The organism is Aquibacillus albus (assembly GCF_016908325.1).
Classification (GTDB): Bacteria; Bacillota; Bacilli; order Bacillales; family Amphibacillaceae; genus Aquibacillus_A; species Aquibacillus_A albus.
Genome location: NZ_JAFBDR010000029.1, coordinates 1 through 51191 on the forward strand (window position 1 = coordinate 1; position 51191 = coordinate 51191).

The 51191-nt window shown below is 36.4% G+C and carries 54 protein-coding genes, 9 tRNA genes, 1 rRNA gene, 2 pseudogenes and 1 riboswitch; of the genes and pseudogenes, 14 read left to right on the top strand and 52 right to left on the bottom strand.

Annotated elements, in window-relative coordinates; genetic code table 11:
- Positions 1 to 178: 178 nt before the first annotated feature.
- The 4 genes from JOC48_RS18470 to queE all read left to right on the top strand — a co-directional run bounded on the left by JOC48_RS18470 (position 179) and on the right by queE (position 2647).
- On the top strand, positions 179 to 574 hold the full coding sequence (locus JOC48_RS18470; RefSeq protein ID WP_204501895.1) for a sporulation protein: 396 nt from the start codon (positions 179 to 181) through the stop codon (positions 572 to 574).
- 103 nt (positions 575 to 677) lie between these two features.
- Positions 678 to 722, top strand: a riboswitch (PreQ1 riboswitch).
- A 77-nt stretch (positions 723 to 799) separates the two neighbouring features.
- Entirely contained in the window at positions 800 to 1459 is a 660-nt protein-coding gene (queC, locus tag JOC48_RS18475) for a 7-cyano-7-deazaguanine synthase QueC (protein ID WP_204501896.1), read from the top strand.
- Positions 1459 to 1926, top strand: coding sequence for a 6-carboxytetrahydropterin synthase QueD (gene queD, locus JOC48_RS18480; RefSeq protein ID WP_204501897.1), 468 nt, complete (start codon positions 1459 to 1461; stop codon positions 1924 to 1926). Before queC ends, queD begins: the two co-directional genes overlap by 1 nt.
- Entirely contained in the window at positions 1919 to 2647 is a 729-nt protein-coding gene (gene queE, locus JOC48_RS18485; RefSeq protein ID WP_204501898.1) for a 7-carboxy-7-deazaguanine synthase QueE, read from the top strand. The genes queD and queE overlap by 8 nt, the downstream gene beginning before the upstream one ends.
- Before the next feature lie 68 nt (positions 2648 to 2715).
- On the opposite strand, the gene JOC48_RS18490 is transcribed toward queE, so the two are convergent.
- Positions 2716 to 3312, bottom strand: a complete 597-nt coding sequence (locus JOC48_RS18490) for a class F sortase (protein WP_204501899.1) — start codon at positions 3310 to 3312, stop codon at positions 2716 to 2718.
- Between the two features lie 39 nt (positions 3313 to 3351).
- Positions 3352 to 4326 carry a DUF2808 domain-containing protein gene (locus JOC48_RS18495; protein ID WP_204501900.1) on the bottom strand — a complete coding sequence of 325 codons (975 nt, stop codon included), beginning with the start codon at positions 4324 to 4326 and terminating at the stop codon, positions 3352 to 3354.
- Between the two features lie 165 nt (positions 4327 to 4491).
- Here JOC48_RS18495 and JOC48_RS18500 point away from each other — a divergent pair, with 165 nt between their 5' ends.
- Together JOC48_RS18500 and JOC48_RS18505 are read left to right on the top strand one after the other, a co-directional pair.
- Entirely contained in the window at positions 4492 to 5592 is a 1101-nt protein-coding gene (locus JOC48_RS18500) for a mechanosensitive ion channel family protein (RefSeq protein ID WP_204501901.1), read from the top strand.
- A gap of 55 nt (positions 5593 to 5647) precedes the next feature.
- A complete protein-coding gene (locus JOC48_RS18505) occupies positions 5648 to 6427 on the top strand; it encodes a Cof-type HAD-IIB family hydrolase (RefSeq protein ID WP_204501902.1) in 780 nt (259 codons plus the stop codon).
- A 45-nt stretch (positions 6428 to 6472) separates the two neighbouring features.
- On the opposite strand, the gene JOC48_RS18510 is transcribed toward JOC48_RS18505, so the two are convergent.
- The 9 genes from JOC48_RS18510 to JOC48_RS18550 all read right to left on the bottom strand — a co-directional run bounded on the left by JOC48_RS18510 (position 6473) and on the right by JOC48_RS18550 (position 18215).
- Complete coding sequence (locus tag JOC48_RS18510) at positions 6473 to 7195, bottom strand: LUD domain-containing protein (protein WP_204501903.1); 723 nt, start codon at positions 7193 to 7195, stop codon at positions 6473 to 6475.
- Positions 7176 to 8621 (bottom strand): LutB/LldF family L-lactate oxidation iron-sulfur protein, encoded by a 1446-nt coding sequence (locus JOC48_RS18515; protein WP_204501904.1) that lies wholly within the window; start codon positions 8619 to 8621, stop codon positions 7176 to 7178. The genes JOC48_RS18510 and JOC48_RS18515 overlap by 20 nt, the downstream gene beginning before the upstream one ends.
- The gene (locus JOC48_RS18520) at positions 8621 to 9346 is read right to left on the bottom strand and encodes a (Fe-S)-binding protein (RefSeq protein ID WP_204501905.1); all 726 of its coding nucleotides are present in this window, start codon (positions 9344 to 9346) and stop codon (positions 8621 to 8623) included. The genes JOC48_RS18515 and JOC48_RS18520 overlap by 1 nt, the downstream gene beginning before the upstream one ends.
- A gap of 171 nt (positions 9347 to 9517) precedes the next feature.
- The gene (locus tag JOC48_RS18525; protein WP_204501943.1) at positions 9518 to 10285 is read right to left on the bottom strand and encodes a DeoR family transcriptional regulator; all 768 of its coding nucleotides are present in this window, start codon (positions 10283 to 10285) and stop codon (positions 9518 to 9520) included.
- 195 nt (positions 10286 to 10480) lie between these two features.
- Positions 10481 to 12544: a bifunctional aldolase/short-chain dehydrogenase gene (locus tag JOC48_RS18530; RefSeq protein ID WP_204501906.1), complete on the bottom strand. Its 2064-nt coding sequence runs from the start codon at positions 12542 to 12544 to the stop codon at positions 10481 to 10483.
- A gap of 220 nt (positions 12545 to 12764) precedes the next feature.
- Positions 12765 to 14129, bottom strand: coding sequence for a DUF5667 domain-containing protein (locus tag JOC48_RS18535; RefSeq protein WP_204501907.1), 1365 nt, complete (start codon positions 14127 to 14129; stop codon positions 12765 to 12767).
- 266 nt (positions 14130 to 14395) lie between these two features.
- Positions 14396 to 15649: an L-rhamnose isomerase gene (rhaA, locus tag JOC48_RS18540; RefSeq protein ID WP_204501908.1), complete on the bottom strand. Its 1254-nt coding sequence runs from the start codon at positions 15647 to 15649 to the stop codon at positions 14396 to 14398.
- A gap of 14 nt (positions 15650 to 15663) precedes the next feature.
- Positions 15664 to 17073: a rhamnulokinase gene (gene rhaB / locus JOC48_RS18545; protein ID WP_204501909.1), complete on the bottom strand. Its 1410-nt coding sequence runs from the start codon at positions 17071 to 17073 to the stop codon at positions 15664 to 15666.
- A 161-nt stretch (positions 17074 to 17234) separates the two neighbouring features.
- Positions 17235 to 18215: an AraC family transcriptional regulator gene (locus JOC48_RS18550; protein ID WP_204501910.1), complete on the bottom strand. Its 981-nt coding sequence runs from the start codon at positions 18213 to 18215 to the stop codon at positions 17235 to 17237.
- A gap of 379 nt (positions 18216 to 18594) precedes the next feature.
- Here JOC48_RS18550 and JOC48_RS18555 point away from each other — a divergent pair, with 379 nt between their 5' ends.
- From JOC48_RS18555 to JOC48_RS18565, 3 genes are read left to right on the top strand one after another with little or no spacing between them, the layout of a single operon-like run.
- Positions 18595 to 18714: a cytochrome C oxidase subunit II gene (locus JOC48_RS18555; protein ID WP_204501911.1), complete on the top strand. Its 120-nt coding sequence runs from the start codon at positions 18595 to 18597 to the stop codon at positions 18712 to 18714.
- 19 nt (positions 18715 to 18733) lie between these two features.
- Entirely contained in the window at positions 18734 to 19204 is a 471-nt protein-coding gene (locus tag JOC48_RS18560) for a cytochrome c oxidase subunit II (protein ID WP_204501912.1), read from the top strand.
- Between the two features lie 8 nt (positions 19205 to 19212).
- Positions 19213 to 20865, top strand: a complete 1653-nt coding sequence (locus JOC48_RS18565) for a b(o/a)3-type cytochrome-c oxidase subunit 1 (protein WP_204501944.1) — start codon at positions 19213 to 19215, stop codon at positions 20863 to 20865.
- 319 nt (positions 20866 to 21184) lie between these two features.
- On the opposite strand, the gene JOC48_RS18570 is transcribed toward JOC48_RS18565, so the two are convergent.
- The 23 genes and pseudogenes from JOC48_RS18570 to JOC48_RS18680 all read right to left on the bottom strand — a co-directional run bounded on the left by JOC48_RS18570 (position 21185) and on the right by JOC48_RS18680 (position 35549).
- Entirely contained in the window at positions 21185 to 21394 is a 210-nt protein-coding gene (locus JOC48_RS18570) for a hypothetical protein (RefSeq protein ID WP_204501913.1), read from the bottom strand.
- A gap of 119 nt (positions 21395 to 21513) precedes the next feature.
- On the bottom strand, positions 21514 to 21723 hold the full coding sequence (locus JOC48_RS18575) for a hypothetical protein (protein ID WP_204501914.1): 210 nt from the start codon (positions 21721 to 21723) through the stop codon (positions 21514 to 21516).
- A gap of 120 nt (positions 21724 to 21843) precedes the next feature.
- Positions 21844 to 22227 carry a DUF302 domain-containing protein gene (locus JOC48_RS18580; RefSeq protein WP_204501915.1) on the bottom strand — a complete coding sequence of 128 codons (384 nt, stop codon included), beginning with the start codon at positions 22225 to 22227 and terminating at the stop codon, positions 21844 to 21846.
- 154 nt (positions 22228 to 22381) lie between these two features.
- A complete protein-coding gene (locus JOC48_RS18585; protein WP_204501916.1) occupies positions 22382 to 22951 on the bottom strand; it encodes a class I SAM-dependent methyltransferase in 570 nt (189 codons plus the stop codon).
- A 46-nt stretch (positions 22952 to 22997) separates the two neighbouring features.
- A complete protein-coding gene (locus tag JOC48_RS18590) occupies positions 22998 to 23225 on the bottom strand; it encodes a sulfurtransferase TusA family protein (RefSeq protein WP_204501917.1) in 228 nt (75 codons plus the stop codon).
- A gap of 15 nt (positions 23226 to 23240) precedes the next feature.
- Positions 23241 to 24374 carry an MBL fold metallo-hydrolase gene (locus tag JOC48_RS18595; protein WP_204501918.1) on the bottom strand — a complete coding sequence of 378 codons (1134 nt, stop codon included), beginning with the start codon at positions 24372 to 24374 and terminating at the stop codon, positions 23241 to 23243.
- A 58-nt stretch (positions 24375 to 24432) separates the two neighbouring features.
- Positions 24433 to 24807, bottom strand: a complete 375-nt coding sequence (locus tag JOC48_RS18600; protein ID WP_204501945.1) for a DsrE/DsrF/DrsH-like family protein — start codon at positions 24805 to 24807, stop codon at positions 24433 to 24435.
- A gap of 44 nt (positions 24808 to 24851) precedes the next feature.
- Positions 24852 to 25115: pseudogene (locus tag JOC48_RS18605) on the bottom strand (rhodanese-like domain-containing protein); the annotation flags it as partial.
- A gap of 39 nt (positions 25116 to 25154) precedes the next feature.
- The gene (locus tag JOC48_RS18610) at positions 25155 to 25454 is read right to left on the bottom strand and encodes a rhodanese-like domain-containing protein (protein ID WP_204501919.1); all 300 of its coding nucleotides are present in this window, start codon (positions 25452 to 25454) and stop codon (positions 25155 to 25157) included.
- 203 nt (positions 25455 to 25657) lie between these two features.
- Positions 25658 to 25918 (bottom strand): metal-sensitive transcriptional regulator, encoded by a 261-nt coding sequence (locus JOC48_RS18615; RefSeq protein ID WP_204501920.1) that lies wholly within the window; start codon positions 25916 to 25918, stop codon positions 25658 to 25660.
- Between the two features lie 269 nt (positions 25919 to 26187).
- A complete protein-coding gene (locus JOC48_RS18620; protein ID WP_204501921.1) occupies positions 26188 to 26574 on the bottom strand; it encodes a YidH family protein in 387 nt (128 codons plus the stop codon).
- A 142-nt stretch (positions 26575 to 26716) separates the two neighbouring features.
- A complete protein-coding gene (locus tag JOC48_RS18625) occupies positions 26717 to 26878 on the bottom strand; it encodes a hypothetical protein (protein ID WP_204501922.1) in 162 nt (53 codons plus the stop codon).
- A gap of 164 nt (positions 26879 to 27042) precedes the next feature.
- Positions 27043 to 27819: a sulfite exporter TauE/SafE family protein gene (locus JOC48_RS18630; protein ID WP_204501923.1), complete on the bottom strand. Its 777-nt coding sequence runs from the start codon at positions 27817 to 27819 to the stop codon at positions 27043 to 27045.
- 51 nt (positions 27820 to 27870) lie between these two features.
- Positions 27871 to 28098 (bottom strand): sulfurtransferase TusA family protein, encoded by a 228-nt coding sequence (locus JOC48_RS18635; RefSeq protein ID WP_018930929.1) that lies wholly within the window; start codon positions 28096 to 28098, stop codon positions 27871 to 27873.
- Positions 28099 to 28147: 49 nt separating this feature from the next.
- Positions 28148 to 29275, bottom strand: a complete 1128-nt coding sequence (locus JOC48_RS18640) for an MBL fold metallo-hydrolase (protein ID WP_204501924.1) — start codon at positions 29273 to 29275, stop codon at positions 28148 to 28150.
- A gap of 45 nt (positions 29276 to 29320) precedes the next feature.
- Positions 29321 to 29530: pseudogene (locus JOC48_RS18645) on the bottom strand (glutaredoxin family protein); the annotation flags it as partial.
- A gap of 9 nt (positions 29531 to 29539) precedes the next feature.
- Entirely contained in the window at positions 29540 to 30109 is a 570-nt protein-coding gene (locus tag JOC48_RS18650) for a sulfurtransferase TusA family protein (RefSeq protein WP_204501926.1), read from the bottom strand.
- Positions 30110 to 30156: 47 nt separating this feature from the next.
- Complete coding sequence (locus tag JOC48_RS18655; RefSeq protein ID WP_204501927.1) at positions 30157 to 30453, bottom strand: rhodanese-like domain-containing protein; 297 nt, start codon at positions 30451 to 30453, stop codon at positions 30157 to 30159.
- Between the two features lie 106 nt (positions 30454 to 30559).
- Positions 30560 to 30922, bottom strand: coding sequence for a rhodanese-like domain-containing protein (locus JOC48_RS18660; protein ID WP_204501928.1), 363 nt, complete (start codon positions 30920 to 30922; stop codon positions 30560 to 30562).
- 41 nt (positions 30923 to 30963) lie between these two features.
- Entirely contained in the window at positions 30964 to 31443 is a 480-nt protein-coding gene (locus JOC48_RS18665) for a DsrE/DsrF/DrsH-like family protein (RefSeq protein ID WP_204501929.1), read from the bottom strand.
- Positions 31444 to 31907: 464 nt separating this feature from the next.
- On the bottom strand, positions 31908 to 32711 hold the full coding sequence (locus JOC48_RS18670) for an alpha/beta hydrolase (protein WP_204501930.1): 804 nt from the start codon (positions 32709 to 32711) through the stop codon (positions 31908 to 31910).
- 719 nt (positions 32712 to 33430) lie between these two features.
- Positions 33431 to 33934, bottom strand: a complete 504-nt coding sequence (locus tag JOC48_RS18675) for a hypothetical protein (protein WP_204501931.1) — start codon at positions 33932 to 33934, stop codon at positions 33431 to 33433.
- Between the two features lie 790 nt (positions 33935 to 34724).
- Positions 34725 to 35549 (bottom strand): cupin domain-containing protein, encoded by an 825-nt coding sequence (locus JOC48_RS18680; protein WP_204501946.1) that lies wholly within the window; start codon positions 35547 to 35549, stop codon positions 34725 to 34727.
- A gap of 243 nt (positions 35550 to 35792) precedes the next feature.
- On the opposite strand from JOC48_RS18680, the gene JOC48_RS18685 reads away from it, so the two are divergent.
- The 3 genes from JOC48_RS18685 to JOC48_RS21400 all read left to right on the top strand — a co-directional run bounded on the left by JOC48_RS18685 (position 35793) and on the right by JOC48_RS21400 (position 38510).
- Positions 35793 to 36710 carry a ferritin family protein gene (locus JOC48_RS18685; RefSeq protein WP_204501932.1) on the top strand — a complete coding sequence of 306 codons (918 nt, stop codon included), beginning with the start codon at positions 35793 to 35795 and terminating at the stop codon, positions 36708 to 36710.
- A gap of 1082 nt (positions 36711 to 37792) precedes the next feature.
- Entirely contained in the window at positions 37793 to 38134 is a 342-nt protein-coding gene (locus JOC48_RS21395; RefSeq protein ID WP_338024349.1) for a molybdopterin-dependent oxidoreductase, read from the top strand.
- Positions 38124 to 38510: a molybdopterin-dependent oxidoreductase gene (locus JOC48_RS21400; RefSeq protein ID WP_275580779.1), complete on the top strand. Its 387-nt coding sequence runs from the start codon at positions 38124 to 38126 to the stop codon at positions 38508 to 38510. Before JOC48_RS21395 ends, JOC48_RS21400 begins: the two co-directional genes overlap by 11 nt.
- Positions 38511 to 38800: 290 nt before the next feature.
- On the opposite strand, the gene JOC48_RS18695 is transcribed toward JOC48_RS21400, so the two are convergent.
- Both JOC48_RS18695 and JOC48_RS18700 read right to left on the bottom strand, forming a co-directional pair.
- Entirely contained in the window at positions 38801 to 40258 is a 1458-nt protein-coding gene (locus tag JOC48_RS18695) for a Na+/H+ antiporter NhaC family protein (RefSeq protein WP_204501933.1), read from the bottom strand.
- Between the two features lie 171 nt (positions 40259 to 40429).
- The gene (locus JOC48_RS18700; RefSeq protein ID WP_204501934.1) at positions 40430 to 40774 is read right to left on the bottom strand and encodes a four-helix bundle copper-binding protein; all 345 of its coding nucleotides are present in this window, start codon (positions 40772 to 40774) and stop codon (positions 40430 to 40432) included.
- Between the two features lie 167 nt (positions 40775 to 40941).
- Here JOC48_RS18700 and JOC48_RS18705 point away from each other — a divergent pair, with 167 nt between their 5' ends.
- A complete protein-coding gene (locus JOC48_RS18705) occupies positions 40942 to 41121 on the top strand; it encodes a hypothetical protein (RefSeq protein ID WP_204501935.1) in 180 nt (59 codons plus the stop codon).
- 622 nt (positions 41122 to 41743) lie between these two features.
- Here JOC48_RS18705 and glmS read toward each other — a convergent pair.
- The 6 genes from glmS to sigW all read right to left on the bottom strand — a co-directional run bounded on the left by glmS (position 41744) and on the right by sigW (position 49026).
- Entirely contained in the window at positions 41744 to 43546 is a 1803-nt protein-coding gene (gene glmS, locus JOC48_RS18710) for a glutamine--fructose-6-phosphate transaminase (isomerizing) (RefSeq protein WP_204501936.1), read from the bottom strand.
- A 507-nt stretch (positions 43547 to 44053) separates the two neighbouring features.
- Positions 44054 to 45406, bottom strand: coding sequence for a phosphoglucosamine mutase (gene glmM, locus JOC48_RS18715; protein WP_204501937.1), 1353 nt, complete (start codon positions 45404 to 45406; stop codon positions 44054 to 44056).
- A 91-nt stretch (positions 45407 to 45497) separates the two neighbouring features.
- On the bottom strand, positions 45498 to 46733 hold the full coding sequence (locus JOC48_RS18720; RefSeq protein WP_204501938.1) for a CdaR family protein: 1236 nt from the start codon (positions 46731 to 46733) through the stop codon (positions 45498 to 45500).
- The gene (gene cdaA, locus JOC48_RS18725) at positions 46726 to 47547 is read right to left on the bottom strand and encodes a diadenylate cyclase CdaA (RefSeq protein WP_204501939.1); all 822 of its coding nucleotides are present in this window, start codon (positions 47545 to 47547) and stop codon (positions 46726 to 46728) included. The genes JOC48_RS18720 and cdaA overlap by 8 nt, the downstream gene beginning before the upstream one ends.
- A gap of 285 nt (positions 47548 to 47832) precedes the next feature.
- Positions 47833 to 48447 carry a zf-HC2 domain-containing protein gene (locus tag JOC48_RS18730; RefSeq protein WP_204501940.1) on the bottom strand — a complete coding sequence of 205 codons (615 nt, stop codon included), beginning with the start codon at positions 48445 to 48447 and terminating at the stop codon, positions 47833 to 47835.
- A 15-nt stretch (positions 48448 to 48462) separates the two neighbouring features.
- Complete coding sequence (gene sigW, locus JOC48_RS18735; protein WP_204501941.1) at positions 48463 to 49026, bottom strand: RNA polymerase sigma factor SigW; 564 nt, start codon at positions 49024 to 49026, stop codon at positions 48463 to 48465.
- 161 nt (positions 49027 to 49187) lie between these two features.
- On the opposite strand from sigW, the gene JOC48_RS18740 reads away from it, so the two are divergent.
- Positions 49188 to 49355, top strand: coding sequence for an aspartyl-phosphate phosphatase Spo0E family protein (locus tag JOC48_RS18740; RefSeq protein ID WP_204501942.1), 168 nt, complete (start codon positions 49188 to 49190; stop codon positions 49353 to 49355).
- A gap of 184 nt (positions 49356 to 49539) precedes the next feature.
- Here JOC48_RS18740 and JOC48_RS18745 read toward each other — a convergent pair.
- The 10 genes from JOC48_RS18745 to rrf form a co-directional block, all read right to left on the bottom strand.
- A tRNA-Ala gene (locus JOC48_RS18745) sits at positions 49540 to 49615 on the bottom strand.
- Positions 49616 to 49748: 133 nt separating this feature from the next.
- Positions 49749 to 49821, bottom strand: a tRNA-Lys gene (locus JOC48_RS18750).
- A gap of 321 nt (positions 49822 to 50142) precedes the next feature.
- Positions 50143 to 50217: transfer RNA gene (locus JOC48_RS18755), tRNA-Gln, on the bottom strand.
- A 54-nt stretch (positions 50218 to 50271) separates the two neighbouring features.
- Positions 50272 to 50357: transfer RNA gene (locus JOC48_RS18760), tRNA-Tyr, on the bottom strand.
- Positions 50358 to 50379: 22 nt separating this feature from the next.
- Positions 50380 to 50455 (bottom strand) — tRNA-Thr (locus tag JOC48_RS18765).
- 155 nt (positions 50456 to 50610) lie between these two features.
- Positions 50611 to 50686: transfer RNA gene (locus JOC48_RS18770), tRNA-Val, on the bottom strand.
- A 39-nt stretch (positions 50687 to 50725) separates the two neighbouring features.
- Positions 50726 to 50800: transfer RNA gene (locus JOC48_RS18775), tRNA-Glu, on the bottom strand.
- 13 nt (positions 50801 to 50813) lie between these two features.
- Positions 50814 to 50885 (bottom strand) — tRNA-Thr (locus tag JOC48_RS18780).
- Positions 50886 to 50888: 3 nt separating this feature from the next.
- Positions 50889 to 50963 (bottom strand) — tRNA-Asn (locus JOC48_RS18785).
- Positions 50964 to 51097: 134 nt separating this feature from the next.
- Positions 51098 to 51191 (bottom strand): 5S ribosomal RNA (gene rrf, locus JOC48_RS18790); the annotation flags it as partial.

The window sequence follows — 51191 nt, forward strand, 5'->3', positions numbered from 1 at the left end:
ACTTTTTAAAAAGCGATTTTAAGAGTTTTAGTTAAGGTCGGTCTTTTTTACTTAAAAATGGTGGTTGACTTATTTACCATTATACGCTGACACCACCCGAATTTTGTCGAAAATTTATTACATGCATAACTTATTTCACAAGCAGTTTAAACAAGACTGTAGCAGGAGGGTCTTTCCATTGATTGCAAAATTAATGAGCTTATTAAAAATTGGTTCACCTAAGGTTGATCTTATCTTAGATACAAATCAAGTAAAACCAGGGGATAAAATTTCTGGAGTATTTTATATGGAAGGTGGATGGGTGAAACAAAAATTAAAAAGATTAGAATGTGATTTTGTTCGGGAATATCACGGGGAAAAACCAGAAGTTATTCAGCCTGTAAAGACTGTTTTAATGTCAGATACGATAGATTCTGATGACCAAACGGAAATTCCTTTTACCTACAAGTTACCAAAAGAACTACCGCCAACGTCAGAGGATGTTTCCTACCGATTAGAAACGAAATTAGTTTTTACGAATGATACAAAAAGCATAGATACGGATGAAATTGTAGTTCTTGTTTCAACTAGCTAAACATAGATTGTAAATAAATAAACATCAATCCTTGATTTTCCATCACAATCTTTCTCATTTTTCTGCTATAATAGCAAACAGACGAATAATAAATCTGCACGGTGCAGGAGAGGTTCTAGCGACACCCTCTATAAAAAACTAAGGATGAACTGTGCCCTTAGGTATAGTTCTTTTGTTTTTGGGTGGATAGGATTCTCTCTTTCTATACGAAAGGAGAATTTTTTTATGGAAAAAGCAGTTGTTGTATTTAGCGGTGGTCAGGATAGTACTACCTGTCTATTCTGGGCCTTAGAAAAATATGATGAAGTAGAAGTTGTGACCTTCGATTATAATCAACGTCATAATGAAGAAATTAAAGTTGCGAAGGAAATTGCCGAAGATTTAAATGTAAAGCACCATGTACTGGATATGTCCATATTAAGTCAATTGGCACCGAACGCACTAACACGTGATGATATAGAGGTAAAAGATGGAGAAAACGGTGAATTACCTTCGACATTTGTCCCTGGACGAAATCTAATGTTTCTTTCTTTTGCTACCATTTTAGCAAAACAAATTGGTGCTAAGCATATTGTTACAGGCGTATGCGAAACAGACTTTAGCGGTTATCCAGACTGCCGTGATGTCTTTATTAAATCACTTAATGTAACACTTAATTTATCGATGGATGATCAGTTCGTTATTCACACTCCTTTAATGTGGCTCGACAAAGCGGAAACATGGGAGCTTGCTGATCAGCTTCATGCTTTTGAGTACATTCGAGAACAAACCCTTACTTGTTATCACGGTGTTCGTGGTGATGGTTGTAGAGAATGTCCATCATGTAAGCTACGGCAAAACGGACTTGATATTTATCTCAAGCAGCGTGAAGAGGTGAACTCCTAATGTACGGCTTTACCATCGTAGAAAACTTACAGAAAATTGACGAAGATATAAAACGCCATGAACTGAAGTATCATAAACAACGTGTCTTAGTAAGTAAAGAATTTACATTTGATGCAGCACACCATCTTCATTGCTATGAAGGAAAATGCAAAAACCTTCATGGCCACACCTACAAAGTCATTTTCGGAATTAGTGGCTATGTAGATGATATTGGAATCGTGATAGACTTTGGTGATATGAAGCAAATATGGAAGGAAAAAATTGAAATTCATCTTGATCACCGTTATTTGAACGATACACTGCCAAAAATGAATACAACAGCAGAAAATATGGTCGTTTGGATTTATGAAAAAATGGAAGATGCACTGTCTAATTACCCAAATCATTGCCGAGTAGAATTCGTGAAGCTTTATGAAACACCAACAAGCTACGCGGAAGCAAGACGGGAGTGGATGACGAATGAGTAAATTCCCGGTACTTGAAATATTCGGTCCAACTATTCAAGGGGAAGGAATGGTCGTTGGTCGAAAAACGATGTTTGTTAGAACTGCCGGTTGTGACTACAGTTGTTCCTGGTGTGATTCTGCATTCACTTGGGACGGCAGTGCAAAGGACGATATAGAATTGTTAACTGCTGATCAAATCGCCACACGCCTGAAAGAAATCGGCGGGGATCAATTTGATCACGTGACTATCTCAGGAGGAAATCCAGCATTATTAGGCAAGCTTGGTGAACTAATTAAAACGCTACACGAATTGGATATAGAAGTAGCTCTTGAAACGCAAGGTAGTCGTTGGCAGGATTGGTTTCTCTCCATTGATGATTTAACGGTCTCTCCCAAACCACCGAGCTCAACGATGAAAACAAACTGGGAAATACTAGATGATATTATTACAAAATTGAAAGAAAATAACCGTCTAAAAAACACTAGTTTAAAAATAGTTATCTTCAATGAGGAAGATTTACATTATGCAGAAAAAGTCCATCAGCGTTATCCGGAGGTTCCATTTTTTCTACAGGTTGGTAATGACGATTTAGAAGAAAGCAGCCCAACTAACCTTGCGAGTTCTCTTTTATCTAAGTATGAATGGTTGATTGATAAAGTAGTTGCATCATCTAAACTTAATCGCGTCCGCGTTCTCCCTCAGGTACATGCACTTGTTTGGGGGAATAAACGAGGAGTATAGAAAAGGTGTCCAGTCACACAAAAAAGTGTGATAGACACCTTTTTCTTTTCCCTCGTAGAAAGCTTTGACTATTCTATTTCCTTTAAAATAGCTACCACTCTCGATTGATAGCCACCATCCTCTTCGACAAAATCGCCAACACATGTAATAAGTGTTACTCTATTTTCTCCACTTTGCAATTTCATAACTGACTCAGGGACCTCATCTTTTTTATATTCCCTTACACTGGAAAGCGAGAATGTTCGCTGTTCTCCGTTTTTCATCACCAATGTGAATTTTTTTTGCTCCTCCCAATTTTCCATTCCATAAAAAACACCTAATTCACCCTTCCAATCACGATGTCCAGATATGATGATATTTTTTACATCAAAGCCTCGAGTATCATACCAAGACAATACACCAGGATCATCCATAACACTCATCTTACCATTTTGATCCGTTTTAACAGGTTCTATTGGAATTTCTTGCTCATTCATAATCATCGAAATAGGATACTGACCTCCCTCTAAAATGTTAACTCTAGCTATATCCGTTTGATTAGAAGATGTAATAGAGCGATCTGATAAAAGATTGCTTTGTTTTGATTGGTGGTTCGAAACAGTATGTTTGGTTCCTGATAGATCACTAGCTAAAAATGTTAAACCAATTATTAAGACTATGACCAAAAAAACTACTTTTTTGTATCTCATCACTTTATCCTATCCTTAATTTCTCATGAAACGAAAACCTAAAAAACCGGCTAAGGTCAATGCTAGAATATAATATAGGTAGTCTACTATATTGGATGATTGCGAGGACCCATCACCAGTATCGGGCACACCCGGTGTTACGAGTTCTTCTTCCTTATCACTTTCACCAGTTGTCTCTGTTTGTTGTTGATTGGAATGGTTACCTTCTTGTTGTTCCTCCTCATTTTCTTCTGGTGATGAGGATGTGATCTGAACGGTAATTTGTTCCTGTACATCATTTAATGAAACGGTAATCGCAGCTTCACCTTTTGCTAGCGCTGACAGTTCCCCATCAGCATTGATTGTTAATAACGCCTCCGAACTAAGTGCAAAATCGACCCTGTCCGTAACATCGACTGTTGTACCGTCTTCTTTCACCCCTAAGACCTTCAACTGTAACTTCTCACCTACATTCATATTTAACTGGGAATCAACTTGCAGGGTTTCTATGTCGGATTCCTGCTCCTGTTCATGTTGAATAGCAAAAGTAACTTCGTCTTCCATCACTAATTCTGAAGCTAGATTTTGATAGCTAACGGAAAATGTGAACTCTCCAGCTGTTGAAGGATTTTGAACCTCTGGAATCTCTATTTCAAGCGTACTTTCCTCTGCTAAGGCAAACTCAGCTAAAGAAATCGTATCAAATGTTACCGTTCCCTCTTTAACGATCGCTGTTACGTTCACTTTCTCCTTTTCTCCTGAACCGCTAACTATGTAGGCATTTACTTCTCCCGCGGTATCGAGGTTAAACTCGCCAGGAACATTTACTTGTAAATTAGTTAAGGAATCGATTGCGTTATTGATTGGTATCGTGATTGTTAACGTGTTTTCCGCTCCAGCCTCTGTTGTCATACCATCCATCGATAAACCGGATTCTGCCGCTACTATTTTTGCTTGAAATGATAAAAGTACTACTAAACTAATGATTGAAACCAATGTTTTTCTATTCATATCTATTGCTCCTTTCTGACTCTACTATATTAATTGATTACCATTTTTAAAATTTGTTAAACCTATTATTAGAAACAAAAAGGAACTAATGGAAAGCTGACCACAGCACTTAAAGCTATATGTTATGATAAGAAAATGAATGGATACAAAAAGGAGATAGACAAAATGTTTGACTGGATACCCATATCGTACGAAACACTGATAGATATAGGAATTTCAATTGGAGTTTTTCTTGTATTTTTGATATTCCGTAAGATTTTTGCTAAATACGTATTTCACTTAATTTTAAAAATTAGTAAAAAAACACCAACTGATTTCTTTTCTAATGTTTGCCTTGCATTTGAACATCCAATCAGATGGATATTTTTAATCATTGGAATTTATGTAGCTGTTGGTTATTTTCCATATCTAGAACAATCTAACGAAGTCTTTAGACAATGTATAAGATCTGGTATTATTGCGATGATTGCCTGGGGGTTATATAACCTTTCATCTAGTTCCTCGCTTCTATTTACAAACATAAATGAACGAACAAACATTAAAATTGATCCAATCCTGATTCCATTTTTATCAAAAACAATACGGTTTGTAATCATCGCAATAAGCTTCAGTATTATTGCTCAGGAATTTGATTATGATGTTAACGGTTTTGTAGCTGGTCTTGGGCTAGGTGGACTTGCTTTTGCTTTAGCTGCAAAAGATGCGATCGGAAACTTATTTGGCGGTATTATTATTATCACAGAAAAGCCATTTTCGATTGGTAATTGGATTAAGACACCTAGTGTAGAAGGTATTGTAGAGGATATTAATTTTCGAAGTACAAAGATTCGAACCTTTGATCAAGCACTTGTAACTGTACCGAATGCAACATTAGCAAATGAAAATATAATAAACTGGAGCGAAATGGGGAAACGAAGAATCACCTTCCATTTAGGTGTAACCTATGATACTCCGAAGTCTAAATTGGAAAGTACAGTGAAGAAAGTGGAAGAGCTGTTAACAAATCATCCAGATGTCCATCCTGAAACAATATTTGTTCACTTTGATCGGTATAATGACAGTAGTTTAGATATATTCTTATATTTCTTTACGAATACAACGGTATGGGCAGAATATTTAAAAATAAAGGAAGAAATAAACTTTTCCATTATGGAGATTTTAGAGGACGAGGGAGTATCCATTGCATTTCCAAGTAGATCTCTTTATTTTCAGAAACAAGAGGAAGATATTTCAAGACCTGGACCTATGCTAGACGGTGACAATTAAAAAATAACATAGTTTATATTGGGGAGTTAATTAAAAACGAAGGGATAGAATAACGATGAATAGACATATTATTTTTTTCGATATAGATGGGACACTTTTAAACGAAGACAAGCTGTTACCCAAAAGCGCCAAAGATGCCATATTTTCTTTAAAAGAATTAGGACATGAAGTGGCAATTGCAACAGGTCGTGCCCCATTTATGTTTGAAGACCTGCGTGAAGAATTGAAGATTGATACCTTTGTGAGTTATAACGGGCAATATGTTGTTTTAAATGGCGAGGTTATTTATACGAATCCATTAAACAAAGATGCTTTGGAATCTCTAACGGAACTAGCTGTTTCAAATGATCATCCCGTCGTTTTTATGGACCATGAGGATATGAAGGCAAATGTTCCTGAACATGAATATATAAAGGAAAGCATCAGCACGCTTAAAATTAAGCAGTTCCCTACACATGATCCGAGTTATAGTGAGGGAAGGGAACTTTATCAGTCTTTATTATTTTGTAAAGAAGGAGAAGAAACTCATTATCAAGATAAGTATAAACAGTTTGACTTTGTTCGGTGGCATCCGTTATCCACCGATATCCTCCCAGCAGGTGGATCAAAAGCTAACGGAATTGAAAAGATAATTGAAAAGCTTGGGATTGCAAAACAGTTTCAAGTAGCTTTTGGTGACTCATTAAATGATTTAGAGATGCTTTCCCAAATCGAAAATAGTGTAGCAATGGGGAATGGTCATGATTTGGCAAAAAAAGCTGCTAAATATGAAACCAAATCAGTAGAGGAAGATGGCATCTTACATGGATTGAAGATGCTAGGACTATTAGGGTAATTTGGGGACAAAGGGACAGGTTTACTGTCCCTTTGTCCCACTTTGCTATCTGTCCTCCACTACAATGTATGTAGCTTTTATTGGACCATGGACACCGACGACTAAATTCATTTCAATATCTGCACTATTACTAGGGCCTGTAATAAAATTAACGCAAGAAGCTACACGCTCACCAGCTTCTACCCGCTGATGAATTTCCCGAGTAGCTTGAGACATCCTTGGAACGAGTGTACTCTTGGGAACAATTGCAATATACGTAGCAGGAAGTAAGCTGACAGAACGTCCTTTGCCCTTATCACTGAAAAGAACAACCGTACCCGATTCAGCTAAGGTAATATCACTAAAAGTAATACCTACATCTGCTTGTTCAGCTATCCGGATACTTTCTTCTCCATTTTCTACATCCCACTGATGAACCGCTATATTCTGACTTTCTTTCCAACTTTCAAATGGATTGATCAAATGATAAGTTGTGAAACGCGGGTCATCCCAAGTCATAACGGATTTACCACCATACCCCTGTATAACACCTAGCAAAGTCTGAGCCAAGTTTTCTTGGTCCGTTCGTACTAAATCCGTATGAATCGATTTACATTGTTTCTCTAACACATCAACCAATTGGTCCTCTGTATGGTTTGAAAGCACGTTCCATTGTACTTGATTTTTCCACCTTGGACGTGCAACGCCCAACGTTCTTCTTTCACGTCCAAGATTGGTTGCAATGTTATTCAAAAATTTATCTCTATTTTTAATTTCCCCTTTTGGCACGCTCACTTCCTCCTTTCTCTCTATTTTTAAACCAATCTCTAAATCGTTGTTTTTGCGGTACTGGAAATTCACGTATATCCGTCCAAGGCTTTACCGGACCTGGTCCTTTTGATATCGATCCGTCTTTGACAAACGGAGTTACTAGAAGTGGCGCCATTCTCGTAGCTAGTTTATATAAATTTCCAGATCCGGCTACAATACTAAACCCTTGCATAGCAAGTCTTTCAGCAAGGTCTGATTTTTCCTCTTCCTCGACAATATTTCTCCGGTGTTTGACGAGTTGTTCATGTAATGGAATTTTAACGGGGCATACCTCCGTACACGCACCACACAACGTTGACGCATATGGTAACTCTTTATAGTCATCATAGCCGCCCAACAACGGTGTCAATACCGCGCCAATCGGTCCAGGATAAATCGAGCCGTATGCGTGGCCACCAACATGACGATATACCGGGCATACATTAATACAGGCAGCACAACGAATGCAGTGAAGCGCTTCCTGAAACTCTGTCCCTAATATTTTAGAACGGCCATTATCAACTATCACTAAATGAAATTCTTCGGGGCCATCCACTTCTCCTTCTATTTTTGGCCCCGTCAAGGCAGTTACGTAGCTCGTTAGCTTTTGTCCTACAGCAGCCCTTGTCAATAAACTAACTAAAACGTCAAGTTCTTCCCACGTAGGGACAATTCGTTCCATCCCCATGACCGTAATTTGCGTTTTCGGAAGGGTGGAAACCATTCTAGCATTCCCTTCATTTGTTACGAGAGCAAAAGAGCCTGACTCGGCAATTGCAAAATTACACCCAGTGATACCAACATCTGCTTCCAAAAATTCTTTTCTTAATTTTTCTCGTGCAAATAAAGTTAGCTCCTCTGGTTTTTCTGTTTTCGTATATCCTAATTTCTCTTTAAAAACATCACGAATTTGCTCTTTGTTTTTGTGTAAGGCCGGGGCAACGATGTGAGATGGTGGATCATGGTCATCGATTTGAAGAATGTACTCCCCTAAATCCGTCTCGACCACTTCACACCCGTTCTCTTCCAAAATATCGTTTAGTGCAATTTCTTCTGTAACCATAGACTTTGATTTTGCTATTTTCTTAGCATTCTTGTTAGCGATTACTTCACTTACATAGTTATTGGCATCATCTGCCGTTTCAGCAAAATAAACGTGACCACCTAGCTCTGCAATTTTGTCGCTTAGCTGCTGTAAATAAAAGTCTAGATTTTCCATCGTATGTTGCCGTATTTCTTGTCCTAAACTACGCCACTCTTCCCAATCTCCTAATTCATCTGCCGCATTTGCGCGGTTCGTTTGTAATCTCCCCTGTGCAGAACGGACAGCACCTCGCATAAAATCATCTTCAAGACCTTTGTCCACTCGTTTTGTAAATTCTTTTTCACCGATGTGCATTGGCATTAGACTTCACCCCGACTATTTAAAATTTCTGCAATATGCATCACTTTTATCGGCTTATTTTTTCGATTAATTCTTCCACCAATATTCATCAAACAGCCTCCGTCTGCACCAATGAGCACCTCGGTTTCCGTCTCCTCAATATGTTCCACTTTTTCATCAACCATTTGTTCCGATATAGTTGGCATTTTAACGGAAAACGTACCCCCAAACCCACAACAACTTTCTCGATTAGGTAACTCTACCATCTCTAACCCTTTTACATTACTTAATAGTTTTAGAGGAGCTTCTTTCACACCTAACAACCGTGTCATATGGCAAGAAGTATGGTACGTTGCTTTTGCGTGAAATTCAGAACCAGTATTGTCTACCTTTAAAACTTCAGTTAAGAATTGTGTTAACTCATATGTCTTTTCTTTTAATTTTTTTGCCTTTTCCTGCCAGACTGGTTCACCCTCAAACAAGGATTCATATTCGTGAAACATATAAGCACAAGAACCAGATGGACTGACTACATACTCAGAATGCGCAAAAGTATGAATCATATTTTTGGCAGCAGCTTTTGTTTTTTTATGATAGCCACTATTATAGGCAGGCTGACCACAGCATGTTTGCGTTTCAGGAAAATCCACTTCACATCCAAAGCGTTCAAGTAATTCTACTGTTGCTTTTCCCGCGTTAACATAAAACACATCCCCAAGACAAGTAATAAATAAGGATACTTTCATTTTAAACCCCCTCCCTTACATAAGCCCCTTTTTACAGTCCCATTTACATACGTGATTTAGTAAGCGGATTCTTTACTTTTAATAAAGAAAACTTGGCTAGCGCCAAGCCTTTAGGCGCAGGCGATTGCCTAGTTGCGCTTTTACTTAGTTCCATAAATCCAGTACGGGAAACTATTGATTCACTGTAATTAAGCTCAGTAAACGATCCTCCAGTTGCTGTATCGTATCTGGCTTGGTTTTACTATCTGTAATAATATGATCGATAACCTCTAAACTGTTAAGTCGAGAAAATGCTTGAACACCAAATTTGCTATGATCAATCATTATATAAACCACATCTGCAATATCTATCATTTTTTTCTTCACCCGCGCTTGCTGTTCGTCTGACTCACTAATGCCACGGTCCAGATGAAGTCCTTTACAAGAGATGAATGCCTTATTGACGTGGTATGCCTCTAATGATGATTCGGCTAGAGGACCTACGTAGGACAATGATTCAGGTAAGAGCGTTCCACCTGTTGAAATGACAGTGATTTCCTTTTTACCACTTAGCTCCATCGCCACTTTGATCGAATTCGTTAATACCGTCATTGGCATATTAGGTAAAGCTTTAGCCATATACCAAGCAGTCGTACTGGCATCCAAAATTACCCGATCTCCTTCAACTACTTGCTTGACTGCTTCGAGAGCTATTTCATTCTTTTCTTTCACGTTTGTTATTTCTCTTTCTGAATAAGGAAGCTCTACTGAGTCACTTGGCTCTACACTAACAGCCCCTCCATGACTTCGGGATAATTTTCCTTCCTTCTCGAGCTTTTCTAAATCTCTACGAATTGTCTCTTCTGTAACGGAAAAAATATTACTCAATTCCGTAACTCGAATACTTTTTCGTTCCTTTACCAGTTCTACAATTTTTTGTTGTCTCTCAGCAACAAGCACTACGTCCCCTACTTTCATTGTTCAGCGGTTTTTCAAAAGTTAGTGTTTATTAAAATAAATGTCATATCAAAATTTTCTGCCATTCTGCTAAAACACCACGTTTTGTGAACACATGTCAAAAGCTGAATGTAAGTTTAATTTTAATACCGGATAGGAAGTTTAGCAACTTACTTCCTATCCATGATTTGAACAATATTATCTTGTAAACGCAGCTGCAACTCCACCGTCAACCGTCACCATACATCCAGTCGTTTTTGCAGCTTTTGAAGATGCTAGGAATGCAATCGATTCTGCAATGTCCTGCGGTAAAATATTCACATTTAAGATGGTTCGCTTACGATAATGCTCTTCTAATTCTTCCGTACCAATTCCATAAGAAGAAGCTCTCTCTTCCTTCCATTCTGAATCCCAAATCTTCGACCCACGGATAACAGCATCCGGAAGGACAGAGTTGACACGAATACCATATTGTCCACCATCAGCAGCAACTGTACGAGCCAGATGAACTTCAGCCGCTTTAGCCGTGCTATATGCGGCAGCATTTTTACCAGCATAGATGGAGTTTTTCGAACCAACGAATACCATGTTTCCACCAATTGCTTGATCCTTCAGTAACTTAAAGGCTTCTCTAGCAACAAGGAAGTAACCCGTAACTAACACATTGATGTTTAAATTCCATTTATCAAGTGTTGTTTCCTCAAAAGGACTTGAACTAGCTAATCCCGCATTGTTAACAATAATATCTAATCCACCGTATGTTAAGACAGACTCCTGAAGTGCCGCTACGACTTCCTCTTCCTTTGTAACGTCCATTTTCAGTGCTGTTACACGGTTTTCACCAAATCGTTCATTGATTTCTTTCGCAACATCTTGTGCACCTTCTAAGTTAATATCGGCTATCACAACGTGTGCTCCTTCAGAAACGAGACGATACGTTGTAGCACTTCCAATTCCGCCTGCTCCTCCAGTTACAAATGCAACTTGACGAGAGAACTCTGCTTCAGGTGGAGCAAGGCTTAACTTATACAGCTCTAACGGCCAATATTCTATCGCAAAGGATTCTTCCTCATTTAGAGATACAAAGTTTCCTAGAATAGTAGATCCTCTCATAACAGAAACCGCTCGATGATATAATGACTCACTTACGTTTGCAGCCGTCCAGTTCTTCCCTGTGTTAATCATCCCAATACCAGGAATAAGCACGACACGTGGAGCTGATTCAACCATGTTGTCCCCTTCAGACTTATTACGGTTAAAGTAAGCAGTGTACGCTTCTTGGAAAGCAGCTATACCAGCTTTCACACTCTCTACTAAGCTATCAACATCTTTGCTGCTCGGATCCCACTCTACAAATAATGGCACCCGCTTCGTATGTACCAAGTGATCTGGACATGCAGCACCTACCTGTGATAGTTCTTTTGCATTGTTGCTATTAACAAACGTTAAAATATCTTCGCTGTCATCATAGGTTACAAGCATTTTTTTGTTATCGCTGACTTGCCCACGAACAACTGGTAAAACTTTTGCAAGAATTTCTTTTCTTTCTTCGGCAGATAAAGACTCATGTTTCTGTCCACCGAAAAGCGTCTGTCCGTTAGCTTTTGCTTCCAGGTAATCTTCAGCCTCTTGGATAATAGAAATCGTTTTATGATAACTCTCTTCAGAAGTTTCTCCCCATGTAACAAGACCATGCTTTTCCATAATGACTAATTCTGCATTAGGATTATTTTGTACACCTTCAGCAATCATTTTTGAAAGCTTGAATCCAGGACGAATGTATGGAACCCACACAAAACGATCACCATAAATTTCTTCAGCAATTTCCTGTCCATTATCTGCACAAGCAATACTAATGATTGCATCTGGATGTGTATGATCCACGTGTTTAAATGGTAGAAATGCGTGTAGTAATGTTTCAATCGAAGAGCGGGGATGCTTAGCATCAATCATGCAGTGAGCCAAATAATTAACCATATCCTCATCAGACATATCATCTTTTTCCATTAATGGTCGAATATCATCCATCTTTAATCCAGTGAAATTTTTTGCTCCCATTGTTGCAAGATCTGAACCACTACCCTTTACCCACATGACTTCTATTTCTTCACCACGGAAGTCTGTTTCTATTGTTTTGGTCGATGTATTTCCTCCGCCCCAGTTTGCAACAGAACGGTCTGACCCTAATAGATTAGAGCGATAGACTAATTCACCTAAGCCACTTTCAACATTTGCATTATTATCCCATTTGTTTTGAACCATGAATATGTTCCTCCCCTTTTGTTTACCTCTTAAAAAGAGAATAACACACTTTTGTTTATTTTTGAATAGTTTATTTTAACTTTTGTTTGTGTTTGTTTTGTGTTTGGTTTTTGGAGTTACTTTCTTATGTTTAAAAAAACGGTCACTGTTAAATCAGTGACCGTTTCCTCATTTTGAAAATTGTTGTATTCCATTTGTATTTAAGACGCTTTTTATTTATTTAATTCTGATTCCCTTTGCCTTTTTCAGCCTTCTTTTCCGCACCAATGGATATCGATACACCAACACCTTTATTACCTTCTACATTAACATCTACTTTTCCCTTGCCTTTGACCTGATTATCTTTCCCATTTGCTTTGTCACTGCCGGTTCCCTGATTTCCTCGCTTCTCTTCACCTTGTTTGGATTTAACTTCAATGTTAACATCTGCTTTTCCTTTAACTTCTGCACCATGTCCCTTTCCTTTACCATTACCATTGCCGTTGTTTCCTTTATTGCCTTGCTTTTTCTCACTTTTATTTGATTCAACTTCCTCACTCACGTCAACATCAGCTTCCGATTTACCTTCTACTTCAGCTTCAGCTTCAACTGATTCAGACTCTTCCTGTTCTTCGGCATCTTCCGTTGTATCCTCTTCTGATTCTTTTACTTCTACATTTGCAGAGTTTGTTGTTTGTTGCTCAAACTTTTTCTCAAGCTTTCCGAAGCTCTTTTCAATGTTTTTCATTAAAGCATCTCTTGCCGTATCGTTTCCAACCTTTTCGAATGCAGCAGACAGTGCAATGATGTTTTGGAAGAAACGAGCTTCCAGATCCGCTTCTAATTCAAGCTCCTCCGAGATTTCCGCATCTATTTCAGTATCCGCTGTTACCTCGTCTTCACCCTCAGCAGACTCATCACTTTCACTTTCTTCTTCATCAGATTCGGCATTGTTCTCCTCTTCACTTCCTTCATCTTCACTAGAGGATGATTCCTCATCTGATCCTTCATTAGAGGATGATTCCTCACTAGATGATGTGTCTTCGTCTGATCCTTCACTATCCTGATTATCTTCATCTTTTGAGGCTAATTCTAATGCTTCTTCTTGTTGTTCAAGTGCTTTTTTCATTGTTTCTTGCGCTGCTTCTATGTCGCCTTCCGCTAATAATGCGCGCACTTCAGCGATCCGTTTTTCGGCGAATTCAGCCAACTTTTTCGCTTTTTCCGTATCATCAAAAGTCAAAGCAAGCTGTATTTTTTCAGCGAGTGAAGTTACAAAGTAGAAAAAATCACCAGGAAGCAGTTTGGGCGAATCGACTGATGCCTCCGTGTCACTTTCAACGTCCCCTTCTAAGTCGACAACAGTGGTATCTTCTCCTTCTGTCTCTTCATCTGCCTCCTCAGCCTCAACATCTACATCATCTTCAGTATCAACAGCAGTTTCATTATCCTCATCGGTTACCACTACCTCTAGATCTGTTGATTCCTCCAGTTCAACCGAATCATCTTCATGATCATCAGCAAACACCCCACTAACTCCATAACTAAAAGTGAATCCTGTTGTAAGTATGCTAGATACTAGAATCTTACGCCATTTGTCGTTCATTTATAAATCCTCCCTTTATATCATTTGACTTTTGTTGGAGGTTTTTAAGGATCCTCCCTATCACTTTGCATTAGGTGGAAATGGCCATTTCTCACTGTCCTATGTTTTTCAATATACTCTTTCGTTAAGAAATAGACATTTTTAGGGGGTCTTTGAAAAATTTCATACGAACTGTTTTTCAGAAAGTTTCTCACTTTTGCCATTAAGCACGATTAAAAGTAAAAAAGCCTGAAGAAGGAATCCTACTTCAGGCTTTCTTTAATCATTTATCTTTTTGATAATACATCTTTTTCATATGCTTTTACTTCTTCTAACCAAGTTTCTTTTGCGGGAACTCCCATTTTCTCACAATAATAATCCCAAATAGCACCAAACGGATATGTTTTAAACTCTTCCATTAATGCCAATCTATCCGTGAAGTTGCCTTCTTCCTGCAGCTGCTTCAAATGCTCATTTGGAAGAAGCATGGCATATAATAGTGATTTAATCATATTTCGTGTACCAATTGTCCAAGCTGCCACCCGGTTAATACTTGCATCAAAAAAGTCTAGACCAATCATTACTTTATCCAACGCATCATTTCGAACAATTTCTAAGCCAATTTCGCGTAGCTCGTCATCAAAAATAACAACATGATCACTGTCCCAGCGAACCGGCCTAGATACATGTAATGCAACTTTATCACTGTATAACATCATCGCCGATAGTTTATTCGAAACAACTTCCGTTGGATGATAATGGCCTGTATCTAATAAACATAGCTTATTATTCTTCAGAGCGTACCCCATATAAAACTCATGGGATCCAACTACATACGCTTCCGAACCAATACCAAACAATTTACTTTCAACTGCGTCCACATTATATTTTTCATCAATTTCAGTTGCAAAAATTTCATCTAAAGATTCTTTCAATCGCTTTCTCGGTGTCAGACGATCACTCGGAATATCTTTATATCCATCTGGAATCCAAATATTTGTTAGAGCAGGTTTTCCTAACTCTTTTCCAAAATACTCCCCAATTTTACGACTTGCGATACAATGTCTAATCCAATAGTCTCTAATTTCTTTATCCGGATGTGCTAACGTTAATCCATCTTCTGCTTTCGGATGGGAGAATAATGTTGGATTAAAATCTAAGCCTAAACCATTTTCTTTTGCCCAGTTTACCCAATTTTCAAAATGCTTTGGCTCTAATTCATCACGTTCCACTACTTTTCCATCTGTTTCTCCATAAATAGCATGTAAATTCACTCGGTGTTTACCAGGAATAAGAGAAAGTGCCTTTTCTAAATCACTTCGCAACTCTTCCGGTGTAGTCGCTTTCCCAGGGTAATTACCTGTTACGTCGATTCCACCAGATAATTCCTGCTGATTCGTTTCAAATCCACCAATGTCATCCCCTTGCCAACAATGAATTGAAATTGGTACATTTTTCAATTGTTCAAACACTTGATCTACATCTATACCCCATTTTTCGTAATCTTTCTTTGCTCTTTCAAAATTTTCTTTTGTAGACATATTTATTCCTCCTCTTACACCTTTTGAGTCATATATTTCTTAACGTCGAATGATTGTTTAATCATCCTTCGAGCCTCGTTAATATCCTTCAGCTCTCCCAAAGCAATTAACTGAGCAACGATATTTCCGATAGCTGTGGCCTCAACAGGACCAGCAAGAACTTCTTTATTCGTTGTATCTGCAATAAGCTGATTCAGCATCTCGTTTTGACAGCCACCACCAATGACATTAATCGTTTGAAATTCTTTCTCATAGATTTCTTCAATTTGGGCGATTGCTGTTTGATAACTAACTGCTAAACTATCAAACACACATTTCGCAACTTCTCCCGGTATGTTCGGAATCGGTTGATTAGTCTCCGAACAATATTTTTGAATTTGTTCAATCATACTGTCAGGCTTTAAAAATCGATTGTCATCAACATTTACTGTTGCTTGAAAGGTGGTAGCCTTGTTCGCTAAATCAACGAAGTCCGAAAAGCTGTATTTGTCATCATAATTCCGCTTTACCTCTTGAATCATCCACAGTCCCATAATGTTTTTCAGGAATCGATAACGATAATCCATCCCGCCTTCATTCGTGAAGTTATAATCTAGTGCTTTTGTCACACAGATCGGAAAATGATTTTCCACCCCAATTAACGACCATGTTCCTGAACTGATATAAATCGTATCATTTACTTCCGGAACAGAAATCACCGCAGATCCAGTATCATGTGTAGCTGGTAATAACACTTTCATATCAAAACCAAATTCATCTGCTAACTCTTTTTTCAATGGACCTACTTCTGATGTTGGAGCTTTCATGTCGTGGAACATTTCTTTATTTATGCCTAATTGATCCAATAAACCGACATCCCATTTCTTTGTAAAAGCATTAACGAGCTGGGTTGAAGTCGCATTTGTATATTCATTCACTTTTTGTCCTGTTAGCAAATAGTTAAAATAATCAGGAATCATCAGAAAGGACTGCGCTTTATCTAATATCTCAGGATTGCTTTTTTTAATAGAAAATAATTGATAAATCGTGTTAAATTTTTGAAATTGAATTCCAGTTTCTAAATAAAGCCTTTCTTTACTAATAATTTCAAAGACTTCCTCCATCATTCCATCCGTTCGGGAATCACGATACGCAACCGCATCTGTCAATCGCTCGTCGTTTTCACCTAATAACACGAAATCAACTGCCCATGTATCGATCCCGATACTTGTTGGTTGTAGCCCTTTGTTGCGACATTCGTGAATACCTTTTTTAATTTCTGAGAACAATGCATCAACATCCCAACAAAAGTGTCCGTCTTTTTCTATTAAATTATTTTCGAAACGATACACTTCGTCTAGTTTGAGCTTATTATTTACAATCCGACCAGCAATCAACCTTCCACTTGAAGCACCAATATCGACAGCTAAACTGCATTTGCCCATGATATCACCCCTTATTTGAAAGCGTTTCACTACCTGTTATGATAATAGAAAAATTCCCATTCAAAAATATCTTGATTTACTTTTTTATTGTCCTTATTTGCTAATTGAAGTTGAACTACCTGTCCATTGGAACCTTGATCATTTGCTTGAAGAAAAAAAGCTTACGAATGATTCATAAGCTTTTCTCTAAACTTCCTTGGAGTCTGTCCATATTTATTTTTAAAGATTCGGTAAAAGTAACTAATGTTGTCGTACCCGACTTGTTCTACGACAGTCGAAATGGGAATATCCGTATTTTTTAATAACTCTTTTGCTTCTTGAAGCCGCTTTTCCTGCAATAACTCCTTAAACGTTTTATTCGTTACTTTTTTAATATCTTTGCTTAACCGATAATGTGGTTGGTTTAACTTATCCGCTAATTCATATAAGGAAGCTTCTTTATAATGTTCTTCAATATATTTCAGGGATTCCATAATTAATTGGTATTGCATAAAACTCTCGTTCTGCTTTTCAATTTTATCCGAGTGTTTAATAAGCTCAATCATCAACAACCCCATGTATAATTTAATCGTTGATTCGGATAGCAAAGAAGGTTTCATAATTTCCTTAATAATTTTATGAATTAACTCTTGAATTGATTTAACCTCAGAAACAGCAAAATACAAAAATTGGCCACTTTGCGTATGATTGAATAAACTATTGATTAAAAAATCACCAATATTATTTTCTATATTGTCAGCTGTTAAATAGCTAAAAATGTAATCAAAAAATTGTGGTTGGATAATAAAATTAATAATGATATCTTCCCGTTGACAGGCTTTTATTTCATGTTCTATATATTGATTTAACAGTAATAATTCGCCCTTTTTTAGTACAATATCTTCATCCCCAACTTTTTGTTCTAGCCTTCCATTATATACGTAATTAATTTCAATATAATCATGCTTATGTTTAGGAAAGTCCACGAACCTTGTATGCTTTCTCACCATAATCATTTTTTCTTTACTTAAAAATTTTTCACTTTCAATAATAAAGTCCGTTTTATCGGTGTATATGTCTTTTTTTACCTGGTTATTTCGTTGTAAGATAGCTGTTTCTTCATCCGTTTCTTGAATAAGCTCTTGGAAAAGGTCTTCAGGCAAGGATTTTTCCTCCTTTAATCAACCAAACAATCTATGTTGCTTTATTATAGCATGGATAAGGCTAGAAATACTTAAAAAGTGAGACAGAGGGACAAGTTTACTGTCCCTCTGTTATTACACACTTCGGCTTACTATTTTAAACCCTTCTTTGCTTTTTGAACACGCATTAATAGCGGAATCCATAACTAAGAATTAGAAGCAAGAAAGGAGAGACCGCGCAGTTACCTTTTCAATAATTAAGGGTTTTTTTTTATATAAATGAGGAATTCCCCTGATAATCAATGCAAATCCTCTTTTATATAATGAAGGGTGTAAAGTGATTGTGTGATCAAAATGAACGATAAATTTCGAAGTAGATTTCTTGAGAGGGTGATATTTTATGCAAAAAAAGAAGCAAGGAGAGGGAAATCTAAAAGGGACATTGGTTAGTGTTTTTGCATTAGGGTTTTTAATTATGCTTATGTGGTTTGGCGCATATGCTTTTTATTTAACGAGATAATAGGAAGAAGGTGATAGATATGCATTTTCATAGATATGAAAAAATTTGGTTAGGGTTTGGTATCTTTTCTTTAGTTTTATTTCTAAGTATTGTTGGCGTTAGTGCTTTTGGTTTTAATCATCACCCTACAGGAGGTCTAGATACAATAGATCCAGAGAAAGTAGAGGAAACACCTCCATTTGATCAACCTGGAGTTAAGAGATTAGATGAAAACACCTATGAAGTCGCCATTATTGCTGAGGCTTTTGGTTATTCTCCAAATAACATTGAAGTTCCAGTAGGGAAGGAAATAATTTTTAGAGTGACCAGTAAAGATGTTACTCATAGCTTTTCTATTATAAACACGAATGTGAATATGATGGTTGTGCCAGGGCAGATTAGTGAAAAAAGTTATACTTTCAAAAAAACTGGAGATTTTTTAATTCTCTGTAACGAATATTGCGGTACAGGACATCATTACATGCAAGCTGAAATAAAGGTGGTTGAATAATGAAAGCGATGATTTGTAAACAGGATCGTAAACTAGCAATTTATCATATTTTAATAGCCTATCTTGCTTTTTTAATTGGAACATTCCTTGGACTGTTACAAGTGTTTATCCGAAATGATGGATTAGAACTCCCTAAATGGCTGGATTATTATCAAGTTTTAACTGCACATGGCGTTTTGCTCGCTCTTGTGTTTACTACTTATTTTATCTTTGCTTTTTTCATTACTGGAATGAGTAAAACACTAGGAGATTTTGGACCAAAAGCTCGCTTGGTCTTATGGCTTGGATTTTTGGTGACAACTATTGGTACGGTTATAGCAACTTTTATGATTATTATCGGTGAAGCATCTGTTTTATACACATTTTATGCTCCCTTACAAGCAAATGGGTGGTACTACGTTGGGTTGGCACTCTTTATTGTCGGAACATGGTTGAGCGGCTTTGCCCTTGTTGGACACTATGTCAGTTGGAAAAAAAGCAATCGAAAGCAGCTTAGTCCTTTGTTCGCTTTTATGACTATTTCGACAATCATTCTTTGGAAGATTGCATGTCTCGGAGTTGTAGCTACAGTCCTATTTCAATTTATTCCTTGGGCTTTTGGCTGGGTTGATACAATTAACGTTGAACTGAGTCGTTCTCTTTTCTGGTATTTTGGCCATCCCTTGGTTTATTTTTGGCTTTTGCCAGCTTATATGGCATGGTATTTGGTTATCCCAAAGTTAGTCGGTGTAGAGGTTTTCAGTGACTCTTTAGCAAGATTAGCTTTTATTCTATTTATTCTATTTTCGATCCCGGTTGGTTTTCACCACCAGCTTGTTGACCCAGGTATCTCTAGTTTTTGGAAATTTTTGCAGACATCACTAACATTTATGGTTATTATTCCTTCCTTAATGACTGCATTTTCCTTGTTTGGAACATTTGAAAGGTCGGGGCGAAGAAAAGGAGGCAGAGGATTATTTGGTTGGTTCTTTAAGTTACCATGGAAAGATGTCAGGTTTACATCCATCTTTATAGCAATGTTTTTCTTTATTCCAGGGGGAGCAGGCGGAATCATTAATGCTAGTTTTCAATTAAATGAGTTAATTCATAATACTTTATGGGTTGTAGGTCATTTTCATATCACTGTTGGAACTCCTGTTACGATGACTTTTATGGGAATCACATTCTGGCTAATTCCTTATTTAACTGGAAGGAAGTTAACAAAAACAATTCAAAAGCTAGCTTTTATTCAGATTATAACTTGGTCTATCGGTATGGTGTTAATGTCTACCGCGCAACACATTTTAGGTTTACTTGGGGCACCAAGGAGAACAGCATACTCAGCCTATAATAATCATCCGACTGCAATGGAGTGGTTCAATGGACTTATCTCGAATCATATAACGATGGCAATTGGTGGAACTATTTTATTTTTTTCTGCAATGCTATTAATCTTTATTGTTATCTACTCCTTATTTCTTTTACCAAAAGCCGATAGTCTGGGAGATAGAGTAGAGTTCCCGATTGCTATGAGTGACAATAAAGATACGCCTAAATTTTTGGAAAATTGGTGGCTTTGGATCGGTATTTCTTTTGCTTTAATTGCAATAGCTTATACTATTCCATTAATGGACTTGATTCAACATGCACCACCAGGTTCTAAAGGATTTAAAATGTGGTAGGAGTTGAGTGAAATGTTGTTTTCTGTAACTTTTTCGTTAATTATTGTTCTTCTTATTTGTACAGTCATTGTTGTTGAACTTAATACCGAAGAAGATTAGGGTAGTTTTGTAATAGAATTTGAAAGAACTCCTCCCTTGATAAGGGAGGAGTTCTTTTTTACTTTTTAGATATTTTTATTCAAAAAAGTGGTTACCAACTAAATGTCACTGAACACTATGTATTAAAACTTCTCTTCTTCATTTCGTCTTTAGGTGAAAAAGGACGACACATATTAGAAATCGCCCTTAATTCACCAAATATAAATGTTGTATTTCTCAGCTAATTATTTCTTGTTTTAACTGCATCACCTTCGAATTTTCCTCCAATGAACAACCCTACTAAACCTATTACGCAAAGAATCGAGAAAAGAACACCATATTGAAATGTTCCATCCAATCTTCCGTTTGATATGCTAATAATACTTGTTAAGATAGGAATTCCTACCGCGCCTCCTACGTTTCTAGTAATTCCAATGCTTAATCCTATCATCAAGGGTAATAAAAACTGCGCACTTTTTGAACTATCTCCAAAAATGACAAGGGAAAAGAGAGGAAAAATGGCAATTACACCGTAATTTAACATACCAATTAAAAATGCACTTATATTAGCTAGTGATATATTCCGGATCTTACTGAAACTTTGTGGGAATATTGGATAACAATGAACAGATTCACCAATCCATCTATCCGTTTTTTTGTTTCAAGTTTTGAATTAGGGCTTATAAAACGAAAAAAGACAATCCCTAGCAAAAAGCTACCAATAAGTACGACTAATTCACTTTTAATAACTAGAGGTCCAATTAACCAAGCTGATGGCATGAACTCCTTACCTCCTTCTTTAACATAATAAGAGAGAAATGTTAAAGTTTTATGAAAGAAAATAAAAAAAGGCAAAGGCAATGCATTACCTTTACCATTCAAATCCTGTATTTACGACAATTAGATACTTTGATCAATACATGCTATCAATCTATTTTCAATATCTGCAGCAAATTCCTTAATCGTTTCATCATTGACCATTTCAATTAAAGCAGTTGGTCTAGGTAAACCGATTTTGACTTTGCCACCATCTTCATAAACAACGATTTTACAAGGTAGAAAATAACCAACCATTTGATTCTGAGTTAACACTCGTTGTGCTTCTTTTGGGTTACATACTTCTAGCACTAAATACGGTTGATTGAAGTCTAAACCCTTTTCCTGTAACTTAGACTTAATATCAAATTGCCAAAGTATCCCAAATTGCTCCTGCTTTAAGCTTTCCTCTAATGACTGTACTGCTTCTTCCATCGCTTTGTTTGTTTCAACCGTATAATCAAACATAATAAATGATTCCTCCTATAAAATAGTTTCTTTATATAAATTTGGATAGGACTGAATAGATGATAAATCCTGCTCCTGCCAGGAACATAAGTTTTTGAGACGGTCATAACATCCCCCATAATTTCTTCATTATCTTTTCCCCGCAATCCCTATCTTATTTAATCCTGGCTTTTACTGCATAGTGTTGTGGATTTAAATCAATGAGCTCAGCATCAAAGTTCGCACTCTTAATAGTCTCTAGCATATCTGTAGCTGGAATTCTTTCGTGCAACGGTGGCCCTGATTCCGTTTCAATTGCCTTCCATTCAATAAGAAGAATTTGTCCACCTGGTTTTAAAATCCGTTTTATTTCATTAAGTGTATCATCAATACTTGAAACTTCATGAATAACCATAGACACAATAGCTTTATTTACGGACTCATCATCTAACTTAATTTTTACCAAGTCACTTTCAACATAGTGAATATTATCTATATTTTCTTTGGCTGCATTTTCTTTAAACATATCAAGCATCTTAGGCTCAATATCAACAGCATACACAGTATCATTGGTGCTTTTGGCAATTGGAATTGTAAAATAGCCGTTTCCCGCACCTAGATCAGCAACAATATCACTAGAGCCAATATCTAAGTATTCAATCATTTTTTCTGGTGGTAATAATGCTTTTCTCTCTTCACTGATGAGTTTATGTGCTTTATTGGGATTAAATTTTTTACCAGACATTATTTCTCCTCCATTCTTTAAAGACGGGGCCTCATAGGGCCACCTTCTAACCTTTTTTAATCCAAAACTTCAAAACGTCTCCTTCTTCTATATCTTGCAGAAGTTCATGCCCACCAGACTTTGCCCATGCAGTTAAATCACTTTTTGCACCTTTATCTGTTGCATGTACTTCTAATATGTCACCATCCGCTAGTTCATTAATTGCTTTCTTTGTTCTAACAATCGGCATTGGGCATGCTAAACCTTTTGCATCTAATACTTTTGTCGATTCCATTATTTTTCCTCCTCTTTAACCGTGAACCGCACAGCGATTCGGTCCAGTTTCCATTTCTCTTTGTTTTTCATCTTCAGGTGTAATTTTTCCCATGTTTGTTTCACGGATTTCTTGATATGCATTTGGTTGTGGTGGCAGATTTTCTGTCACCATTTTTCTAAAGACATCTTCATCGTCTACTTGCAACCCTTCATTGCGTTGATAAAGATCGCCCAATCGTGCAGAAACACTTCCACCTTTACCAAGTTCTTCTGCAAAGGAGTAGTGTGCAGGTAAGACAATTAAATCTTCGGACAATTCTTTGTATCGTTTGTAAAGGCTGTTGCGAAGATCTCCAACCCAATCTTCCGCTTTACCAACTAAGTCTGGTCGGCCGATTGATTTAACAAATAGAATGTCACCCGTTAAAAGGTATTGATCATCAATGATTAATGATGTGCTTCCGATTGTATGTCCTGGAGAATAAATGGGTTGTACTTTTACCTTTGTGTTCCCCACAACGATGTCATTTCCTTCCTCTAATGCCGTATAATCATAGGTCACTTCTGTTGCGTCTTTCGGTGGTAAATGATATGTTCCCCCTACTTTTTCCGCTAAAGCACGGCCACCAGAAATGTGATCAGCGTGTAAGTGGGTATCAATCAAATGTTTAATTTGTATCCCTTTTTCTTTGGCAAATGATTCGTAAATATCAATCATGCGGTTCGTATCAATAATAGCTGCTTCACCATCAGATTCCACCATATAGGATAAGCATCCTTTGCCTAAGCGAACAAATTGATATAAACCTCCGCCATCTTTTAAATCACCAATTTTTACTGGCTCTAAATGTTCACTCCAGGCTTTCATGCCACCTTCTAGATTCAAGACCTTAGTAAATCCGCCTTCCTCTTCTAGTAATTCGGCAACCATTTGTGATGAACCACCCTTAGCACATACAACAATCACTTCTTGACCTTTATCTAACTTTCCAGAAACAGGATCAATGCCATCCAGTAAATTAAAATATGGTTCATTGATGACTTCTACATTTCCACCTTCAATTTTCCAATTATCAAATTCATCTGTATTTCGAACATCTAAGATCAGTGTCTTTTCATGATTAACAACTTTTTGCGCTAACTCTTTGGTTGTTATCGATGATGTCATGCTTAACCTCCTTAAAAATGAAACGTCGATATTGCTGTTGACACATTCGTGGTGCTAATTAAAAGGTAAGGGACATATTAGCATTTTTAGCAAACTCAATAAATGAAGCTGCCCCACCAACTTCAATGCCTTCAACGAATGCATCCTTTTCCAAACTCATTACATCCATTGTCATTTGACAAGCAATTAATTTAACATCCATTTCTTGAGCAATACCAACTAATTCTTCAATAGATGGTACATTGGCTTTTTTAAATCCTTCTTGGAAATGTTCTTTCCCTTCTGGAAGTGGTAAATTTTTGTGTCCTTCCTTATGAATTAAATTTAATCCTTCAAATGTGAAGAAAATACCAACTTTCGCATCTGATGCAGCTGCAGCACTTGCGATATTAAATACTTTATATGCGTCAAAAAGAGACCCATTAGACGCTATATTGCTACCTTTGTGTTTGCCATTTTCAAAATTCCTCCTAATATTTATTGATTGCCCTCCGTTGGGCCTTCCCAATTTGTCATGCCTGGTACTACATTTTTCACACTCTTAAAACCTTTTTCTGTAAGCTTTTGTGCAGCTAAATCACTTCTATTTCCTGTTCGACAGATAACGTGTATATCTTGATCTTTGTTTAGCTCTTCAAAGCGTTCTTCCAGTTCGCCCAGGGGTATATTCACAGCACCAGGGATATGACCAAAGGCATATTCAGCTGGTTCACGAACATCAAGAATAGAAACTTTTGCATCTAACACTTCATTTGCTGTAATGCTCACCAGTATTCCTCCTTATTTCTCTACTTCATCTTCCCAGCTCAACATGCCGCCTTCCATATTCGTCACGTCATACCCTTCATTTTTTAAGAAAGCGCACGCTTTACCACTTCTACCTCTAGAGCGACACACCATATAATGATGTTTATTTTTATCAATTTCATTTAATCGATCAGGAAGTTCACCTAAAGGTATATGCTTAGCACCAGGAATTTTACCTTGTGCAACTTCTTCATCTTCACGAACATCAATAATACTTAACTTTGCTCCTGATTTTACTTTTTTTGACAAATCCTTTGCTGTTATTTCTTTCATAGCTATTAGCTCCTTCCTATAGCTCGGTGATATTTTTCCCTATTGTCTTTAATTTATCAACCAAAATACTCATACATCTATAGGTATTTTTAAAATTAAAAAAATATACCGCTATAGGTATTATTTTTTATTTTTAAAAAGGTGAACTAATTGAAATTAGGTCAACCTCTTTTATGGTAAAAAGTAATATATAGAAAGTCAATTTATCTACTCTTCACAAGTAAATTTACCGCTTCTTTTATTAAATCTTCTGAGCTTTCACCAGCTTGTTTTTCATCACGGATACATTGTTCAAGGTTTGTACTAACAATTAAAGCTGCTGTACGGTCAAGAGCACTTCTTACAGCAGACATTTGTGTAACTACATCCCTACAATCTTTTTGCTCTTCCATCATTCGTAATAAACCTCTGACTTGTCCTTCAATTCTTTTTACTCTATTTTTCATTTGAGCATTGTACTCCATAGAGGTACTCCTCCATTCTTATTTTATTAGGTAAGTAATAGCCAACTATTCGAAAGTTTTTTTTTCTTAAAAACCTTATATTCAAGTTACTTTCAATTTGATCTGTAGCAATTACAATTATATCATCTACTGGTAAATCAACATAATGTCGTTTCAAATAGGGAAGTGGTAAGCAATAAGCATTTCCCCTTTTATCTTTACAAGAGGCTTGGTAGTCCCTTGTATCTAAAAATACCCGAGCTTACAACAAACAACTATTCTTCACTTCTTTAAGGTAATAAAAGAATGGTAAAGTAAATACCAAATACCACTGCAATAATTATGACAAATAATCCAAGTAAGATAATCGTAAATTTAGGCGCATAGAAGGATTGATTATTAATTGCATTAATTTTTCTCATAAAAGAAACCATTGCCATAACGATTGTAGCTATCCCTAATACTACCGAAGCCATTCCAATGGTATTTGCTAAAAAGTCACCGAGGAGAGTTATGCTAGACTTCATTGTGAAATGCAAATTGGTAACAAGAAATCCCACACCGATAATAGCAATGGCTGTTCTAATCCAAGCTAACAATGTTCGTTCATTCGCCATATGTTGTTGAATATATTGTGAATCTTTTGTTGGTTCATTTTGATTTTTTTCTTTGCTCATAAAATAGTCATCTCTTCTTTATCAATTTTTCACTATTAGTATGATATCAATTATGTTTATTAAACATACCTTACACATGATAAGACATAGCCAACAAGTAGAAATGACAAGTTGAGATCTCCTAACTTACCGTTTCCACTTGTTATACACGAAGTACCTGAAATTGCCCTCCACCAAACAATGTGTTTATATAATCAATTTTGGCATTGTTGAAGTAAACAGAGTCTTTCTCACTTATTAAAAACTTAATTCCGTTTTCTTCTGTTATTGAATCATTTTCTGAAGCTGACTCTTCCAGAGCCATGAGCAGCTGAGGGCCACCTCAACCAATGCCCATAGTCAAACGAACAAAAGGTTGAATCTCCTCTTCTAAATGTGGTTTTATTTTGTCTTGAATTTTTGAAAGGGCTGTTGCCGTAATCTTTACCATCAAGGTTGCCTCCTTTCATCTGAAGTATTTTTCCCATCTTAAAATATATCCATCCATATCTTAATCGCGGTACCCGCTATCAATAATGCCAAAGTTACTTGTAACATCTTCGTATTTACTTTCTTACCAGCATTTGCACCTAGTGGCGAAGCAATTAAACTAGCGATAATCATAATTGCTGCTGGGAAGTATTCAACTTGTCCTGTCGTGATTTTTCCTACTGTTGCACCGATGGATGAGATAAAAGTAATCGCTAATGATGAAGCAATTGTCATACGTGTTGGAATCTTAAGAACTACAAGCATAATCGGAACCAATAAAAACGCACCTGCTGCCCCAACAATACCTGCTCCGATACCTACAATTAATGCAAGTGAGGCAGCCAACCACTTGTTAAATGTAACTTGATCTAATGGTATATCATCAATACCTTTTTTAGGAACAAACATCATCACAGCAGCGATTAAAGCTAATATCCCATAGGTTAGATTTATTCCACCCTCAGATAATAATTTAGAGCCGTATCCACCAATAAAACTACCTATAAGGATACTAATACCCATATAAGTAATAAGCGTTTTATTTAAATAGCCACCTTTTCGGTATGCCCATACACCTCCAATGGTTGCAAACAATACTTGGATAGCACTTATCCCTGATACTTCATGAGCTGTAAATGCTGCTACACCGAATAATGGTGGAATGTACAAAAGCATTGGATATTTAATAATCGACCCGCCTATGCCTAGCATTCCTGAAATATAAGATCCTATAAATCCAATTAGAAACACAGTTATAATGAACATAAAATCCATTCTTCTTCCTCCTTAAAAAAGGGAACCATGTACATGGTTCCCTTATCCTACTTAACCTTTCTTAATCCAAAACTTTAATACATCATTTTCTTCTGTATCTTTTAATAGTTCATGGCCTCCTGATTTTGCCCACGCAGCTAAGTCACTTTTTGCACCTTTATCTGTTGCGTGTACTTCCAAGATTTGACCAGATTCTAATTCGTTCATTGCCTTCTTTGTTCTTACGATTGGCATTGGGCATGCTAACCCTTTTGCATCTAATACTTTTGTTACGTCCAATCTCTATTCCTCCTAAATGATTTTTATTTCAGTATTGTCTAATTAACTATTAACGTACCGCACAACGGTTTGGTCCAATTTCCATTTCTCTTTGTTTTTCTTCTTCTGGTGTAATTTCACCCATATTTGTTTCACGGATTTCTTGGTAAGCGTTCGGTTGTGGCGGTAAATTTTCCGTTACTAGTCTTCTAAATTCGGATTCATCTTCAATATTTAGTCCGTGGTTTTTAGCAAAAAGTACACCTAATTTTTCTGCAACACTTCCATCCTCATTTAATTCATCGATAATCATAAAGTGTGCAGGTAAAACGATAAGTTCCTCTGATAAATCTCTGTAACGAGAATATAGACTTTCTCTTAAGTCACCAACCCAGTCTTCAGCTTTACCTGCTAGGTCAGGTCTTCCGATTGAATCTATGAATAAGATATCACCTGACAATAAGAATTTTTCATCTACCACAAATGATGTGGAACCGATTGTGTGTCCTGGTGAATATAGGGCATGAATATCAATTGGAGTATTCCCAACCGTTACAACATTTCCACCTTCTAATGCTGCATATTCGAAGGTTACTTCTTGTGCATCTTTCGGAGGCAACCAATATGTTGCACCTGTTTGTTCAGCAATTTTTCTTCCTCCTGAGATGTGATCTGCGTGAAGGTGCGTATCAAACACGTTTGTAATTTTCACTTCCTTACTTGTCGCGAAATCAACGAAAATATCTGTCATACGGGTTGCATCAATAATTGCGGCTTCCCCATTTGAAATAACCATGTAAGAAAGGCAACCTTTACCAATACGAACAAATTGATAAATTTCTCCACCATCTTTTAAATCTCCAACTTTAACAGGTTCCAAGTGTTCACTCCAAGCTTTCATACCACCTTGTAGATAAGAAACAGTTAAGCCTGCTTCTGAAAGCATTTCTGCTACCATTACAGATGATCCTTCTTTGGCACAAACAACTAGAATTTCTTTATTTGAAGGAATCTTTTCTAGAATTTCTTCTACTCCATCTAATAAATCAAAATAAGGAATGTTCAAGTATTCAAAGTTTTCCCCTTCAATTTTCCAATCAGCAAATGCATCTTCATTACGAACATCTAAAATAAATAGCTCTTCTTTATTAAAAACCTTTTGTGTCACTTCATGTGCTGACATCATGTTTACAGTCATCTCTAAATTACCCCCATCTGTATTAATTGTTGTAAAAAAATATACTTAATTCTTTAAAGCATTCATAATACTATTTGGGTCAAAACCTAAAACCCATGTGCCATTCACTTCTGATTGAGGTACACCCATTTTTCCGGTTGTTTGAACAACACGTTGCATGGCTGTTGTATCCTTCTCGACATTCACTTCTTTAAAAGCAATATTGTTATCAGTTAAGAAATTTTTTAACATCACACAATACGGACATTGTGTTGTTTTACCTCCTTAATTTTCTATTTTTGTTGTTTTTCCAGTCCATTGGCTCATACCTGGTATAACATTAATAACTTTTTCAAAACCATTTTCCGCCAATTTCTGTGCGGCTAAATCACTTCTACTTCCCGTTCGACATACGACATAGATTTCATCGTTTTTATTTAATTCGTTCATACGGTCTTCCAATTCCCCTAACGGGATTGAAACTGCACTTGGAATGTGATTAAAGGCATATTCTGCTGGCTCTCTTACATCAAGAACAACAATATCTTGAATTAATTTTGATTCTAGTTCTTCATTTGAAGCAGTATTAGGATGTTTCTTCTCAACCGTTTCTTCTTCAGACGCTTTTCTTAAATAGTGTTTTAGAGTATCGCCTTCCTCAAATGTGCCTAAATATTGGTGTCCAGAACTGTTAGCCCAAGCCTCAATATCAGCTTTTGATCCTTTATCCGTTGCTTGCACTTCAATCACTTGCCCTGCTTCTAAGTCCTTTATTGCCTTTTTCGTTTTAACAATTGGCATAGGGCAAGCTAGACCTTTAGCATCCAACACAACATTTACTTTCAATTTTTTCATACCATAACCCCTTATACCTATACAGGTATATTTTTATTTAAAAAAATTTATACTGTTTCACCTTCCCACGCTAGCATTCCGCCAGTCATGTTAATTACGTTAAATCCTTGGCTTTCTAAAAATTGTGCGGCACGACCACTTCTACCACCAGAACGACAAACCATAATATATTCCTTTGATTTATCTAACTCATGCATTCGAAATTCTAATAAACCTAGTGGAATGTTTAGTGCTCCTGTTATTTTCCCTTGTGCTACTTCGTCAACTTCACGCACATCAATAATATTTAAGTCTTTATTTTCTTCTACTAAATTTTGAAGTTCTATAGTTGAAATTTCTTTCATAATAACAATCTCCTTTCTTATTTAAATTTTCATGGCTTCTTTAATGATGAATGTGTATCAGTGTGTTAAGTACGCTCTCCCTCACACTGAATACCATTCATTCAAACTATCTCCAGGCATTCATGCCACCTTTAACGTTTGTTACCTGGGTGAATCCTAATTTTTTTAGAGTTTTTGATGCTTTTTGACTTCTCATCCCACTTTGACAAATTACAACTACCTCTTTATCCATTAAAAGTTCATTTATTGCTTTTTTCCCTAGTGTATGAAGTGGAATATTTTTAAAACCTTTAATATTATTCCCTTTAAATTCTGCTGGTGTTCGCACATCAACAAATTGCTTACTTTTATCTTTTAGTTCTGTTTTGAGTTCTGTCGTTGAGATGTTTTTAATCCCTTTAACGGGAATAAATCGTTTAACAATAAAGAACAAAACTAACGCATAAATAACATAATTTAAATATTCCATTCTATCGTCCTCCAACTAATGAAGGAAAAAATCCATCATTATTATATAAACAAGTTTACATTTCCATCTTCAGCGTCACCAAGATAAGCTGCAACCCCTGCATAATCAATACCATCTAATAGTTCTTCTTTTTGAAGTCCTAATAAATCCATTGTCATTGTGCATGCTACTAGTTTTACATCCTGTTCCTTGGCCATTTCAACTAAATCTGGCAATGGCATTGCATTATGCTTTTTCATTACATCTTTTATCATCTTAGGACCAACACCAGCAAAGTTCATTTTCGATAGCCCCATTTTGTCTGCGCCTCTTGGCATCATTTTTCCAAACATTTTTTCCATAAAACCTTTTTTCACTTCAATATTTTCATCTTTTCTTAGAGCATTTAAGCCCCAAAACGTATGAAAGATAGTAACTTCATGATCATAGGCAGCTGCACCATTTGCAATAATATATGCTGCCATCGCTTTATCGTAATCACCACTGAATAGAACAATGGTTGTTTTTTTCTTTTCTGACATGTTAATCCCCCTATAATGTTTTCTGTATTTTAATACCGTTACCCCTACCGGTATTTATAATAATAAAATAAAAAGTGGGTGTCAACCCTCTTATAAAAAATCATTTTCAAATGAACTGCGGTGTCTGTCTGACAAAACCTATAATATACCCTACTAGGTATTTTGTCAACAGTGAAATTTGTAAATTATTTAAGAGTTAAATATTTAATTGTTTCTATTACAATCATTCCTTACTATCTACCTCTTCGTAATACTAGTAAAACTATAGGAACAAGAAATCGAGGGATTAATTTTTACTCATTAAACTCCTCCTTTTAACCTGCCGCCTGATTATAACATTTTTTATACCCTTAACGGTATGTAGAAACGTTTTATAAAACTGAATCATGAACTTTGCAATTTGAACAATTAGACATTACGAATAAAGAAGGCCCAAAATGATAACACCCAAAGCCTTCTTGTACTTACCACCAAATTTGCTTAACTTTATCTGTAGAAATGTCTCCAATCTCATCATCTTCACCCCAACTAAGCGTATCCAAACATTCTAGTACATCTTCCTCAAGCTTGTTTCTTTCATCTCCAATCGTAATGAGGTGCCCTGATTTTTCATACCATTTAAGCTTTTTTAATTTTGAATAAATTTGATTTAGAATCATAGTTGGACTATTCATATCTATTATTTGATCCTGACGACCTTGAATAACAAATGTTGGTGTTTGAATGGATGGAAGACTTTCTTTAACTTCTTTAATTAATTCATTCAGACCATTAATTGCATTTATTGATTGGTGACTTTTAAGGACTTCCATTTCCTTTTCAATAATGTCATCAGACTTTCCTTCCCCCATTTTTTGTTCCAATGCATAGGATAAAATCATATTTCTGAGCGTAGTTTTATGAGCAAACCCTAACGGCGCACACATGGGCAAAATACCAACGACCGGATAGTTTGCTGCTAATTTAAGGGAGAAGAGTCCTCCTAATGACAGACCAGCAACTGCGATTTTTTTATAACCTTTGTTTTTTATAAGGTTATATCCTTCCATAACTGATTCCCACCAATCCTGATTAGTGGATTGAATCAAGTTTTCAGGAGCAGTAGAACCATGCCCTTTATACAGAGGTGCATGAACGGTATATCCATTACTTTCCAGGAATCGTCCAAGCATACGGACATCTGCCGTATTACCGGTAAAGCCATGTAACAAGAGTACAGCACGGTCTCCTCCTTCAAAAGTAAAAGGCTCTGGAGATACAGTTTTCATAAATAGTCCTCCTTACTAGGTTTTAGTAAATATTGTTTGCCTCTGTCTTATTTTCATTCACTAATGGTTGGATCTATAAATCTTAACAACTTTAATAATAATAGACACATTTTCTATAAATGATAACTGCTACAACACGAAAACAAGTCCCCTGAATCAGGCTAGGGGGATCTTGTTAAACGAAGTATCTTTACGTCTATATGTCAAATATTGATTTTCGTCCTATTCTATCTTAATTTTGCAATTTAGTGGTATCTCAAATCACTATAATTTTTCCTTATGAGTATCGATATTTAACACAAAAAGAGAATTCACCTATATCGTTAGGAAAATTCTCTTTTTATTTACTTTCTATATATGTTTCAAGTGTAGGGTGAAATTCTTTTTTATAGGTACATACTGGGCAAGATTTTATGACAAGAGCAACTATAGTTTCTGATTTAACAGTAGTCAGATGTTCATTACATTCCGGACATTTCTCAGTAAATAACCAATTAATTAATCCCACGTTTACTCACCTCATTCCTTAAACATGCAATTATTCCTATACGCATACTATGGATTATAATGGTTTATGAGTAAATGTCAAAGGGATACTATTCCAAATCATCCCCCAAAAATTGGGGTAGAATTTCTTAGCTGATATAAGTATTTAGCTTCAGGAAATACTCAATAACCGTACAATTTAAAGATTTATTATTTTCAAATTGTATTTAACCTTAATGGTAACGCCCTATTTCACCCTTTTTATACCAATAATGCAAAGGATAAAGTAATTCTTCCTTACTCTTTTTAAGGGTATAAATGACAACCGCCAGTGAAGAGTCACTCGTAAAGAAATTTTTATGCTCGCTTAAGTCCTCAACTATTGTATTCATTACTTTCTTTGACAAAACTGGTTTTTTTACAAGTAAACCTTCAAGCATATTCCTGATAAGAGCTCTAACAGTTTTTTGGTTTGGAGTTGAAAGTAAGTCCTGTTGGGTTAAGATTGGGTGAGCTGATAAATGTCTATGCTGCCTCAATGAATCAATGCTTATTTTATCAATTGGTTCTAATAAGAGAGTCCTTGTTTTAACTTCCTCGATTAAAACACCTTCCCAACTTCCAGGGTTGGAAGGATTTTTATATTGCTCTTCTTCTATATTTTCTAATATTGACTTATCCGTTTCATCATCATAAAGCTCTTTAAGATCCTTTAATTTATATATTAAATCACTCATAACAACTGAATATAGCATTACAATAGCTGAACGATAACTACCGTTTACATATGATTGAAGAACTTCATTAAAATATTCTCTTGTTTTTGTGTGATAAATTTTTTCAGCATTTTGCTCAATCTAATATAGCAACATAATTTCCACTCCTTTACTCTAATTATACAACCTTATCAAATACGCTCCAATAAAATAAAAAATAAGCCTACTCAATCGAACTTATTTCAGTAATCTCCGACTCTATCTTTAGTACAGTTCAACACTATGATTTTGTTTTCAAAAATAAGTCATTATCCACAATCAGGCCCTATTATAGCTGAAGGTGCAATCTCAATTAAAGATTCGCGCATGATTGTTAATATTAATTTTCTATTGCATAGTATCGTTGTACTACGCAACAATGATACTAATGTTTTTTACTTCATTTTTAATCTACATAGCGCCCGTTAGAATAACTGAAAACTTTTATGAAAATCCACAAAATAATCAAGCTCCAAGTCAGTATTGTGATTAAACCTACCATCCATTTTTTCGAATTGCCATTTTTCATCATTTATTCTGCTTTAGTTTCACATGATTATGTAGACAATTTAAACATAGTAAATCCTGAACCTGAAGATTGGTTCGCTGATGAAAGAAGTTCATTTAACAAGAAATGCAGTCATAAACCGTATGGTTATTAACACGTATGTAGGTGAATAAGAGAATTTAACAATACTAAGAAAGAAGTCAATTTACAAAATAAGGGAGTTGTCAACTGACACCCCCTCATTATCATACCAATACTTTATCCCTACATATTTTTACTTTGCTGAAGAAGTTTGGATTCACCTGTGCATTCCCACGCTTCAACAGTTTCATATGCTTTTTCAGGAGAGTAGCCTTTACCTACAAGAACTCCCATTAGAATAAATTCTTGAAGAATATGTGTAGCATTTATTCCTTTTTTAACGTCCTCCAATCCTTCATTTACTAAATATTCGGTGTGCTGTATCCATTCATCCGGTGTCTTACCAAAAACATCTGTAATTCCATTGTCATGATCTTCTTCCGCAGCCATTGCATCTGCTTTGGTAACATGAACCGTACCAAATGGATGGTTAGGTGGAGCATAGATCGAATAAAGTTTGAGTGGCACAGTACCGGTATTGGTCAGGTTATGCCACGTTCCAGCAGGTATCATGATTGCTGAATCATCATAGACATTTCTTTTAAAGCTTAAATTATTTTTATCTTTACCCATTCGAACAATTCCCTGACCTTGTTCGATACGTAAGAATTGATCAACATTAGGATGCATCTCCAAACCAATATCGTCCCCAACATCGATACTCATTAAAGTAACTTGTAAATGTTCTCCAGTCCACAAAGCAGTACGAAAAGTATTGTTTTGCTTCGTTGCTGCATTGATATTTACCACAAATGGATTCGGTCCGTAGTCTGTTAAAGAAATAGGAGCATCACCATTGGAAGATCGAAAACCATTAAATCTGTTTGCGTGCTCTACTCCATTAGGAAATCCCCAGTAAACTGGCTGTCTTCCATGATGATACATTGGTGCATTCGCATAATAAGGATACTGATATTGCCAAGGATACGTATGAGGAACATAGTACATTTTTCTCAATCCCTTCACAAGTTTTATAAAATTATCGTATGCACCTATATAGGTAATGTACATAGAATTCACTTATTTAAATCCCTTATTTAAATCACTTATTAGTAATAATCTTTTACTTGTTGTTAAGAAAGTCAGAAAAATTTATCAGAATATTGTCATCTTTGAAACAGAATACACCGTGCACAGCGCCCCTACACAAAGCATAAGATACGTTGAGAGTGAAATAGGGGGAGAACAATCATGTATTTCAATCACCATTCTTATCATTATGGTACACAGAATAATGCTTATTATCGTATGCCCAATGAAACTCAACTTATAAATGATATTCAGAAAGCGATTAATGCAGAGTATAGTGCAATTGCTTGTTATGAGCACTTAGCCAACATGGCACCTACAAATGATTTAAAGGAAAGAATACTTGAGATCCAACAAGATGAAAAACGACATTTCCAAGAGTTTAGTAGCATTTATAAACATTTAACAGGACAACAACCTACTTATAAAATTATTGAGGAATGTCCCGAAAACTATAAAGCAGGAATTGAATTTGCCTTTAAGGATGAACAAGAAGCAGTCGATTTTTATTTAGATATAGCCGATAAAACAAATGATCCTTTTATTAAAGATAGGTTTCGATGTGCAGCAGCAGACGAACAAAATCATGCTGTTTGGTTTATGTTTTTTATTTCAAAATTAACAGATAGTATGGGGGTTATTCGTCAAGTTGAGAATTACGGGGCTAAAGGAGCTTTAAGTACGACAACATTGACATTCCCTCAAATGCTAACTTATGCTCTTCAGGATGAATACTTGGCACAAGCAAGATATGATAATATCCTTGGAACCTTTGGTGACATTCCAACCTTCTCTAGAATAAAACAAGCAGAAAAAAGACATATAAGTGCATTGTTACCTTTATTTGAACGGTATCAAGTTATATTACCAGAAGATATATCTCAGAATTTTATAACTACACCAGAAAGCATTAAGACATCTTATGCAGCTGGTGTTCAAGGAGAAATAGACAACATTGCTATGTATGATAAGTTTTTATCGTTTGAGTTACCTGTTGACATTAGAACAGTCTTTCAACAATTACGTAATGCCTCTTTTAATCATCTTACTGCATTTGAAAGAGGACTCGCTAGAGTTTAATTTTTCAAAAAATTACTCTTTTTTAAAAAGTATAATAGGTGTGTTTATCCACCCTATTATACTTTTAACCATAACTGACAGTTAGACAATTTATTCTTTATCTATTGGTAAATCCATATGATTATTTTTCATATATATATCACCATACATATTTCTATTAGCAGACAAAACTGCATATAATACGTCTTGTTGAGTCAAGTACCAGTATCTTTGTATTGCGCTGCAAGAACACCGTTTTTTTAAGTAATTTTTTCATCATAAGTTGAACATCCTTGTATAAAATTGTTTATTTGGGAAAACATTATAATCCCTTCACCACCAAGAAATAACATCTTAGACGAAGGGTATAATCTCTCCACTTATAACATTAACTTCAGTCCCCTTTCCTAGTTCAGATTTAATTTCAAATTCCATAAGTCGCTTTGAGACAGGGAGCCCTGAATCAAGTCCACCTTAGTTTGAAAATTTATCTCTTAGAGAATCGCAAATCGTCCCTAGCAACAATACTAGCAAGTTTGATATCCCACTCCATAGAAACCTTACCTTTCATACATTCTTACCGTCTTTTTGCTTGTGTGCCCAAGAATGCACTTAAGGTAATCCCATAGCTTGTCAACATTGTTTCTTCTGCTAAGTAAAATGAAGCGTTTCTCCACAGTATCACTCCCGTATGAAAAGACGATCACTTTACTCGTACCATCTCATTAAATAGGAATTTTTTCTAACAGTATCTTTGCACTACGCAGCATATGACTTTCTAGTGTTAGTTATTATTCTTCATCATAAGCATCTGTTCGAACTTTAGGTACATTCCTTCATAAAAATTAATCTTTAAAGAATGAATGACTATTCTTTTAAAACATAACTATTATTATCAATTTTATTAGGAGGCATTTATATTGAATCCTCAATTTCCTTTTATAAAGCTATTTTTGACTACACGTAGTTTACATCCCGAAAATCAGGAAACACCGATTCAATTTATAGAGAATGAGATTGTAAAAAATAACTTATTCTATAGGCGGAACCACTTTTCTTAGCCAACTCTCACTCCCTCAAACTATTGGCTCCCGATTAATGGGATGGTATCAACACCGATACTGCTTTCCATGCAGGACATTCTCCAATTACCTTCTAAAACAATACAAGTTGTCCTTGAATGTTCAGGGAATAAACGTAGTCTTTTCGAACCTAAAGTTTTGGAGAACAATGGGAAAAGGGAGGGGGCTATTAGCCAAGGCTATTGGAAGGGTGTACCACTACGGCTTCTGCTGGAACTTTGTGGAATCAGACAAGGGGCAAAAGAAATCGTCGTAGAAGGACATGATTTTGGAGAAAGAATAGATCAAAATAAAGTTTTCACCTACGCTAGAAGTTTGCCTTTAGAGAAGGCTCTCCACCCCGATACCATAATTGTCATATGAATACAATAACCAGACAATTCCGTTTAAACATGGTTATCCACTTAGATTAATTGTTCCACAATGGTATGCAATGGCATCCGTTAAATTGATAAAGCAGATTAGTGTTATTGATTCTAATTTTAAAGGACCCTTTCAGACAATCGATTATGTGTATTATCCAAATAAAGAAAATAATAAAAATGCCTTCCCTGTTACTACAATAAATGTTAACTCGACTATCCAAAAGCCCTTAGATAAGGAGATTTTAAATACTGGTACGCATTTGATAAAAGGGATAACTTGGACAGGTAAAGGCTTTATTACAAAGTTAGAAATAAGTGTAGATGGCGGGATTACTTGGTTATATGCAAAGTTAGAGCCCACTAAAAAATGCTGATTATGGATGGCAATCATGGTCTTATCAGTGTACTGTACTAGAGAAAGGTGAATATAAGATTATGACAAAAGCGACAGATTCATATGATAGAACTCAACCAACCCAACCTTTCTGGAATAGAAAGGTTTACGAATATCATGCAATTGATGAAATTAATGTAAAGGTTGAATAGATAACTGAGTACAGATGCGATTGTTCTTATATCCATCTTTTAAGAGGGATATAAGAACAATCGCCCTCGAAATTTTTTTAATATTACAGTACAAGATTTTGAAAATAAATATTTTTGGTTACAAAATAAAAGGAACAACTAAGAAAAGTAACGCTGCTATTGCTCCTGCTGTTAAGTTATATGGTGACATTGCTTTTACATATTTCATATGGTCTGCTTCTGCAATCCCTGCTGCCATAGCAGTCATACCTGATACTGGGGAAGTAACATCTCCGAAAGTACCTCCAGATAATACAGCAGCTAAAGCAATTGGTAAAGCACTACCAGTTGAAACAGCTAATGTAAATGCAATCGGCATCATAAGTGCCCAACTTCCCCAAGATGAACCGATAAAATAGGAAACAGCGCTTGTCACAATGAAAAGTAATACAGGCACAAAAATCGGACTCAAATTTCCAGCTAAAGTAGTTTCAATTAACTGACCAAGCCCAAGGTCTTGGGATACATCAGAAATTGGCCAAGCTACTGCTAAGATTGCAATTGTAACGATTAACTGGTTCCCACCTTTAATAAATCGTTCTACAAGCTTGTCTAACTTAATTCCTTGTACCCTATATAATAAAGTAGTGATAATGGTTGTAATAAATAAGGCAATTAACATAGAGTGCGAAGGTTCTTCACTATTCCACATTAAGAAAAAACTTAATGGTAATAACACAATTAAAGGAACAATTAAGTTTATCAACCTTGGTTTCAAAATCGGCTTTTCATCCATATCATGGTTATGTTCCATACTATCTTTTACAGCATTTCCTGTTTGGTCTTTCATGGACTCTCCTTTTTCATGATGATGAAACTCCTCAGCAAACTCAGTATGACGAGCAAGTTTATTTGGTGTACTGTTAACATTTATTAGCTCTTTCATCACATTAAAGTTAAATCTAGGCATAATAGAAAAAATGGCGATTGCAATCGCAGTAAAGCTAAAAAACTGATACGGTAATGATTGAATAAATAAGGCTAATGCAGACCCTTCAACTCCAGAAGCTTGCATTCCTTTTCCCACAACTCCTAATACATAGCCAACAAATGTTGTTGCTACAGGTATGAGAATAATAACTGGACTAGCTGAATTGTTCAACATATATGCCAATCTTTCTTTCGAAACATTATATTTTTGGGATAGAGATTTCACAATAGCACCAGTTGCTACTACACGAAAGCCACAATCAATAAAGGTAATAGGTAGTAATCCCCAAAGAACCATAAACATTCTTTTTGAACTTGTAATATATTTTTTCATCCTGCTTCCGAATGCTTGTATTCCCCCAGATATTTGAATAAGGGCTACCAAACCACTAAACATATATAAAAAAAGAAGCACATTTATATTTCCCGTATCAGTTAAAACACCCACGATATAATCTACTGTCTGCCCTACGGATGAAAGTAATGATTGGGTTAATAAAAGACTCCCTACCCATAGTCCGATTAACAGAGAAGGAATAACCTGTTTAGTCCATATCGCAATAATAATTGCAACCAGTGATGGGATAACTGAATAGATATATTCCAAAATAATCACTTCCTTATTTATCAATGATAGGAATAGTTTTTAGCAAAAGTGTATTTTTATTCTATATACATCATCCGTCTTTATTATAATAAAGCTATTAAAAAGTTATTGATGAGATAAGACCCAATAAAAAAAGCCCTTCATTATTGAAGAGCTTTAGGATTAAATAAATTAAGAAGCCATATTTCGGCAAGTTTCAGCACACTCGCGACAAATTTTAGCACACTCTTGGCAATGCGCATCTTGGAACTTTTCACATTCAGTCGCACATGCTTCACAAATTGTCGCACATAGTTGACAGTGTTGTTGTGCAAACGCGCTATTTCTTGCCATATAAGCAATTGCTTGTAAACAAATTTCTGCACAATCATTTAACGTTTGAATACAATGAACTCTTGCTTGCACATCTTGTTCTTGTAAACACGCAGTTGTACATTCTTCACAGGCTCTTGCACACTTTACACATGCTTCAATACAGTTGTCCATGTTAGTTGGTGATGCTGATAATACACCCATTTCTAAAACCTCCATATAATTTTATCAGTGTTAATATCAACAACAACTTGAACTTCTATTCAAATATTATTAGCGTAAGTACATTCTTTTTATTTAAATTTGGTTGGGGTAATTATAATGCACTTACGGAGATATTTAGCTGAATTTATAACAAAGGGTATGTGTGAATGAACCAAGGTAGTCAAAATAACCAACAGAATTATAAAGTTTATATTTATAAATCTCCATTAGCAGCAGCTATGTGGTCTGCTCTGTTGCCTGGATTCGGTCAACTTTATGTTCGGGATTATATAATAGGCTTTTCCTTGGTGGCTTGGGAAATTGTAGTCAATATCATGTCTAAATAAATTGGTCTATATATTATTCCTTCAATGGAGAGTTACATAAATCAGCGGAAGTTATAGATTGGGGTTGGGGTTTGTTCTATCCTTCGGTATATGTTTTTAACATCTGGCATGCTTATGACAGAGCCAAAGTAATAAATAGTGAGCTTGAAAGCAGAGGAGAGCCTAAACCTCCTAAATTAGCAAACAATTTAGGGTTCTTCACGGGACTATTTGTTGGTATGTTTTATGGACTGTTCTGGCAATTTTTAATCAGCCCTGTTTTTAGTGGGGTAATTTTAGGGATAATTTATCATTCGAAAAAGTTTTCTAACCAGTCTTCAATGATCCAAATTATTGTACATCCTGATACACCATTGTTTTGAAAAATAACAACAGATTACGACAAAGTTAATTATATTTTTAATTCCATATTATATTTAACTTTGTCATAATACGTTTTAATAATAGGTTAGTTAAAAATTTGCTTCATTGTTTAAAAAGTCCCCGCACAGCAACATTTACCACACGAGGACTTTGATTTTTAATGACAATATTTAATTATATTTGACGACAAAGTTAATTATTTTGTGTGACAAAATTAATTATTGACCACAACTGAACAACAGATTGTCGTTCTTAACTATTACTCCACTGTCACACTCTTCGCTAAGTTACGTGGCTTATCAACATCACAGTCGCGGTGCAATGCCGCATAATAAGCAAGCAACTGCATTGGCACGACACTTACTAGCGGTGTTAGCAAGTCATGAACATGCGGCAATACAAATGTATCACTCTCTTGTTCTAAGCCTTCCAAGCTAATGATACATGTGTTAGCTCCACGAGCGGCTACCTCTTGCACATTTCCGCGGATGGAATAGTTCACATTTTCTTGGGTGGAAAGAGCAACTACAGGCGTTCCATCCTCTATTAAAGCAATAGTACCATGCTTTAACTCTCCACCAGCGAAACCTTCCGCTTGAATATAAGAGATTTCTTTAAGCTTTAATGCCGCTTCCTGAACAACGAAATAGTCCATTCCACGTCCAATAAAGAATGCATTACGCGTTTCCGAGAAATATTCTTTTGCTATCTTTTCAAATGCTTCTTTTTGGTCGGTTAAAGATTCCATGACACTTGCTGCAATACCCAGTTCTTTCAGTGGATCAAATTCTAAGTCCAATCCTTTTGCTTTCGCCGTATCTACTGCCAAAATAGCTAAGACAGCAATTTGTGCTGTATATGCTTTTGTGGAAGCAACAGCAATCTCTGGTCCTGCATGTAAGTGTAACGTATAGTTTGCTTCACGAGAAAGGGTGGATCCCGGCACGTTTGTAATGGTTAGTGCAGGGTGTCCTAATTCTTTAATTCGCACTAATACGGAACGGCTATCTGCTGTTTCACCACTTTGTGAAATAAACACAAATAATGGCTTTTCAGATAGTAAAGGCATATTATAAGAAAACTCACTGGCAATGTGCACTTCTACTGGCACATTTGCAATCTTCTCGATAAACTGCTTCCCTACAAGTCCTGCATGGTAACTCGTTCCTGCTGCAATAATATATACACGATCGGTATCCATCATTGCCTGACGAATATTCGAATCTAATTTAATGTTATCTTGTTCATCCTGATACTCTTGAATAATTTTTCGCATAACAAATGGCTGTTCATCAATTTCCTTCAGCATGAAGTGTGGATACGTACCTTTTTCAATGTCCATTGCATCAATCTCAGCAGTGAAAGGTTCACGCTCAATCGCCTTCCCATCCAACTGTTGAATCTCAACATTTTCACGTTTTACAATGACGATTTCTTTATCATGAAGTTCCAAATAACGATCGGTAACTTTTAACGTAGCCATTGCATCGCTAGCAACAACATTAAAGTTATCACCTAAGCCAACAAGCAATGGACTTTTATTTTTTGCTACATAGATTGTATCTGGATCCTCTGCGTCAATTAGTGCAATTGCATATGAACCTTTCAAAAGCGCAATTGCTTTACGAAATGCTTGAAGTACATCATTGTATTCTTTATTTAATACTTCGATTAACTGGACGATTATTTCCGTATCTGTTTCACTTGCTAAAGAAACACCTGCTAAATATTCATCGCGTACTTCGTAATAGTTTTCAATAACCCCGTTATGAACAAGGGTGAATCGACCAGACGCGCTTTGATGCGGATGGGCATTTTCTTCACTCGGTTCTCCATGTGTTGCCCAGCGGGTATGGCCAATTCCCATTGTTGCATGAACATTGTTATCTACTTTTTCGCGAAGGGATGCAATACGACCTTTTACTTTAAATAAATTCAATCCATCATCATTTAACGTAGCAATCCCTGCTGAATCATAGCCTCTATATTCTAGTTTCTCTAATCCGTTCAGTAAAACTTCCTTTGTATCATTACTTCCAATATATCCGACAATTCCACACATAGCTTTGTTTCCTCCTTAAAATTAAGGGGCAAACAAACAACTTCAGGTACTATTTCGTGTATTACACGTTTGTAGTTCTTGGGGCGTTTATTTGCCCCTTTCTCGCGTTGTTGTTACATCCTGTTTTTATTCTTGTACAAAGAGTCACCTCTTTGTTTTCAAATAAAAACGTAACGGTTGAGATGTACAACCGGGAGGCATCCGCCGAACTTGCTCGATAAACCTCCTCCTCGTCAACTACCTCCCATTCGTCCCGGGAAATAGTTCAGGCGCTTTTATTAACTTAAACATCGGTCCTCCTTCTGATATTTGAATGAAATATCCACACCATTACAAAGGCGGGAACTGATTTCATTCTACTTGAGAAAGAAAAAACACGCAATAGTTTTATTTTTACATTCTCATGTTTTACTTTATGCACTTGTGTCATGGAATGTGATGTGTAATATAGGAGAGGCCTATTTAAAAAAAGTGCGAACAGCATAGAATGCTGTTCGCACTTTTGTTTTACTTCTCTTTCATCCCTAATAACGTGTCAATTACTTGAACAACTTCATCCACATAACGATGACAGTCTTCTTCAGTAGGAGCTTCTACCATTACACGTACCAATGGTTCTGTTCCCGATGGACGTACTAATACTCGACCATCATCGCCCATTTCTTTTTCTACTTTTTCTATTACTGCTTGAATTCTCGAATTGACTAGTGCTTCGTGTTTATCAATTACTTTAATATTTTTCAAAACTTGCGGGAATTTTTCCATTTGTCCTGCTAACTCGGACAGAGGTTTCCCAGTTTCTTTCATCACATTCACTAACTGTAACGCTGTGAGCATACCATCACCGGTTGTATTATAGTCTAAAAATATAATGTGACCAGACTGCTCTCCGCCTAAACTGTACCCACCTCTACGCATTTCTTCCATTACATATCGGTCTCCAACAGCCGTTTTATCACTTTTCATGCCCTCTGCTTCTAAAGCTTTATAAAAACCAATATTACTCATTACTGTGGAAACAACGGTCGAATGTCGAAGTAATCCTTTATCATTTAGATACTTAGCACATATGTACATAATTTGGTCTCCGTCTACAATCTTTCCTTTTTCATCAATTGCAATGAGGCGATCACCATCACCATCAAATGCCAGGCCGACATCTGCCTCTTTCTCTAACACAAACGCTTGTAACGTTTCTGGATGGGTAGATCCAACTCCATCGTTGATATTTAACCCATCAGGAGATGAACCAATCGTAGAGATATCTGCCTCTAAATCTGCAAATAGATGTGGCGCTAAGGACGATGTTGATCCATTGGCACAGTCTAATGCGATATGTAACCCTTCAAAATCCAAGTCAATCGACTGTTTTAAATATTGAATATACTTTTGTCCACCCTCGAAATAATCATTGATTTGACCTATATCTCCCCCTACAGGTCTTGGCAAAGTATCTTCATTTTGATCAATTAATTCTTCAATTTCTTTTTCTTGCTGATCATTTAATTTAAAGCCATCAGGACCAAAGAATTTAATTCCATTATCTTCAACCGGATTGTGGGATGCTGATATCATAACTCCTGCTTCTGCACTCATTGCTTTGGTTAAAAAAGCAACTCCTGGAGTAGAGATCACACCAAGGCGCATAACTTCCGCACCAATAGACAAGAGACCAGCGGCTAACGCATTTTCCAACATATTACCTGATATCCGAGTATCACGTCCAATTAATACTTTCGGTTTGGAAGTTTCTCTTGTTAATACAAAACCGCCAAATCGGCCTAATTTAAATGCTAATTCAGGTGTTAACTCCTTATTTGCTATCCCTCTGACTCCATCCGTTCCGAAATATTTTCCCATGATGCACCTCTCCTTTACTTCCTTTTAAAACTAATAGCATCAATTTAAACGTTCTGAGATGTTTTTTCTCTGTTATACGTCCTTTTTTCTGTTAATCTATTTGCACCGTAGCTCGAGCTAATTCCGGTACTGCTGTAATATCATCTAATTCTTCTATTTGAATCGTTAGATCATACTGTCCTTCTTGACGTTCATCGATATCAATAAAAGGTTGTATATCAGTTTCAGGCAGGTCATCGATAATACGCTCAGGTCCAGTAACTATTACATCTGCTACTCCATTTACCGGATTAATAAACGTTACTTCCAACCCATCATTGATATTTCGAGGTTCGATCGGAACGTCTTCAAACGTTCGCTCTGTTGTACGGTCTACTTCAATGATAACCGTAACGCTCTCCCGGTCAATCAACCTTAAATTAGTCGGGATATCCAATTCTACTTCCCGAGATTCTCCTTGAGATATCGTTGATAAATCAATGGCTTTCGTTGAGATTGAGTCTAGGTTTGTCAGTACCTCTTCCGACGCAAAAACCCTAACTTCTTCAGGTTCAACGGCAAGAGATCGAATTGATATACCTTCCTGTGTCTCTCCAGTAGTCACCACTTCAATTGGAAGGTTTTTACTCGGATTACTTATACTAACAGAAACATCAACTATGACAGGTTCTACCCGAACATTTAGTTCATTTCCTTGTGCATCATAGACTTTCACTGGTGACTCTTGTTCTTCTATAGGCATGTCCACTCCACGAACATCAACAAAGGCTTTCACGATAGCAATTTTTTCGACGACACTTCTTGAACTTGTAATCGTCACTTGTCCAGGGTTCACTTGAGCATCGCCAATTTCAAAACCAGGTTCTATTAGATTTTCATTTATATAATCAACGGTCACATCAAACACTTCTGTTGCTCTTTCTTCTATCGTTACTTCTACTTCCTTAGGTTCAATATAAACAGATAAGCTGTCAGATATACCTGTATATTGAACTGGAACCGTATAGGTGCCTGATTCAAGGTCTTCCAAGTCTAAAAACATATCAAAGGATTGTTGGGTTGCAGTTGAAGTAACAACACTATTTGGCCCTTCTAATGTCACGGTTACAGTTTTAGGAACTCCACTAACGACGTATTTATCTTCATTAATTTTTATATTCAAAGGAACGTCTTCAATTCTTTGCGCTTCTTCAGAGCTACTTAGAAAATCTAGTGCTGCATCCGATTGATAATTATCATCATCCAGACTAACAGCAGAGAATAATAACAAAGCTAAAACGAGAGACAAAGCACGAATTACCCAAGGATTTTTTAACCATTCATCCATTTTTCTTCCCCCTCCAACTCCAGCTTTTTGACGTAGGGGCTTTTAATTTATTTTCTAACTCTTTTTGTAGTAGCTCGACTAATTTATCTTGATCTAAATCCCTATGTAGCTCCCCATTTTTTGAACAGGAAATTTGACCTGTTTCTTCAGATACAACAATGGTTAATGCGTCCGTAACTTCACCTATCCCCATCGCTGCACGGTGTCTCGTTCCTAGTTCTTTGGAAATAAAAGGACTTTCTGAAAGTGGTAAGTAACAGGCTGCTGCTACAATTTCTTCATTCCTTATAATGACCGCACCATCATGAAGTGGTGTATTCGGAATAAAAATATTTGTTAATAATTCATTTGTCAGTTTGCCGTGAATAGATATTCCAGTTTCAATATAATCCCCCATTGCTGTTTCTCTTTCAATGGTTATGAGAGCACCTATTCTCCGTTTAGCCATGTAAGTACAAGATTTAACAATCGCGTCAATGGTGCGATTTAAGCTTTCCTCTTCAGAATGGCTATTTCTTGAAAAAAAGCTTCCTCTACCTAATTGTTCCAATGCTCTCCTTAGTTCTGGTTGAAATAAGATGATGATTCCGAGAAACCCCCACATAATTGCCTGTGACATAATCCATTGTACGGTTCTTAAATCAAAAACGATACTTAAGAACCATATTCCTAAAACGACAAATATTCCTTTTAGGAGTTGGATTGCTTTAGTTCCCCTAATCAACATAATTAACTTATATAATACATACCAGACAAGGGCAATATCGACACCAATTCGCATAAGATTTAATAGATTGAAACCCCCATCAAGCATGGTGACACATCCTTCTATCCATTGGTTTTCTCTTCCTATCTCTTTGTAATGACTTCATCTATTATAGCATACTTTTTACATATTAAATAATACGCCAACCTATGCATAGAAAGCAGATTTACATCATACATTTACAACAATAAATCCCTCTATAAAGTACTCACTTTTATTAAAACATCAAACAACCTTTGTTGTCACATCTTTAACAACAAAGGCTGATTTTAGATAATTTTCATGAGTTATAGGGAAGACCAAGTAGTACCGACTACCTCACATGTTAAAATACTATTTACTCGTGAAAGCGAAGATATCTTTTGTGATGTCTTTAAGGGAATACCAAAACCACTCAAAGATTTGGTTGACCTGCTCCAATTCCCCAGTAACTTCTCCTGCTGACGCCATTAAATGCTCTCCGTTTATGATGACAACATCTCCATTGACGGCACCTTCAATTTTAAGATTACCATTTTTTACAACAAGATCACCTTCAACAACAACACCTTCTGGTACAATTACCGTGTCATTTTCTATGATTAAATTCTGTTCTTTAGAAACAGAAAGGTGTCCATCTTGATTCCAAGCTGAAAAAACACTAGTAAACATTAAGATGAAGAAAATGGCAGCAGCTGTTATGGCAGGATGTGCTTTAAACCAACGTAAATAGCTGATACGCTTCTTCTCTTTAGGTAAACTATTTATCACTTTATTCGTAAAATTTGGTGATGGCTGTAAATGGCTATTACTTTCTAATAACGTTATTGTTCGTTTCAATTCTTGAAAATGATTTTGACACTCCTTACAGGATTGTAAATGTGTACGTAATTGTTGCTCTTCCTCTTTATTTAAGTCTCCATCTAAATAATGATGCATTAACTGTATAAATTCTTTCTTACAGGTCATTGGTAGCACACTCCTTTATACGTGGCGAAGCCTTTTTCGAAGTGCTTCTCGTCCCCTGTGAATTCTTGTTTTCACTGTACCTATCGGAATATTTAAAATATCACTAATTTCTGCTAGTGATAGTTCATCTACAAATCGCAAGGCTATAACACTTCTATATTTAGTTGGTAATGCCATAATTTCATTTTGAATATACGTCTGTATTTCTAAGCTTTCAACTTCTTCTTCAGGTTGTACTTGATCAGCAGGAAGCTGTGAATACATATTTAAGCCATCTGTTCCTTGTACCTCAGCATCCAAGTAATAATCTGGCTTTTTTTTACGAATTCGATCAATCGTCAGGTTTGTTGCGATTCGATATAGCCAAGTAGAAAATTTACGATTATCATCATAGGAATGGATATTTACATACGCACGAATAAAAGCCTCTTGTGCAAGGTCCTCAGCCTCATGTGTATTCCCAATCAATCGATAACAGATTTGATAAACTTTACTTTGGTGAAAGGCGACTATCTCTTCAAAAGCAGATTGATCTCCTTTTTTAACTAGTTTGATTTTTTCTTTTATTTTAGTTTCCATTAGTTATTACCTCCGCTATTACTGCGGTCACTACTCATACGAGTGACAGTTCCTTGAGGTTTCATTATTTTTATAATTTTCATTTTTACGAACAGATGTTTATTCTTTTGTCATTATGGGTAAATTTCTACAAAGACATTATATCAGCTTGGGAGGTCGACATGGATAAAAAACTGTATCTTTTAAAAAGAATTGAGAGGTGTCGTGCAGAGATGATTGAATTATCAAGTATGAATGACCTAACCTCAGATGCAGTGATCGCCGCAAGCGCTGAGCTTGATTTTCTACTTAATGAATTTGATAGAGTAAATGAACTTAACCCTACTTAGAACAATATGATTAACAAGAAAAAATTCAACAAACAGCTGTCATAGCTGTTTGTTTTTTATTTTTGTGGTTGGTGATTTCGCTTTATATTCATGAACTAAAACATATTTCCTTTATAACCCTTAACTTAAAAAAGGACTGACCCCCCACTTTTAGTGAAGACCCAATCCTTGGCATAAATATGTATGGTGGAGCCTAGCGGGATCGAACCGCTGACCTCCTGCGTGCAAAGCAGGCGCTCTCCCAGCTGAGCTAAGGCCCCATGAAAAAAGAACGACTAAATTAAGATGAGCAATGGAGGATTCCGACGCCGCAGGCTAGTCCTTGTTTCCACCATGTTTTAAATCAAAACAAGGGGAACCGTAGGTGAGAATCCTTCACCATAACTTCTTTGATGAGCCATGGAGGATTCGAACCTCCGACCCTCTGATTAAAAGTCAGATGCTCTACCAACTGAGCTAATGGCTCCTAATATATATTTCCTTATTGTTCTATAGCTTTTTTTATCGGAATGACCTCTGCATCTTCTAGCTTATTCGATGATGATTGATGCTTCGAGGTTACTCGTCGATTATTCATGGAAGCATCGCTCGTTGCTCTACCAACTGAGCTAATGGCTCCTAATATATATTTCCTTATTGTTCTATAGCTTTTTTTATCGGAATGACCTCTGCATCTTCTAGCTTATTCGATGATGATTAATGCTTCGAGGTTACTCGTCGATTATTCATGGAAGCATCGCTCGTTGCTCTACCAACTGAGCTAATGGCTCCTAATATATATAAAAAATGGCTGGGCTAGCTGGATTCGAACCAGCGCATGACGGTACCAAAAACCGTTGCCTTACCGCTTGGCTATAGCCCAATAAAAATAGTGCTTATTTAATATATGCACTTTGATCAAAATTATAATAGTAAATGGTGGAGGGAGTAGGACTCGAACCTACGAACCCGATGGGAGCGGATTTACAGTCCGCCGCGTTTGGCCAACTTCGCTATCCCTCCGAGAATCATCGTTAAAAATAACTGGTGCCGGCCAGAGGACTTGAACCCCCAACCTACTGATTACAAGTCAGTTGCTCTACCAATTGAGCTAGACCGGCTTAATTTAACTTTTATTAAAAAAGGTTTCCTTACTTTTGTTATCGTCGTTCCATTCTCAGTAAGCTTAACCAAGTAGTTTCTCGAATGGCACGCTGTTGATTATTCACTGTAGTAAATTCGATCGTGCTCTACCAATTGAGCTAGACCGGCAAAATGGTGGAGGATGCAGGGCTCGAACCTGCGACCCCTTGCTTGTAAGGCAAGTGCTCTCCCAGCTGAGCTAATCCTCCTCTAATAAGATAAGTTATTTTCAACTATGTGAATAAACTTGGTGACCCGTACGGGATTCGAACCCGTGTTACCGCCGTGAAAGGGCGGTGTCTTAACCACTTGACCAACGGGCCAAAATATTAGCAGAGCTTCCAGCCGGACTTGAACCGGCGACCCCTTCCTTACCATGGAAGTGCTCTACCGCTGAGCTATGGAAGCAAATGGCTCCACAGGTAGGATTCGAACCTACGACCGATCGGTTAACAGCCGATTGCTCTACCACTGAGCTACTGTGGAACGTTGAGATTGTTAGTTCAAAAGCTTGTACTTCTCTATTAAATAATAAAGTATCTTCTTATCGGCTATCTGTAAACAATCTTATGATGCTTCACAAAGTCAACAAACATTCTTGCTGATATATGAGAAGTTTAGCCTGGCGACGTCCTACTCTCGCAGGGGCAAAGCCCCAACTACCATTGGCGCTGGAGAGCTTAACTACTGTGTTCGGCATGGGAACAGGTGTGA

Excerpts from the sequence above, each read along its gene's own strand:
- queC (WP_204501896.1), top strand. The coding sequence starts at position 800 with ATGGAAAAAGCAGTTGTTGTATTTAGCGGTGGTCAGGATAGTACTACC.
- queD (WP_204501897.1), top strand. The coding sequence starts at position 1,459 with ATGTACGGCTTTACCATCGTAGAAAACTTACAGAAAATTGACGAAGAT.
- queE (WP_204501898.1), top strand. The coding sequence starts at position 1,919 with ATGAGTAAATTCCCGGTACTTGAAATATTCGGTCCAACTATTCAAGGG.
- JOC48_RS18495 (WP_204501900.1), bottom strand. The coding sequence starts at position 4,326 with ATGAATAGAAAAACATTGGTTTCAATCATTAGTTTAGTAGTACTTTTA.
- JOC48_RS18500 (WP_204501901.1), top strand. The coding sequence starts at position 4,492 with ATGTTTGACTGGATACCCATATCGTACGAAACACTGATAGATATAGGA.
- JOC48_RS18505 (WP_204501902.1), top strand. The coding sequence starts at position 5,648 with ATGAATAGACATATTATTTTTTTCGATATAGATGGGACACTTTTAAAC.
- JOC48_RS18515 (WP_204501904.1), bottom strand. The coding sequence starts at position 8,621 with ATGCCAATGCACATCGGTGAAAAAGAATTTACAAAACGAGTGGACAAA.
- JOC48_RS18520 (WP_204501905.1), bottom strand. The coding sequence starts at position 9,346 with ATGAAAGTATCCTTATTTATTACTTGTCTTGGGGATGTGTTTTATGTT.
- JOC48_RS18530 (WP_204501906.1), bottom strand. The coding sequence starts at position 12,544 with ATGGTTCAAAACAAATGGGATAATAATGCAAATGTTGAAAGTGGCTTA.
- JOC48_RS18535 (WP_204501907.1), bottom strand. The coding sequence starts at position 14,129 with ATGAACGACAAATGGCGTAAGATTCTAGTATCTAGCATACTTACAACA.
- rhaA (WP_204501908.1), bottom strand. The coding sequence starts at position 15,649 with ATGTCTACAAAAGAAAATTTTGAAAGAGCAAAGAAAGATTACGAAAAA.
- rhaB (WP_204501909.1), bottom strand. The coding sequence starts at position 17,073 with ATGGGCAAATGCAGTTTAGCTGTCGATATTGGTGCTTCAAGTGGAAGG.
- JOC48_RS18555 (WP_204501911.1), top strand. The coding sequence starts at position 18,595 with ATGCAAAAAAAGAAGCAAGGAGAGGGAAATCTAAAAGGGACATTGGTT.
- JOC48_RS18560 (WP_204501912.1), top strand. The coding sequence starts at position 18,734 with ATGCATTTTCATAGATATGAAAAAATTTGGTTAGGGTTTGGTATCTTT.
- JOC48_RS18565 (WP_204501944.1), top strand. The coding sequence starts at position 19,213 with ATGATTTGTAAACAGGATCGTAAACTAGCAATTTATCATATTTTAATA.
- JOC48_RS18570 (WP_204501913.1), bottom strand. The coding sequence starts at position 21,394 with ATGATAGGATTAAGCATTGGAATTACTAGAAACGTAGGAGGCGCGGTA.
- JOC48_RS18575 (WP_204501914.1), bottom strand. The coding sequence starts at position 21,723 with ATGCCATCAGCTTGGTTAATTGGACCTCTAGTTATTAAAAGTGAATTA.
- JOC48_RS18580 (WP_204501915.1), bottom strand. The coding sequence starts at position 22,227 with ATGTTTGATTATACGGTTGAAACAAACAAAGCGATGGAAGAAGCAGTA.
- JOC48_RS18585 (WP_204501916.1), bottom strand. The coding sequence starts at position 22,951 with ATGTCTGGTAAAAAATTTAATCCCAATAAAGCACATAAACTCATCAGT.
- JOC48_RS18590 (WP_204501917.1), bottom strand. The coding sequence starts at position 23,225 with ATGGAATCGACAAAAGTATTAGATGCAAAAGGTTTAGCATGCCCAATG.
- JOC48_RS18595 (WP_204501918.1), bottom strand. The coding sequence starts at position 24,374 with ATGACATCATCGATAACAACCAAAGAGTTAGCGCAAAAAGTTGTTAAT.
- JOC48_RS18610 (WP_204501919.1), bottom strand. The coding sequence starts at position 25,454 with ATGAAAGAAATAACAGCAAAGGATTTGTCAAAAAAAGTAAAATCAGGA.
- JOC48_RS18615 (WP_204501920.1), bottom strand. The coding sequence starts at position 25,918 with ATGGAGTACAATGCTCAAATGAAAAATAGAGTAAAAAGAATTGAAGGA.
- JOC48_RS18620 (WP_204501921.1), bottom strand. The coding sequence starts at position 26,574 with ATGAGCAAAGAAAAAAATCAAAATGAACCAACAAAAGATTCACAATAT.
- JOC48_RS18625 (WP_204501922.1), bottom strand. The coding sequence starts at position 26,878 with ATGGCTCTGGAAGAGTCAGCTTCAGAAAATGATTCAATAACAGAAGAA.
- JOC48_RS18630 (WP_204501923.1), bottom strand. The coding sequence starts at position 27,819 with ATGGATTTTATGTTCATTATAACTGTGTTTCTAATTGGATTTATAGGA.
- JOC48_RS18640 (WP_204501924.1), bottom strand. The coding sequence starts at position 29,275 with ATGACTGTAAACATGATGTCAGCACATGAAGTGACACAAAAGGTTTTT.
- JOC48_RS18650 (WP_204501926.1), bottom strand. The coding sequence starts at position 30,109 with ATGAAAAAATTGAAAGTAAATGTTGTGTTGGATGCTAAAGGTCTAGCT.
- JOC48_RS18655 (WP_204501927.1), bottom strand. The coding sequence starts at position 30,453 with ATGAAAGAAATTTCAACTATAGAACTTCAAAATTTAGTAGAAGAAAAT.
- JOC48_RS18660 (WP_204501928.1), bottom strand. The coding sequence starts at position 30,922 with ATGGAATATTTAAATTATGTTATTTATGCGTTAGTTTTGTTCTTTATT.
- JOC48_RS18665 (WP_204501929.1), bottom strand. The coding sequence starts at position 31,443 with ATGTCAGAAAAGAAAAAAACAACCATTGTTCTATTCAGTGGTGATTAC.
- JOC48_RS18670 (WP_204501930.1), bottom strand. The coding sequence starts at position 32,711 with ATGAAAACTGTATCTCCAGAGCCTTTTACTTTTGAAGGAGGAGACCGT.
- JOC48_RS18675 (WP_204501931.1), bottom strand. The coding sequence starts at position 33,934 with ATGAGTGATTTAATATATAAATTAAAGGATCTTAAAGAGCTTTATGAT.
- JOC48_RS18680 (WP_204501946.1), bottom strand. The coding sequence starts at position 35,549 with ATGTACTATGTTCCTCATACGTATCCTTGGCAATATCAGTATCCTTAT.
- JOC48_RS18685 (WP_204501932.1), top strand. The coding sequence starts at position 35,793 with ATGTATTTCAATCACCATTCTTATCATTATGGTACACAGAATAATGCT.
- JOC48_RS21395 (WP_338024349.1), top strand. The coding sequence starts at position 37,793 with ATGGTATCAACACCGATACTGCTTTCCATGCAGGACATTCTCCAATTA.
- JOC48_RS18700 (WP_204501934.1), bottom strand. The coding sequence starts at position 40,774 with ATGGGTGTATTATCAGCATCACCAACTAACATGGACAACTGTATTGAA.
- JOC48_RS18705 (WP_204501935.1), top strand. The coding sequence starts at position 40,942 with ATGAACCAAGGTAGTCAAAATAACCAACAGAATTATAAAGTTTATATT.
- glmS (WP_204501936.1), bottom strand. The coding sequence starts at position 43,546 with ATGTGTGGAATTGTCGGATATATTGGAAGTAATGATACAAAGGAAGTT.
- glmM (WP_204501937.1), bottom strand. The coding sequence starts at position 45,406 with ATGGGAAAATATTTCGGAACGGATGGAGTCAGAGGGATAGCAAATAAG.
- JOC48_RS18720 (WP_204501938.1), bottom strand. The coding sequence starts at position 46,733 with ATGGATGAATGGTTAAAAAATCCTTGGGTAATTCGTGCTTTGTCTCTC.
- cdaA (WP_204501939.1), bottom strand. The coding sequence starts at position 47,547 with ATGCTTGATGGGGGTTTCAATCTATTAAATCTTATGCGAATTGGTGTC.
- JOC48_RS18730 (WP_204501940.1), bottom strand. The coding sequence starts at position 48,447 with ATGACCTGTAAGAAAGAATTTATACAGTTAATGCATCATTATTTAGAT.
- sigW (WP_204501941.1), bottom strand. The coding sequence starts at position 49,026 with ATGGAAACTAAAATAAAAGAAAAAATCAAACTAGTTAAAAAAGGAGAT.
- JOC48_RS18740 (WP_204501942.1), top strand. The coding sequence starts at position 49,188 with ATGGATAAAAAACTGTATCTTTTAAAAAGAATTGAGAGGTGTCGTGCA.